Source organism: Paenibacillus solani, from assembly GCF_001277345.1.
Lineage (GTDB): Bacteria > Bacillota > Bacilli > Paenibacillales > Paenibacillaceae > Paenibacillus_AQ > Paenibacillus_AQ solani.
The window spans coordinates 368,336-426,006 of record NZ_LIUT01000008.1 but is presented as its reverse complement, the minus strand read 5'-3'; the positions used below and the strand labels follow the sequence as shown (position 1 = coordinate 426,006).

Below are 57,671 nucleotides of genomic sequence, written 5' to 3'. Positions count from 1 at the left end.
CCGCTTGTATCCTTCCAGCGTGAACCCCCGGGGCCACAGCAGTAAAGCGTTGTCGAAGATCTGGCGCGGATCGCTCAGTGAAGCAAATACAACGAATAATAATGGATACAGAATCAGCAGTGTAATGATACCAACGACAACAATGTTGATCCAATTAAAAATTTTGTCTTCTCTAGATAGATGAAACTGCATGGTTGCCCCTCCTTACCACAGGCTGGTCTCACTGAATTTCTGCGCGAATTTATTCACCAGATAGAGCACGATAAAGTTAATCAGGTTGTTAAACAGACCAACAGCAGCCGAGAAGCTGTACTCCGCGTTCAAAATACCCGATTTGTACATATAGGTTGATAAAACCTCGGACGTAGCCAGGTTCGCATCATTCTGCATGAGGAGAACCTTCTCAAACCCGACAGACATAACGGACCCGGTAGCCAAAATGGCGCAAATAACAATGGTCGGCATGATCGCCGGAATGGTAATGTGCCGAATACATTGCATGCGGGTGGCGCCTTCCAGATAAGCCGCTTCGTATTGATCCTGCGGAATGCCGGACATCGCAGCGGTGTAAATCAGCGTTCCCCAGCCCACAGTCTGCCAAATGCCCGACCAGACGAACACATGCGGGAACAGCTTGGCGCTGCCGATAAAATCAATCGGCGTACCGCCGAAATATTCAATCACCGTATTGATCACGCCGTCGACAGGAGAGGTGAAGAACGTCACCATGCCGACCACGATAACAATCGAAATAAAATTCGGAATGTAGGAGATTGTCTGGGTTAGCGACTTGTATTTCTTACTGCGCAGCTCGTTGAACATAAGCGCCAATATAATCGGAAGCGGAATTCCGACAAGGAGGCTGTACAAGCTGATTCTCAGCGTGTTAATAATCACATCCCAGAAATAAAAGGCGTTGAAGAAACGCTCAAAATGGGCAAATCCCACCCAGGGGCTGTCCATAATGCCAAATGCGGGAGAGTAGTCTTTAAAAGATATGATAATCCCGTACATGGGGATGTAATTCCATATAATCAAGGAGGTTAGCGGCAGCAGCATCATGAAGTACAGCCATTTTTGCTTCATAATGGATTTGCGTTTCGGCTTGAGATGCTGCTTCTTGTGAAGTGAAGATTCCATGGTTTTCCCCTCTCCTTAAAATTTAAAATGTGGGGAGATTCGCGAAGAATCTCCCCAACCTAACGGTTTAGCTATCTTTGTAACGTTTGTACTGCGCTTGCTTTATTTCGAGGTATTTATCCGAACCCATCTTCTTCAATTGGGCAATGTAGTTATCCCATTCTTTATCGATATCCTTGGTGCCTGTCACAAATTCCACACGCATCTGACCAACATAGTTACCTACGTCAGCAATAATCGAAGAAGATTCATTCGCTTCCTGGATCGTAGCTGGCAGATCCGGCAGCATGACGCTTGGCAAGGTCTCTTCCGTCAAATCCGTGTATACCGGCGCCTCTTTGCGGCCTGCTGCAGCTCGAACCTCCGGTGAGAGCTCGATATACGGGAAGTAACCGCCATACACGTTATCAACGTATTGGAATGCACCCAGACCGATGCCATCTTTATAGTTCAAGATTTCATCGATATAGACTTTTTTGCCGTCTTCCACATTGTAAGTTACGCCTTCTTTACCAAGATAACCGAACACACTGCCTTCTTCGCTGTAGAAGTAGTCCACCCATTTCAGGATCGCTCCAGGATCTTTTGCGTCCTTCGTAACGACCAGACTGGAAGCGCCCGCAACTTGGGAATCCGTAAGCGACGCGGTATCTCCGTTCGGGCCTGCCAGCACGTTAATGGCTACGAAGTCATTCTTTACGCTCTCGCCGATGTAATCGATGGCCGCCCAGTTCCAGGCACCGACGGTATCCTTGGCTGCATCGGCCGTCCATTTATCATAGTCCACGCCGCTGAAAGCCTGCTTGTTGATGGCACCGCTCTTGTACATCCGGTTCTCATACTTCAAGAGCTCCTTGTACTCATCGGCTGTAATCGTCAGCTGAATTTCATCATTATCATCTACGTAAATGAAGTTTCCGAGCGCCTTGCGTCCACCATTGCCGATTCCGAAGGAACCCATCATCATCTGCTCAAACGTCCAGCCAAGCGAGCCGCTTGGCATATACCAGCCCTGCTCGTCATTCACGCCATTGCCATTCGGATCCTTGGTTACAAAAGCATTCAAAGCTTCTTCCAGCTCGGCCGTTGTTTTAGGAACCTCCATGCCGAGGTTATCGAGCCATTTTTTGTTGATCCACAGGCGGATCGTCCGGTTCCCTTCCGGATAAGGGTCAAGGTAAGGAGTTGCATATATGTGACCGTCTGCGCTGGTCAAACCCTTTCTTACATCCTCGTTCTCTTCAAGATATTTTTGCAGATTCGGCGCATGCTCTTTGATCAGATCTTCCAGCGGCAAGAACAGTCCTTGTTGACCATACTTGAGCAGCTCACCATTGCTCCAATCGACTTGATAGAACGCATCCGGCAGATTGCCTCTCGTCAAAATGACGTTCTTCTTCTCACCGATATCGGTGAGCTCTTCCCAGTTCACCTTAATTCCGGACATTTTCTCATATTCTTGCCACATCCACAGATCACTGGATGCAGGCCGCAGATTATTCCAGCTTGGACGCAAGAGTGAAATTTCGTTCGTATCGGCAGTTTCGTTCCCTTTCGGGTTCTGTGCTTCTCCGGATTTACCACCGCAAGCAGTAACAAGCAGAGCCGAAGCCAGCAACATCGACATGACAACTTTCCCTTTTTTAGCTTGGAACACTTCATCAACCCCCGTATTTGATATATCATATTAAGCGATATTGTTGATTATATGATATATCAAATATTTTGTCTAGCGCTTACATTTCTATTTATTGGTTCAGAAAGCGTTCCATCTTGAAATATAGTTGAGGGGGACTATACTATGGGGATAGAGGTGGAGGATGATATCCCGACAAGAAGCGCTAAGGGAGATATCGGCAGTGATCCTTTACATGTCCTTTCCGCATTAGCAGTTAAGAAATGCGCTTGTAATCATCAAGAATATGGTTGCTCCCATTTCATTTATTTCGTATATTCAAACAGAACAACTGCAGCCTTATGGATGTTATTCTTGCGAGCACCGAATTTGCCGGCTTCGTTGAAAACGGACAAATTCTATAATCTTCAAAAATGTCATAAGTCTTTGACATAAACAACAATAAATGATATATCAAATTTAGCGAGGAGATCGATATGGAACAAATTCCATTATACCAACATATCGTGAATGCCCTAACAGCCAAGATCGAATCAGGGGAGCTTCAGGCCGGGGATCAGCTTCCGACCGAGGCTGAGATTTCAAAGGAATATAACGTTAGCCGCATCACGTCCAAACGAGCACTGACAGAGCTGGAAAACGCCAAGCTGATCTACCGGATCCAAGGCAAGGGAAGCTTCGTGAGTGCCGATACGACTCCTCAGCCTTCCGTAAATAAAGCGAGCAAAGAGATCCTGCTGATTCTCCCCTTTGCCCATAATCCGGGCCTGGGTGATTACGAGAAAGGCATCAATGAATATCTCGCAACGACTGACTATACGCTGAATATTCAGTCCAATACGATTGTCGGTCAGCGAAAGCTGCTGGAATCCGCACTTCAGAGTGCAAATTCAGGATTAATCTTCTATCCGGTTAGCAGCATTTCGGATCTTGGCATCCTGTATCAGTATCACCTGGCGAAATACCCGCTTGTTACGATGGATAAATCCATTGAAGGGATTCCGTTCCTGTCGGTTGTCTCTGACAACTTTGGCGGTGGATATCAAGCCTGCCAGCATTTAATCGAGAATAATCATAAGAAAATTGCCTTCATCTCCTCCTTGAAAGTAGAGAACTCCTCATCGATTCGGGAGCGATACTTTGGTTATTTGAAAGCACTGTATGATTATAATCTGATCGATTACAGCGTCAGCGACTTGACCGATCGTTACTTAACGCATAATAACGACAGGGAATATTACATCCAGTTTGTTCAGTCTGTCATGACACAAGGGATCACCGGGATTGTCGCCGAGAATGACCTGATCGCCATCGAAATCATTCAAGTCGCCAAAGAGCTAGGGTTGTCCGTCCCGGATGATTTCTCTGTAGTCGGCTTTGACAATATTGATTTGGCCAACTTCGTTGAGCCCAAGCTGACGACCATATCCCAGAACTTCGAACAGATGGGGTATGAGGCTGCAAGAAACCTGATCGCCCTTATTGAGAACCCTCACAAATATCCGCGTGAGGATGCCGTGGTCCCCGTTCAGCTCATTGAACGCCAGACCGTGAAGAAGCTATAACACGCCTATATCTACACACCGAAGGAGAACTCTTACATGCTGAACTATGTCGACACAAGACAAGGCACCAACAATCAATATACCTTTTCCAACGGGAACGCACTTCCTTATACAGGTGTACCTTTCGGTATGAATCACTATGTCGTGCAGACCAAGAATGAAGGAAGCTGGTTCTTCAATCCGAATGACCGCGTCTTCCAAGGTTTTCGTCTCACACATCAGCCGAGTCCGTGGATGGGCGACTTCGCCCACTTCCTGATGACGCCGATCGCAGACGACAAAATCAGGGGCTCTGTCTTCACCTGTCAAAGCTCCTACCGTCCGGAAGAAGCGATATTCAAGCCTCATTATCTCAAAGTAAGGCAGCTGCGCTACAACATCACAACGGAGCTGATTCCCAGCTGCTATGGCGCGTCTATGCGCATGAAATACAATTCCGGACACCAGGCTGGCCTCGTGCTCAACGTTCATAACAAAAGCGAGTTTCACTTGGATGCAGCCCAGCGCAGAATAACAGGTTATGTCAGCAACTTCGCAGATTGCCACGATAAAGAATTCCGTATGTACGTGGCCATGAGCTTCAGCAAGGAGATTGATCTCTCTACGACGGGTTACTACGACGCCGAAGGCCAGTTCTTCCCTGAGGTTGCTTTTGACAATGTGGACCAGCATGTCGTCATTCGCTTCAAAGACTGTGAAAAGGACACGTTGGATGTTAAGCTGGCGACCTCTTTTATCAGTCTGGAGCAAGCAGAGCTCAATCTTGCACGTGAACTGGGCTCAACCCTGGAGGAGCAGAAAGAATCAGCAGCACAGGCCTGGAATCATTATCTGAATAAAATTCAGGTTACTCACTCGAACGAGGAGTATTTGCGTACTTTCTACACTTGTCTTTACCGCATGTTCCTGTTCCCGCAGAAGTTCTATGAGCTTGATGCCAATATGGAGCCGATTCACTACGATACAACAGCCCGCTCTGTCAAGAAGGGCGTCCTATATACCAATAACGGCTTCTGGGATACTTATAAAACGGTATATCCGCTCTACTCCATCATCGCACCGAAGGAATATGAGGAAATGCTGGAAGGTTTCCTGAATTCCTATCGCGAGACCGGCTTCTTGCCAAAATGGTTATCTCCGGATGAGCGCGGATTGATGCCGGGCACGCTTATTGACGCCGTCATTGCCGATGCGGCAGCTAAGGGATTGGCGCAGCATCTGCTGCCGGAACTGCTGGAAGCTATGCTGACCGCAGCCACCACGCAGAGCGGACAGAATTGCTATGGACGTCAAGGAACGCTGGACTACATCAAGTATGGTTATGTTCCGAGCAGCTATCATGAGAGCGTGAATCACACGCTGGATTATGCGTACAGCGACTTCTGCATCAGCCGTGTGGCCGAGGTTCTGGGCAAGTCGGATGTGGCCGAGCAGTACAGACAAAGCGCGCTCAACTATAACCATATTTTCGATCCGGAGACCGGCTTTATGCGGGCCAAGGATCAAAATGGCCAGTTCCGTCCAGGATTCAATGATACGAGCTGGGGTCTTGATTATGCCGAGGGAAGCGCCTGGCAGACCAGCTTTGCCGTATTCCAGGATTTCCAGGGCTTGATCGAGGCTTACGGGTCGAAAGAACGCTTTTTCAATAAAATCACTGAATTGTGCAACAAAGCACCGGATTTTGACGTGCGGGGATATGGTTTTGAAATTCATGAGATGAGCGAGATGGCTGCCGTCGATTATGGCCAGCTGGCGATTTCCAACCAGCCTAGCTTCCACATTCCTTATCTGTTCAACTATGTAGGGCAGCCAGCTTCTTCCCAGGTTGTCATTAAGCAGATCATGTCGAACTTATTCAACAGCGGCTTCGATGGCTTCCCGGGCGATGAGGATAACGGCAGCATGTCCGGGTGGTATGTGTTTAGCTCCATGGGCTTCTATCCGGTATGTCCGGGCAGTAATGAATATGTCCTCGGCATTCCGTTATTCGACAGCGTTACGATTGAGCTGCCAAGCGGCAAGCAGATGCAAATTCATACAGACAACAATAATCCACAATCCAATTTCGTATCGAACGTCCAGTTAGAGGGAGAAGATTACACCAAGCTGTACATTACGCATGAAGATATCTTGGCAGGCAAGTCCCTCGACTTCCGTCTGGGACTGGCTCCAAGCTACCGTCATTACAGCGATGAAGAACTGCCGTTCTCCATATCGAAAAAGAAGTAACAAGCCAGATTTATAATATAAGGGACATCCTCATCTAGTGAACTAGGTGGGGATGTCCCTTTTATGTTGTAGTGGTATCCAAGATGATTTCCAACGTTCTCATAAATTCGGTATAGTAAGTACATAGTTTTGTGTTTGACACAAAAGGAGCTGGAAAACGTGTATACCATCCTGATCGTTGAAGACGATGAACGAATTGCCAATAAATTAAGCAGCGCTATCGCTAAATACGATTATACCGTAAGGATCATTGATGATTTTAGCCGGGTTATGGACATTTTTACGGATACGAAACCGGATCTGGTTCTGCTGGATGTCAATCTGCCGAAATACGACGGGTTTTATTGGTGCCGCCAAATCCGCACCCAGTCCCACTGCCCAATCATCTTCATCTCCGCGCGGGATAGCGGCATGGATCAAATCATGGCGCTGGAAAACGGGGCGGATGATTATATTACGAAACCGTTTGACATGGAGCTTGTTCTAGCCAAAATCCGCAGCCACTTGCGCCGTGCGGTGGGGGCTTACGCCTCCGGCCAGGAGGAGGAGCATCGGATTGAAGGCGCCGGTCTTATCCTGTATCCCGAGCGATTCATCATAGCCTATAAAGATCAATCCACCGAGCTTACACAGAAGGAAGCAGCCCTGCTAACGATGCTGATGGAAAAGGACGGCCGTGTGGTCAGCCGGGAAAGACTGCTGGACCTCATGTGGGAAGATCAGCATTTCATCGACGATAATACACTGAATGTATATATTACAAGAGTTCGCCGCAAGCTTCGCGAGCTGGGAGCCGGAGACCTCATCGAGACCGTTCGGGGAGCGGGCTACCGGTTTATGACGGGCAGGGAGTCTTTATGAGGCTGTTCCTGCGGGAGCATCTCCCGCTCATCCTGTTTTTCACCTTGCAAATGCTGCTTGTCCCCCTCCTGTACTGGCTCACTGGCGAAGGCAGGCCCTTTGCTATCGTGCTGTACGGGATCCTGTTGAGCAGCACCGTGCTGCTCGCCTATCTTGTGTACCGCTACCTATCCCATCGCACGATGTATCAAGAGCTTTCTTCCGAGGAGCTGTCAGAAGAGTTCTCCAACCCTCCCTTGGGCGAAGCGCCCCTGCCGTACGCGCTGCATGAGCGTATCAGCCATTATGAACGTTTGTATCGCGAGCAGCTGCATCGGCATCAAAATCAAACCGACCAGCATCTGGCCTTCATGAACCGCTGGGTTCATCAGATGAAGACCCCGCTCTCCGTGATACAGCTAACACTTGACGAAGTCGGAGAGGCCCCCGCCGAACATATTCGGGAAGAGCTCGAGCGATTACGAAAAGGTCTTGAGATGGTGCTGTACACCGCCCGCCTGGACCGGTTCGAGCAGGATTTCGCGGTCGAAGCCACCCGGCTCCGGGCCGCGGTTAGCGAGTCGGTTGTCGAGAACCGTATGCTGTTCATTCGTAAAGGCATAACACCGGTGTTCCACATCGATGAATATATCTGCGTTTATACGGATGCCAAATGGTTTCGATTCATGCTGGGTCAGATTCTGACCAATGCCGTGAACTACTCGGGTAGCCCCAGCAAGAAGATTTATTTAACCACGGAGGTGTCAGGAGAATATGTGGAGCTTCACATCCGCGATGAGGGGATTGGCATTGCACCGGAGGACATCAACCGGGTGTTCCACCCCTACTTCACCGGAGAGCGCGGCCGCCAATACCACGAATCCACCGGCATGGGTCTGTATCTTGTCCGTGAAATCGCCCATAAGCTGGATCATTCCGTAAAGCTGGAATCCACGCTCGGCGAAGGAACCACCGTTACCTTGACGCTGCGCAGAGCCGAAAACCAAGACACATCTGGGCCCTAGGTGTGTCTTCTTTGCATTTACTGAGGCTCCATTCTTTCACAGAAATACGAACAACTGATGCGAACATAACCTTATGGCAGATGTAAGCTCCGTTTCACCTAAATCCATGGCAGGTTCAAGGCAGGATACGCTAGAGTTAGGTTACACGAGTCAGGTGACACGAATCAGATATACAGAAAGGAGCTTACAGATTTATGGATATTCTTGAAGTAAAAGCATTAAACAAAGTATATGCGGGCAAAGTGGCAACACAAGCTCTTACCGATATTCATCTCACCATCAAAGAAGGAGAATTCGTCGGGATTATGGGCCCTTCAGGCAGCGGTAAAACCACCCTGCTGAACATGGTCTCCACGATCGATCGTCCCAGCTCGGGCGAGGTCAAGATCGGGGGCAGAAATCCTTACACTATGAAAAAAAGCGAGCTGGCCCACTTTCGACGGAGACAGCTTGGCTTTGTGTTCCAGGATTTCAATCTGCTCGATACGTTAACGGTTGCCGAGAACATCGTGCTTCCGCTGACGCTGGACCGCCGTCCGCTCAAGGACATGGAATCACTGCTGGAGCAAGCCGCTACTCGGCTTGGTATTCGCGATATTCTCAATAAACGTGTATACGAGATTTCAGGGGGACAACGTCAGCGTACTGCGATTGCCAGAGCGATCATCGGCGCGCCTCTGCTGCTGCTTGCGGATGAGCCTACGGGAGCGCTCGACTCGAACTCCTCGCGGATTGTGATGGAGTCGCTTGCCGAGATCAATGAGCGGGATCGCACCACATTGATGCTGGTTACGCATGATCCTTTGGCCGCAAGCTACTGCAACCGTATCGTCTTTATAAAAGACGGCAAGCTTGCCGCTGAAATTCATCGCGGTGAGAACCGGCAGACTTTTTTCCAAAAAATCATCGATACGCTATCGTTCTGGGGAGGGAATACTAGTGAGCTTTCCTCAATTCGCGTTTAATAACATCCGGCGTAACGCGCGTCAATATTTCGCTTACCTCCTCAGCAGCTCATTTATGGTGATGATCTTCTTTACGTATGCGGTATTCATCTACCATCCGGCTATCGAGAATTCGCCTATGGGCACGATGACGCGCACGGGAATGACGATTGCCACCGTAATTGTTTATGTATTTGCCTTCTTGTTTGTGCTGTATTCAATCAGCGTCTTCCTAAAGTCACGGAACCGGGAGTTCGGCATTCTTACCATCCTTGGAGCCGAAGCCAAGCAGATCAATTGGCTGATCTTTCTGGAGAATATTCTGATCGGTGCCGTTGCGATCGTAACAGGCATCGCTAGCGGAATGCTGTTATCCAAGGTATTCCTGCTCATCAGCACCAAAATCATTGATATGGACGAGCTGCCGTTCTATTGGCCGTTCAAAGCGATGCTGCTGACCGCCGGTGCATTCGCAGCGCTGTTTCTCGTCATTTCACTGTTCACCTTGTTGTTTATTCGAAAGAATCAAGTATTGGAGCTTCTCAAGGGCACGAGCAAACCGAAAACCGAACCGAAAGCAAATCTATTCCTGGCCCTCTTGGGCGTGGCGCTGCTTGCCATCGGCTATGCCGCTCTTCGTGTCAAAGAGTTAGACCCTACGGGACTACTGGTCGCCGCGGTAACCGGGATTATAGGCACGTATTTCTTCTACTCCCAGCTATCCGTGTGGGTCGTCCGTATGCTGCAGCGAAATCGTACAACCACATGGAAAGGGACGAATCTGCTTTGGATTTCCGAAATGAGTTACAAAATCAAGGACAATGCCCGCATGCTGTTTCTAGTCACGGTTGTGGTGGCCCTGGCTTCCATGAGCACCGGTTTCGTGCTGGCGATGCAGCAATCGACCAAGGCCGTTTATTTGGATAATCCGTATGCACTAAGCTACACCTCCTACAGTAACACTAACAAGAATAAGGCACAGAAAGAATTAGCTCAAATCGAGCATCGGCTGCAGTCTGAAGGGTTGACGTACAAACAAGCGGATGTGGAGACGATTTACTATGGCCTGTCAGGCCATGGGAAGGATCCTCTTTACATCGTGCCCCAATCCAGTTACAACAGCATAGCTTCCAAGATGAATGCTGCGCCGGTTACAGCATTTGGCGAGAAGGACGCTGTATTGGTGGAAACCCCGAGTGCAGCCAAGAGAAATGCAGGGACGCAGACGGCAATGGATATTGAGTTATCAGGGCAGCGGCATTCTGTAAGTTTGGAGAACCGAACCGATCGGCTTGCGGCCGTTGCATTCAGCGGAAAATTGCTGGTGATCCATGACAGCTTATTCGAGAAGCTTAAAAAACAACAAATAACCGACGGACTCGGCGTGGATCATCATTATCTATTCATGCTTCCAAATTCCCAAGGACTTCCTCAGAAAGATGACCCCGAAACCAAGCTCGGCATTGAGCTGGCGGATTGGAATCGGAATGTTATTAGTGAGGGGTTTATTCAATCCAGGGCGGAGAGCTATTACAGCTTCAAACAGGGAATCTCGTTATTCAGCTTCATCGGGGTATTTGTCGCCTTGATTTTCTCCATCTCATCCGCCAGCTTCCTGTATTTCAAACTGCATACAGAGCTTGCAGCGGACCAAACGATGTATCGATCCCTGTCCAAAATCGGACTCAGCACCCGGGAGATGAACATATCCGCAAGCATACAAATTGCTGTGCTGTTCTTTATTCCCATCCTGGTTGCGGCGCTGCAATCCTTGGTCGTGCTCGGTCCGGTTCTTGCATACCTGGATTCTCCTTATGTAAGTGGTCCTGTATTGGCGGCTTCATCGGCATTCCTGGCTGCCCAAATGATCTATTTCCTGATCGCCAGAGCCCGCTATATCAAGTCCGTGAATAGGATGATGGTGTAATAAATGGCCACAGTAAAAAATGAGACAGTGATGCAACGCCAGCCTGCCACTGAAAAGGGGCGGTTGCACTTTTTAGATCAGTTCAGGGGCTTTGCGCTGCTTGGTCTGCCATTTGTTAATGTATTGGCGCTCTGGCTTATCAATACACCGGAAACCACAGCGGATTTTTGGCTGCAGCGAGGACTTTACTTTTTCGTGGAGGCCCGATTCTACACCATCTTCACATTCCTGTTCGGACTGGGGTTCTATATGTTTCTGTCCCGAAGTGCTGGAGCGGGAGGAAAGCCAAGACTTCGGCTGTATATCCGTCGGTTAGTAATCTTGGTCCTGATCGGCTTCCTCCATCAACAGTATCAATCGGGTGAGGCATTATTCCATTATGCGGTTATTGGCCTGCTTGCGATCCCTCTCTATTGGGCTCCGCGGAGGGTTAATCTTGTCATTGGAGTGGTCGGGTTTACAGTTGCGGCTCTCATGGGAGTCAAACTGCTGACCATCCCGTTTCTGATCCTGTTAGGACTAACCGCAGGACAATATCGATTACATGATGCGATTCACAAGAAATTACGGTTAAGCAAGCTGCGCATGGTTTGGCTGCTGTCATTGCTCGGAACCGTCATGGCGATCTGCGCCATGTGGTGGGCAGCACCTCCCGAGCCGATGTCCCCGTTTCTATTCGAGGTAGAAGGCGAATCACCATCACCAACCATGCAGGCAGCCTTCACTCTGGCACACATCGGAATTGCGACTGGTCCTCTCGTCTCTGTATTTTATTTAAGCTCGCTTTTAATGATTGGACGCACTCGCCTAGGTACCAAGATATTGCATCCGTTACAGGCATACGGCCGGATGGCGCTTACCAACTATATTGGACAAACTGTCTTTCTGGTAGGTATTCAGCGCATGGTATTTAACGTATCGCCGACCACATATGTCGTCTCTACGCTCGTTTCTCTGGGAATTGTGGTCTTTCAGATCATAGCCAGTAATCTGTGGATGCGCTGGTTCCAATATGGACCGCTCGAATGGTTGTGGAGATGCGGTACCTACTGGACCATCGTGCCGATTCGCAAACAAACAGGAGACCGACAATAGGTCTCCTGTTTGTTTTGTTATTTTCGCCCAATGGTCATATAAATTCCAAAAATCTATAGCAGCCGCGTAACCAGGAAGACTGCAACCATGATCATGATCACTCCTCCAATGCGATAGATAACCAAGGACAGTTCACTTGGATCTACATCGCCCTTAAACCGCCACCAATTAGATAATAGCCAAGATGTTGTGGGACTGATGACAGAAATTAATCCAACGATAAAAAACACAAAAACAAAAAGCCACATTGGCACCCCTCCCTTGACTAACCATACCTGTTATCTCATTCTCCGCTCCATGGACCGAATTTCCTCTGCGATTACAGTAAATCCGCCCTCAATCTGAGAGTTCTCTACCCCGATGATACATAATCGAATTCGGTCATTATGCTGATTCTCCGGCAGCAGATGCAAATCCACATTTGTCACCAAAATTCCTCTCTGCTTCAAACGTTCCTGTATCGCAGAGGCCTTCACATACTTTGGCAGCCAGAGGGTGATGAACACGCCGGAGGAGGGGCAAGTATAAGGGATACCGCTGCCAAATACATCGGCGCACACCTCGATGGCATAGCGCATCTTCTCGCGATAATGGGCCCGAATCCTGGCTGTATGTCGTCTGTACAAACCACTTTTCATATAAATCTCAAGCGCTCCTTGGGAAAGGATTGGCGATGAAACATCCGCAGCATGCTTTTGGGCAAGGAACAAGTCCAGCAAGGGTTCAGGCAGAATAACAGCACCCATCCGCAAGCCCGGCAGAATCGTCTTGGAGAAGCTTTTGACATAAATGACATGGTTGGATGAATCCAGTGCATACAAGGGGTCCGCCTTCGTATCGTCCTCCAGATCCACCAGATAATCGTCTTCGACAATATAGACGTCATACTGCCTGGCAAGCTCGGCGATCCGCTGCTTCTGCTCCAGCGTATAGGTGGTGCCGAGCGGATTGAGAAATCTCGGTATCGTATAGAAGAATTTGATGCATCCGCTGCGAAAATGAGCCTCCAGCACCTCCAGATCGATGCCCTGTTCATCCCGTTCAATTCCAATAATGGGACAGCCTGCAGCACGGGCTGCCGCCAAGAAACCGAAATACGTCGGCTGCTCCACCAGCACGGCCTGCCCTCGTCCCGGAAATGACAGACGCGTCAAGATCGAGAAAGCCTGCTGTGCCCCGGTAACGACAGCGATGCGATCCGGCTTGGAAAAAATCTGCTGCTCATGGAAGTACTTACACAGCTCGTTTCTTAGTGAGAATATCCCCTGCGGATCGGTGTAGCCGAACAGCTCCTCCTTATACAGGGAGATCGCCTTACGCAGGCAATGCTCCATCTCCCGGAATGGCAAAAAATCGCCCCTAGGTGTCGTTGAGGCGAAATCTAGCGTCATGCTTTCCGTTCGCACAGGCGCAATGCTCTTCCCTTCTACAAGGTAGTATCCGCTCTTGGGCACAGGATATATGACATCCTCCCGCTCCAAGCTCTGATACGCCCGGACGACCGTATTGGGACTGCAGGAGAACATTTTGGCCACGGTCCGGACCGACGGCAGCTTATGACCTGGCCGAATATGACCCCCTTCCATCTCCCGGATCATAAACGCAACAATCTGTTCGTGTTTCGTCTCCATTCCGCTCATAATACTCACTCCCCTGTATTGATACAGTTGATCAAAATTGTCCTGGCATTTTCCTATCCTATGATTAGAATTAGCTTATTCCATGAGTTAGCGGAAGTAAAGATAGATGAGAGAGCTGGAGGGAAGAGCAATGAAAACAGACCGGGGGTATGCATGGGTCATTCTAGGATTTCTATGGACACTTGGTTTTGCTGCGGCTATCAGCCGATTCGTCATGTCTTATTACCAGCACGAGATGGCTTCGGATCTGGGCGCGGACCTGACCTTTATCAGCTTCACATGGTCCTTCAATATCGCCGTAGCCGCCATCTGTTCTCCACTCGGCGGATGGTTAACCGACCGCTATGGTCCTAAAAAAGTAATGCTTCTGAACGCACTCTTTGGGGTGCTGTCCATGCTGACCGTGCTCAAGCTTCATCATCCGGCGGGGTTCTTCCTGGGGCTCGGACTGCTCTCCGGTCTGTCCGGCATGGCCGCAAGTACGGGATATGTCCTGGTTGCAGGCTGGTTCAGCCGGCATAAAGCGAAGGCGCTCATGATCATGACCAGTGCAAGCTCCCTTGGACTAGCCATCCTGACACCTCTTTTTGTCAGCAACCGGGATTGGCTGGACTGGACAACGGCATTCACGATTACCTTATGGGTTACACTTCTATCCATACCGCTGATCCTGCTTATTCTGAAAGAACGCCAACCGGGCCAGCCTGCACCGAAGCCTCTTGACTCCGACTCGCCTCCTCCTTCGCCTGCACGGCTGCAGCTTCTCTCAATCGTCAGAGAGATGGCAACGAACCGTACGGTGCTTCTGGTAATCTTCGCCTTATTTACTTGCGGCTTCAGCATGGGCACGGTTGAGATGCATCTGATGGCCATTCATCGGCATGATCAGGTCGGCTCGGCAATGTTTACATCCTCACTGAGCATTCTCGGCCTGCTTGAACTCGCTGGCGGGCTGCTATTCGCCTTTCTCTTGGACCGGATGTCGAGAAGTCTGGCCTTATCCTTCCTGTATCTGTTCCGAATTGTGGCCTTTACGATGCTGTTTCTGCATTTCAGTATCTCTCCGATCGTCTTCTCGGTTATCTTCGGAGCCAGCTATTTAGGGGCGATTCCCGGCGGCATGCTGGTGGCTGGCGAAGCCATGGGTCATCGCTCCGTTGGATTGCAGACAGGGATGCTGCTTGTTTGTCATCAGGCGGGAGCTGTTCTCGGTTCCTTCGCAGGCGGATTTCTGTTCGACCTAACGAATAGCTACCAATGGTTGATCGGCCTCAACCTGTTGTTCAGCGCGCTGTCCGCGATGGGCTACTACCAAATTCATCGAGCATCCAATCGCAGACGTTCCGTCCCCGACCAGTCGGCGGCCGAGGCTTAATAAAAATTTCTATAGGCAGGTGTTTATCATGAAGATGGCATTTATTCTGTTCCATGGGATGACGTCCCTGGACCTTATCGGCTTCACCGATGGGATAACGAGGCTTTCCCACATCCAGCCAGAAGCTGAGATTTCCTGGGATTATTGTGCGATGAGCGCGCAAATTACGGATGACCGCGGGCTCGCATTTGCCATATCGCGGGTAAAGCCGGATCTATCGGAATATGATCTGGTCTTCGTTCCCGGCGGCTTTTCCACAAGGGAGCTAAGATTCGATCCCGATATGTTGACGTGGTTGCGGACAGCCCGGGAAGCCAGGTATATCATATCCGTCTGTACCGGATCGCTGCTGCTGGGCGCAGCCGGTCTGCTGGAGGGCAAGCGGGCTACCTCCAATGCATCAGCTTACGAGCTTTTGGCCCCCTACTGCAAGGAGGTCGTTCAAGCACGTATTGTCCAGGATGGCCGTATCATTACGGGCAGCGGGGTATCTTCATCCATTGATCTCGGTCTTTACGTATTAGAGAGATTAACCGATGCAGCCACCGTCGAACAAGTAAAGTCGGCGATGAGTTACCCGTATTACCAGACGGGAACCTCATCCTCGGTCTATTATGCCAAGACGGGCATCTAAATCTGGATGTTGGAACGGGGAGGCCTCGTTTAGGTTAAGCCAAGCCCCTCCAACCTGTAAACCAACTCGGATTTGGAATCGAGTCGTATCCGATACAGTAGAAAGGGACAATCCGTGCATGGGCATCAACGCCAAGCTGGATCGTCCCTTTCCCTTTATTAGCTTATCTGCAGTCGGTCCGGTTATCCGTACGCTCAACGAATTTCCGTTCCGGGTTCCAGCGCCATGACGGAGTCTCTCCCTGCACATGCAGACCCCCTACCCATTTATCGATCATTCCGGTGCAGGCATATTCGGCCTTTCCGTCTAATATGTCCCGTCCCCGATTCGTTACTTGCAGCACTCGATCCTGGAATTGGGGAACGGAAAGCTTGAAATCAGGAAAAGGCTCCGTTCCATCGATCAAGAGCAAGGGATCCGGCCCCTCCGTCATCTTCGCCAGGTAATACCAGAACTCGAGGTCTCCCATTCCAAGTACATGGAGCTGGTCCCCTACCTTTCGGAATAATTCATAAGGTTTATCGGTTCCGCCCGCTACGGCCTCCAACGTGGTCTGCTCGATGATCCCGAGCCCATTGTTTACAGAGGGCAGCCGTGCCAGATGAGCCTCGAACGCATCCCTCGCAAAAGGCAACGCCGAGGAGTCCACCTCCAGCATATGCTGATGCTTCTCCGGTTGATCCGAGGTATAGGCTTCCCACAGCTTGCTGCCCAGCATGAGCTCTTCTTTTCCAATCGCATGCCATGTACCCGATAAAGTCTCGAGCTGTTCCGTGCTAAGCTGCCCCAGCCCGCGGAACAGCTCGATGCCCGGGTATGCGCCAATGCACAGCAGACTTAGCTTCGTATTCCCCAGTGCCTGTTTCTTGAACCAATGCAACAAATAAGCCAGCATCGTCTGGTCAAACAGATCATGCTCAAACCAGAGCACGATTTCATCATATTTGCGAAAATCCTGGAGCTTCCTCTCCTGTGTCTCACAGGTCTCGATGTATTCCTTCTCCGGTATTCCGAGCGTGTGCTCCAGATACTGAGCTCTTGCCTTTCGGTTACCTGGCTGGTCCATGCGCTTAAAGACAGGACCGAATGAATAAAGCTCTCTCCAAACCAGGATATCCCCTTGAATATTCCCTTGCTTCAACTTATCCCCCACTGAATCTCCGTTAACGATATGCAGCATACGTCTGCCTCCCTCATATAGATCGGTGAACACCGATACAAAGTCGGCTACATGAAGCGTGTTCTTCAGCTTCCGCCGGGCATCAAAGAGCCGCTTCTTCAAAGCCGGCAAGGAAATGTCCATATACTGCGAAATCTCCCGCAGGCTGTAGCCTTGAAAATAATAAAGCTGGACTGCAATCCGCATGCTGGACGGCAAATCCGCAATCGTAGCATGAAGCTGACTAATCATTTCTCTTTTTTCCACGACCGACTCCAGGCTCCGCTGTTCTTCCGATAGCAATTCAACCTCATGAATGGGTACCATTTGAAAGTGCTTGCGGCGCAAGTCCCTGTAACACTGCCGCTCCACAATCACTTTGAACCATCCGGGAAAACGCCGGGGATCCTGCAGCTTATGCAGATTTGCAAAGGCCTCCGTAAATGCCTCCTGCACGGCATCCTCCGCTAAATAGGGGTCCTGTAATTTATCGTAGGCCACGGCCAGCGCCATGCCGGTAAAATGCCGGACCAAGCTTTCCTGAGCCTCCGCACTGCCCCGCTTTGCTTCTTCAATCCATTGGAACACGTTCATTAACCTCCCTTCTCGATGTCTCTATCTCTAAGTGCCGATTCATATAAAAAAGGTTACCTCACACTACACTATTTTTAGCACTTTATGAACGAAAAACCTTATGTATCGATGGGTCATCATTATGAATTCAGGCTACAGCTTGTCTGTAAGCATAATTATCCCATAAAAAAGCTGCCCCCATCATCAACTGTAGACAATGGGAACAGCTTTTGCTTCACTTTCTTCTATCTAACTCATTCGTTCTCTTCTATGCGCTCGAAATATTGAGCCAGTTCAACAATCATGGAGCCCATACGTTCCTTCTCCGGGACGATGATTCTATGAATCCCCTCAGCACGCAATGCTTCAAACGTTACTTTTCCCACTGCAGCGGCAAGCACTTTCTGTTCAAAAGCGGCCTTTACCTTCTCTTCTTGTCCCGCTTGTCTTGCATATTCAAACAAATAGTTCACCTGAACTCTTGTCGTAAAGCAGACTGCGTCTACTTGTCCTGCGATCAATTCCTCGGTGATTTGAACAAGTGTCTCTCTTTCTGGTGCATGATAACGATAAGGAAGCACCGTTTGTACGTCCAGCCCGCCTTTAGTCTTAATAAATTGAAAAAGTTGATTGGATAATTCACCGTGGAGCTGAATCCACACACGCTGATCTTTCATATCAAACACCTGAAGTTTATCAATCATGCTGGCGATGGTTCCGTCATCATCACAAACCACAGGGTGAACGCCGGACTTCTTCAAGAAAGCATTGGTTTTATAACCGCGGCAGGCAATCTTAGCCTCTCTAAGCTTCTCTTCAAAAGCTTGCAGGACATTCATTCGTTCTGCCGCTTGATACATGGCGTTAAACCCTATACCTGTGGTAAATATGAACCAATCCGCTCCTTCTTCTATAAAGCGGGAGACATCAGCCTCTACCTCTTCAGGATTCGAATCGGTCAATCCTTGAAGCGAACGAACGACTGGAACGCCGCCTCTTCGTTTAATAATCTCGGCCATCTCTTCAGTTTTTTGCGATCCGGCAATGACAATCTTCTTATTCAATAATTGTTCAGTCATGAAGAGTCCCTCCTTCTCTCTTGGGAAGACCAATACGCACCTCATCCTCGAGGACTTGTACCGGGTACACACGAACTTGGCCTGTATCGGGTGCATGTACTAGACCATCTGCCAGCCCTATTTTCCAATCGCAAATGGGATCAAACAAAACATCTCCCGAGATGATCCCCTCTGCAATCGTTCCACCCCGAGGGCCAGGACTTTGGTTCTCCAAGGCATAAATTTTCCCATCCGTTGTTTTGAACACGGCGAGCTCTACCTCACCCAAACGAACAACACGACCAAGTCTTTCCGAGAAGTCTTCCGGCTTACCCACCAGATAAAATGTATACTCTTCCGCGTTCGGATTACTCATTGGCATCCTATGATCCCCCTCTCCTTAGTTCTGATCTGTCGTAACTTTGATATCTTCAAACATCCGCTCACGTAAGTTCGAGTTGTTTAGAATTTCACTCCAAGGCTCTTTCACCTGGCTTAATGCGATTTCCATCCGTTCAACCAGTGCCCGGCGATTATCAAGGTCGGTTACGACTACTTCCATTACAGAAGCAAGGCCTACTCGTTCGATCCAATCTGAAGTCCGCTCTAAATATCTACCCGTCTCACGATAATGCTGCATAAACGCTGATACAATATCAAGCAGCTCTTCATCTGTACGAACCTTACATAACAGTTCAGCCAGGCGAGCCTTTATACCGCCGTTACCACCTACATAAATTTCCCATGCCCCTTCATTCCCAACGATTCCAATATCCTTCGTCGAGGATTCCGCACAGTTACGTGGACAACCATTGACCGCTAACTTGAATTTCGCTGGCATATCCAATCTCTCAAACTTCTTCTCAAGCAAGATGCCCATGCCCATCGAATCTTTCGTACCGAAACGGCAGAATTGATTACCTACACAGGTCTTGACGGTACGCAGTGCCTTGGCGTAGGCATAGCCTGAAGGCATACCTAAGTCCTTCCAGATCTTAGGCAAATCTTCCTTGCGGACCCCCAGTAAGTCAAGCCGCTGCCCACCTGTTACCTTTACTAATTTAACGTTATATTTAACCGCAATATCTGCGATAAGTCTAAGATCCTCCGGTGTAGTCACTCCACCGTACATCCGCGGCACAACTCCAAAGGTGCCATCCTTCTGGATATTGGCATGCATCCGTTCATTTACGAAACGAGAGTCTCTCTCATCCACATGCTCTGTCGGCCAGATCATTCCTAAGTAATAATTCAACGCTGGACGGCACTTCGAGCAGCCTTCTGTGTTATTCCAATCCAGAGCATATCTGACTTCTTTAGAGGTAATAAGTCCTTTCTCTTTGATTGCCGTAACGACTTCATCTCTGCTCAATGTGGTACAAGTACACATCGCTTCTTGCTTGGCAGCAGCAGAATCATACTTTTCTCCAAGAACGAACTGAAGAATCTGCTCTACGACAGGGCGACACCCTCCGCAAGAACGAGAGGCTCCCGTAGCACCCTTAATCTCCTCGACAGTCGTCAATCCCTTTTGCTCTATGGCATCAACAATATGCTTCTTCGTCACACCATTACAGCCGCATACAATCTCCTCATCGGCCAATTCGGCTGCTGTATTGCCTGTGTCGATCGATGACTGTCCGACGATGGCATCATGTATAACCTCAGTCATAACCGTGCCTGTTCGGATCCATTGCTGTAGTCTTGACGCTTCTTTACCATCCCCGACCAGAACGCCGCCAACAATTCGCCCACCACGCAGCAGTACTTTTTTATAAACACGGCGCCAATCATCATGCATACGCACGATCGCCAGGTCATCCGCATCCATAAATTCTCCTGCCGAGAAGACATCTACGCCCGATATCTTGAGCTGAGTCGATACAACAGAGCCTTCGTACGGCTTCGTCTCTACTCCGCATAAATGCTTGGCGAGCACGACGCCCTGCTCAAAGAGCGGTGCTACAAGCCCATAGCAAATACCGCGGTGCTCATTACACTCCCCTACGGCATATACATCTGGCGCCGAGGTGCGCATATAGTCATCTACGAGAATGCCTCTGTTCACATCCAAGCCGCTTGCTTTTGCCACCTCAACATTCGGCCTGATCCCTGCTGACATCACAACGAATTCGGTATCAAGTGTAGTTCCATCCGTAAACCGGATACCACTGACCCGTTCTTCTCCTAAAAATTCCTCAGTCTGCTTGCCTGTAGCAAATTTCAACCCCTGACTCTCCAGCTCAGCCTGCAGCATAAGAGATGCCGTATGATCCAGCTGACGTTCCATGATGTCTTTGAATAAATGAACTACCGTTACATCCATACCCAGCTTAAGCAGTCCTTTAGCGGCTTCCAATCCTAGTAACCCACCACCAATGACAGCAGCCTTCTTGTATAGATCTGCTGCATGCAGCATATGCTCACAATCCGCGATGTCCCGGAACCCGATAATTCCTTGTTTGTCTGCACCAGGCACCGGCAGCATCAGCGGCTTGGAACCGGTTGCAATGATCAGCTTATCGTAAGACACCTGCATACCATTATCCGCTGTGACTATTTTCTTCTCTGTATCAATATGGGTAACCGACGTTCCAGTATGAAGCTCAATTCCATTATCTGTATACCAATCCCAATCATTCAAAATAATATCTTCAACCGCTTTACTCTTCTCCAGAACGTATGACAATTGAATACGATTATAATTCGGATAAGGCTCTTTACCGAATACGGTGATCTTATAAGTGTTAGGAGAAAGTTTTAGGAGCTGCTCCACGGTGTTGATTCCTGCCATCCCGTTACCTATCACCACAAGACGTTGATAATCCCGGTTTTCCAAATCTTATGCCCTCCAGTCCATGTGAAAAATATGTAAAAGACAACCTTTAACCTACTAAACATAACATAAATACACGAACCATATTTCCCAAAAATTATTTATTTATATTTATGAGATCCATTCATATCTAAGTGCCCTTTTATGGTAACTTGCAGCTTGTTTTACTCGTTTAATGATAAAAGGAGCTGATGAAACCATGTTCAAGAAGGGAAAGATCATTTATTATCTTCTCTGCACTATAATTCTTTTCACAACAGCTTGTGGCAGTGAGAAGGCGAGGGAAATCAAGAAAAATCCTATTGATCAAACTCCAATTGTTTATGAGAATCAGAACTATCATTTCAGACTGGATCTGCCAGGAGACTGGAAGGAAACTTACATCATTTCTGAGAAAGATGAGACCATTGAATTTCTGGATAAGGCCAACAATGAGGCCGGAGCAGGCGGGGCTTTATTTACCATTAGAGTATTCTCAGAACAGCAGTGGCAAGAAGAGAGTGAAGAGTTGCTTAATACCATTCATATTACTGAAGTTGGTAAATCTGATGATAAAGTATATACATTCAGTACACCAACCGATGTTCAGTTCAATAGCGGGGACGAACAGCTGAAAGAGGGATATTCTAAAATGTTCAAGGATGTTGAAGGTATTAAAGATTCGTTTCGGTTAACCAAATAAACGGCTTCAAACAAGAAATAACCCCCACAAACTGGGGGTTATCTACTACTTCATTTATGGATTAAGTCAAAATTCCTCGCCAGCGATTCCTGGGGAAGTCATGTGATATGGAGCCCTATGATCAATCGATCAACTGCTTCACAAGCTCGCGGTTGCGCTCTTTGAACACCTCGTTATGGGAGGAGACCATCGCGGATTTTCCCGCGTCCGGCTCAATGAACTGCTTTGCACTGTTCACCGCGTTCGCGGCATCCTGGAAGGCGCCTGCAATGAGATGCAGCTTTCCGTCAAAATGCAGGATATCGCCTGCCGCATATAGTCCTCGAACCGAAGAACAGCAATTTGCACTGCCTGCGACATAGTAATCATTGACCCGATGAATATCGAGCTTGCTGTTCTCCAGCAGCGACATATCCCGTTCATAACCGTGATTAATAATCACCTCGTCAACAGCCAGATACGACACTTCTCCCGTTGCGCTATTCGTCAATTCTACCCGTTCAATCACTTCATGATTATCTGAAGCGATGAGTTTTGTGATCGACGTATGGAGATAACAGGTGGCCGAGCTGTTCATCAGCTGCTCAACTTGGGCTTCATGGCCTGACAATTCTTCCTTGCGGTAAGCCAGGAATACCTTCTTCGCTACAGGCTCCAGCTCATTCGCCCAATCGACGGCCGAGTTTCCACCACCGGAGACGATCACCGTTTTGCCCTTGAAATGCTGCAGGGACTTCACCGTATAATTCAGGTTCGACACCTCAAACCGCTCTGCTCCTTCAATCTCCAGCTTCTGCGGATTCAGGATTCCTCCTCCGACCGCCACGATAACCGTTTTGGACAAATGCACGCCGGAATTCGCGGTATGTAATTCGAATAGCCCTTCTTCATTACGGGCAATCGACTCAACCTTCTCGCTTAGCAGCACATCGGGATTAAACGTCAAGCCCTGCTGAACCATCTGTTCAATCAGCTTCGCGCCGGGAGTTGGGGTCAACCCGCCAACATCCCATATCATTTTCTCCGGATAGACATGAACCTTTCCTCCAAGCTTGGGCTGATATTCGATAATCTTGGTCTTCATGCCGCGCAGCCCGCTGTAAAAGGCTGAATACAACCCCGCAGGCCCTCCGCCAATAATCGTTACATCCCAGATCTCGTTCCCCTTCATGTATCTCACTCCCGGTCTATAGATTAATAGGCTGTTTATGGAACAACCCTATCGTAAATGATTATCATTATCAATTAGTATACGTTGCCTTTATCTATTTTACAATCCATCCTTTGTTAAAAATCTATTTCAACCATCTTACGTCTATATGTAGACTAGAGTTAAATACATGATCTACATATAGGATTACTCATTGTAGAACATGAATATCTTATAAAATTTGCATTAAGATATTTATTGACAATAACACCCCTACCCAGTATATAATTGCAATTGAGAATCATTATCGTTCGGCAGCTAAATACCTGGAGGTGAAATGATGATTCGCCTAAGTACAGATCAAATAAGCGTCGGTTACGGCGAGAATCTGATATTGAATCGTCTTAATGTAGATATTCCGGATAAAAGAATCACAACGATTATCGGGCCTAACGGCTGCGGCAAATCCACGCTTTTGAAAGCTGTTACGCGTATTATTCCCTACCAGTCCGGTGCAGCCATCCTTGATGGGGAAGAAATCGCCAAGATGAATACCAAGCTGCTCGCGAAAAAATTGGCCATACTGCCGCAGACTCCGGAAGGACCGGGCGGGTTAACGGTTGGCGAGCTTGTATCCTATGGACGCTATCCTCATCAGCGGGGTTTTGGGCGCTTGACCAAGCAAGATATGGATGTCATCGACTGGGCGCTTGAAGTTACAGGAACCCAGGATTATAAATACCGCCCGGTTGATGCGCTGTCCGGCGGACAACGCCAACGGGTATGGATCGCGATGTCACTCGCTCAAGAGACTGAAATGATCTTCCTCGATGAACCAACCACCTATCTGGATATGGCGCATCAGCTTGAAATTCTGGAACTGCTGGAACGTCTCAATATCGAGCAGGAGCGAACCATTGTCATGGTACTGCATGATTTAAACCAGGCTGCCAGGTTCGCTGATTATATTATTGCTATGAAAGACGGCAATGTCGTTCAGGCTGGCGATCCGGAAAGCGTCATTTCTCATGAGGTTCTTAAAAAAGTGTTCCATATTGATGCCGAGATTGGCCGCGATCCTCGTACAGCCAAACCGATCTGCATTACGTACAATCTATTAAGAGGAGAACAAGAAGAACGGCCTCTAGCTGAACAGCTCCACCCTGATGAAGAAACGACTCTGCCCGTATATCGTGCTGCTGTTCATTCATAATGCGATAATCAGAAGACAGGCGATTTACCTTAATCGCTCAAAGCCCTCTTGCACTCTTTTCGGGTGTAAGGGGGCTTTTTGGCATGAACTTATTAATATACATTCATAATGTAAATCAGGTAAAATAAGGATAAATTGTTTCTTGGGAAGGAGCGGGGGAGATGGCGAAATTAAGAATTATGAGCCGTTCATCTGAACTACGATGGAGTTTATCGTTTCCTATAGGGTTCTTCTTGATCATCAGTTCGCTAAGTATATTTTGGTTACACGATCTATGGATCGACCTTGGCCTGCCTTCACAGGATGCGGTCTGGATCAATATGGCGATCACAGGAACGTACCTTATCGGTTACCTTGCTGGCGTGCTGTATGTTTATTTTGATCGTTGGTATGTAGATACGGAGCGTTCCAACACCGAGGGTGACAACCTCCATTCCGGCCCGTTAAAGAAACGAATCCTCCTCCAATTCCCCCTGTTTCTCTTTGTGGTCCTGAACATCCTATGTTTCTATGGGGTGCACGGATTGTTCAGATCTTACGGACTGTCTTCCTGGTATGCTTACTATCTGCATCTGTCCCTGTTGTGCTTGTATTGGTTCGGCTATGGCTGCAGTCATCTACGGGCCTATCTCCAGCAAAAACAAGAGAGAGCATGAGGTGCTGCTCCCCCTTAATCTTACTTTGCGCTCGGCTTCACTTCTTACTCCGATTGGCTGCTTCCTCCAAATGACGGAAACGTTTCAAATCAGCCTTCCGAATCGGCAGCGGCTCACGTCGCAGCAGCTTCACCACCGCCATGATTAACAGGAGCAGCAGCACCGTGAACGGCAAGGCCGCGATAAGCGAAGCGGTCTGCAAAGCTTCCAGCCCACCTGCATACAGCAGCACACCAGCGATAGCCGCCATGAGCGTACCCCACACAATTTTGGAAAATTGAGGAGGGTTCAGGCTGCCATAAGTGGTCATGCTGGATAAGATATAGGTCGCGGAGTCGGCTGATGTTACCAGGAACGTCAGAATCAATACAATCGCGAGCACGTTCATGACTGAAGAGAACGGTAATTGGTTGAACAACTGGAACAATGCCGATGTCACATCCGCATTAACCGCCGCCGCAATTCCGGTATTCTCGTGCAGATCAAACCAGATCGCTGTCCCGCCAAAGACTGCGATCCAGAGACAGGCAATGACCGGCGGAACAACCATGACACCCACGATGAATTCACGAATGGTTCTTCCCTTCGATACCCTCGCCACAAAGGCTCCTACATAAGGTGACCAAGCGATGGCCCAGGCCCAGTAGAAAATCGTCCATTCCCGTACCCATGTGCCTTCCGCATAGGGTTGAAGCCGGAGACTATACGATACAAAATTCGAAATATAATCGCCCAGTGCCAAGGTGAACGTCTCCAGGATGAACACAGTCGGGCCACTAACAAATACGAACAACAGGAAGACCAGCGCCATAGCCAGGTTAAGGTTGCTTAAATACTTGATCCCTTTATCGAGCCCTGTAGTCGACGAAATCATATATGCTACATAGATGATCACCAGCATCACGAGCTGCAAACCGACCCCATTATTAAATCCGGCTATCGAATTCAAACCACCACTCATCTGCAGAACACCAAGTCCGATTGAGGTAGCGATCCCCATAACGGTTGCAATCACTGCCAGGATATCGATCGTATTCTTCACCCCGGGCTTCGAACCGGTGACAGGCTCAAGAGCCGTGGACACTAGCCCATCCTTCTTCTTCCGAAATTGAAGAAATGCAATGACAAGACCGACAAGGGCAAATACGGACCACTGACTAATGCCCCAATGAAAAAAGGCATAGCCCATCGCCACACGTGCCGCCTCTGCGCTCTGTGCTTCCAGGCCTGCGAACGGCGTTGTGAAAAAGTGGCTCATTGGTTCCGCAACGCCCCAGAACACAAGACCCACACCAAAACCTGCCGAGAACAGCATCCCGATCCAGGTAAAGAATGGGTATTCCGGCTTCTCTTTATCTCCTCCAAGGCGGATGGTACCGTATTTACTTGCAGCCACCCAGATCAAAAATATGATGATCGTAAAGATAGAGAGCAAATAGAACCAGCCGAAGGAATTCGTGGTGAACCTGTATAAATATCCTGACACCTCACCGAAAGCTCCAGGCCTCACAGCACCAAGTACAGCAAGGATGGCAATGATAATAGCCGAAACCGTAAAAACTACATTTTTGAAAAATTTCCCTTTCAATTGCTCCACCTCAACTATTTAGACATTATTTCCTATACAGTATCTGTATTTAAACCGGAAATGATGTGCCTAATCGTTAAATATGCGCAGTATGGGAGGGGTAAATGGACAGGAAATGGGCGTATACGTTATGTAGGCAATACAAAAAAGCAATCCGACGCTTGTGGTAAACAAGCCGGATTGCTTTTAAACTAACTTATTCCTTCACGAACTCTTTCGTGCTGCGTACGGTATCAATCGGACGGACCATAGACTCGATCTGCTCACGCTTCGGCTCCAAGAATGGAGGCAGAGACAGCTTCTCACCCAGCGTTTCATATGGCTCATCTCCCATAAAGCCTGGGCCATCCGTTGCGAATTCAAACAAGATTTGCGGCGCAACGCGCGCATACAAGGACTGGAAGAAGTAGCGGTCTACGAAGCCCGAGGTATGGAACTGGAAGCTATCCAGACGCTCGATCCAATGGTCCAGCACTGAACGATCTTCAACCCGGAAGGCTGCGTGGTGAACGGTACCAAACCCCTGCTGGGCCCGCGGGAGCACGGCATTATACTCCACAACGACTTGGGCGCCATTGCCGCCCTCGCCTACTTCAAACAGATGCATCGAACCTTCTTGACCGATCTCCGTAAACTGCAGTACCTTCTCCATCATTTCTTTGAAGTAATCGATGTTGGATACTCGTACGAATATCGGGCCGAGTCCTGTAATCGCATGTTCCAGTGGAATGGGACCCTTCTGCCAAGGGGTACCTGAAGCCACACCCTCGTTCTTCTCATCGGAGATAAGCTGATACTGTTGGTCGTCGAAATCGACGAAGGCGAGCACTTTTTTGCCAAACAGCTCTTGAATCCCCTGGTGCTTCACATCCATCCGATCAAATCGGTTGACCCAATACTCTAGTGCGGCATCATTAGGGACGCGGAACGAAGTTTTGTAAATCTCGTCGGTACCGTGTCTGCCCTTCGGAATACCTGGGAAATCGAAGAACGTCATATCAGTTCCCGCGCTGCCCTTATCGTCAGCAAAGAAAAGATGGTATGTCTGAATATCGTCCTGATTAACCGTCTTCTTTACAAGTCTCATGCCCAGTACATAGGTGAAAAACTCGTAATTCTTCTCTGCGCTGCTGGTAATGGCTGTCACGTGGTGAATACCTTTTAATCCATTCATAATCAAATTCCTCCGTCTCTTATATTTAAGAAGTGTTCGCAACTTTTCGCAGTATATTATTTCGATTTAATTAATCTTTAATTTAAGATAATTATATCACGAAAATATTTTAACGTCAATATTCAACAAATTTAAACAATTGTCGATATTTAATTTATACGTCAACGATGGGGGAATTTTATGAATGCTATTGAACAATTAAAGCACAAAGATATGCAGAGTAAGAACAAACTCATGCTGATCATGTATACCAGCTTCACGTTATTGGGATTGGTCAGCATCCTTTTAGTGAGTCATACGGGGTTCATGTTCTACGGATCACTTGCGCAGATCATCTTATATCCCGTGGTGTACTTCATATTAAAAAGTGTTCATAAAGAACAGTGGTTTGCTTATATCCTCGTTATTGGCGTCCATCTCTATAACTTTGCTACCGTCGGCGTCGTAGGTGGAAGTCTATCCATGATCGTATTTGCTATGTTTTTTGCCGTTTTTGCGGCAGCGCAGTTCAAGCGGGTTCTCTTCTGGATCGGCTACGGGCTGGGTTTCATCAGTATCATTCTAAATAGCCAGTTCGCTACCGATACATATGCTTATGTTAAAGATGAACTAGGCCTTCTCATCATGATGTATGCCTTCTTCGGCCTGCTGCTAGCCCTGCTGATTCACCTTAATCAGAAGCAATTCAAAAACTTGCAGGACTATGCAGATCGTTCGGAAGCAGACGCGCGTGCCAAGCAAGAACAGAAAGCCCTGCTGGAGAGCGAATTGCTGACGCTTGCAGATAATATCTCCAAGATTAACGAAAGATCACAGAGCAATCTAAACTCGCAAACCGAAATGAAAACCGCAATCGTGGAGCTGTCCTCAGGCAGCCAGGCTCAGAGCAGTCAAATCACTTCCATTGCCGAGAAAGCCCATGATAACCTGAATGCCATCCATGCCATGACCAGCATCTCGCAAGAGCTTATCCATGATTCCGTCACTTCCAGCAATCTGGCAGAAGAGGGTCAGAACAAAGCACGGGATTTGGCCCATCAAATGGATCATCTGCACAGCATCATTGCTACGCTCCAGGAAAATTTCACGACGTTATCGGCCAAAATTGAAGAAACGAATCAATTTGCTCATGATATCAAAGATATTACGGAGCAAACCAATCTGTTGGCTCTGAATGCTTCTATCGAAGCAGCGCGTGCCGGGGAAGCAGGGCGAGGATTCTCGGTGGTTGCCGGAGAGATTCGCAAACTGGCGGATCAGACGAATAAAGCGACTGTGAAAATCACGGATAATCTGAATGAGGTTAATATGTACAATGCAGAGGCTCAAAATAACATGCAGTCTAGCAGCCTTAGTCTACAACAGAGCGTGGATTCCACCCATGAAGTTAACAGCACATTTATTCAGCTGGATGAAATTCTCAAAAGGTTAAGCAAGCAGTTCAAGGAATTTGAAGGGCTGTCGGGTGAGGTTGGTGAGAACAGCAAGCATGTCGAGTTCTCCACCAATGAATTTGCGGCCATCATTGAGCAAGCATCAGCAAGTCTGCAGCAGGTGAGTGCTTCCATAGAAACCATGACGGAAGACAATCAGCAGATCGCCAGTTATATCCTAGAGACTGCTGCTAGCGCAGATAATATCAAGAAAACGATGGTTTAACCTGCGAGTGGCATAAAGAAAACGGCCGGACATCATGTCCGGCCGTTATTCTTGTTGTGACCCTTTTGGTATTTGCAAGATGATCTAGATCTAAATTGAATGCACCCAATGACAAGCAACTTTTTCGACATAATTAGAGTTCAACTTCCGATCAGTTCCTAAAGTTAAACAGATGCCCGGCAAGGGAGTTGATTGCGGATCTCTAGTCTTTACCCGGACACCAGCTCGGCTCGGACAATTAATCGATGGGTAGCTTCATAGAGAGGATCGCAGGTGATCAGAGTAATTCTCTGCTTATCCAGATCTCCCTCCAGTACGGATATGTCAGTTGGTTCCACAACTGATACCTGATCCACTTGGTAAACCATATCCCGCCCGTTCGCTTTAATGATCACTTCATCCCCGTATGTAAGCTCATTCAATCGATTGAATAGACGCCCGGTTTTATGAGCCCGATGGGCTGCAATGGCGGCATTTCCGGCTTGTCCGAGCTTCGCTGTACCCGTCAGGTGAGCCGCTGCATTTTTCATATTAGACTGGGTAGCTCCCTCCAGAATGGGAAGTTCCATATCTAGCTTGGCAATGCTGATTATGCCGACCGTCTCCCCCTCTTTATAGTCGGCGGGCTCTACGTAGGCTGAGGCAGCCGCTTCTCCCTCGTCCAGAATACGGGACATTTCCTTGAAATGTTCGGCTGCATTAAGCTGCTCTGCAGCACGGAGCTGTGCCTCAGCCTCGATCCGTGCGGCTTCCTCCAGCAGCTCTTTCTGCTGGCGGTCCCCATTCCAGTCGCGAAGCAGCGGATACAAGAATATGAAGAAGCCAACAAGGATCAAGACGATCGATAGTTTCCTCATTGTAGCCCTCCTTCTTATAGATTAGCCAAATTTCAAAATCCCCCTCTCCCGCTATGAAGCAGAAGAAGGGGGGTCATCATTTATTGACGTCTACTACGCAGACGATTTAAATAGAAGCCTGCGAGCATCAGTACCAATCCGCCAAGCTGAAGTGGAAGCGGATTGCTCTCCCCTGTTTTAGGGAGTACAGCAATCGGGCTTTCCGGCTTGTTTGCTTGGGCATGTTCGCTATTCGCATTGTCCTCAGCCGATGGAGCAGTTTCGTCCGGCTTCACCGTCTCATTTCCGACCAGAGAGCCATCCTCTTCCGATATCTCTTCTGGGGTAGGTCCTGGATCACTTTCACCCGGTACAGCTGGATTCGTTGTGTCCGGCTCAATGATAACCTCAGGAACAGTTGGCTTTACCTCATCGACATGACCGCCTGGTGACGGATCTGTCCCGCCCTGCGATGGACCTGGGGTACTTGGATTAGGTTCCGTTGGTTCTGGATTCGGCCCTGATGGCCCTGGGCTCGGTCCAGGGGTGCCTGGATCTGGACCTGGGTTACCTGGATCTGGACCCGGGTTACTTGGGTCTGGACCTGGGGTGCCTGGATCTGGGCCCGGATTGCCTGGGTCAGGACCTGGGTTACCCGGATCTGGGCCAGGGTTGCCTGGATCTGGGCCAGGGTTGCCTGGGTCAGGGCCCGGAGTGCCTGGATCAGGCGGAGTAGTCTTTTTACTGTTTGTTATTTTAATACTCTTCACATCGCCCGTTTGTTTAATGCTTGAATCAATAGTAATCTCTGTTATTGCTTGATCGATTACATATCCTTCAGGAGCTGAAATCTCCTCCAATATATAATTACCGTACAGCAGCTTGGTGAACAATGCCTTCCCTTTGTCATCCGTGGTGAGCGTTACTGCAGGGCGCTTCCCTTCTTTGTCTTGCAGAACAAAGGTTGCTCCCTCCAGTATAAGCGAGGCATCCTCTTTGTCCACCTTCAAGACTTCCAAGCTTCCGCGAACGCCGGAGCCTGTACCGGAGCCGGAGGACATGCGCACTTCAAACTGCTGTTTGCTCTCCGTTTTACCCTTTGTAATACCCACGCCTTCAAAGGCAACTGAATTGCTAACGAGCTCCCGGTCGGCTGCATCAATCAATGTTTCATATTCCAGGATGTAAGGACGATCAATCGTCTCTAAGAATTTCAATATGAACTTCTCGGTATCACCATACACAAATTCAAGTTTGTATTTCGAGGCATCTACAAGCTCAGACTTCTTGACTTTGCCATCGGCCGTAACCTCTGTCTCATACAGCCGGAAGGAACCCTCATCCAAAATCAAGTTGCTTGACGGCTCGTCCGTAATGACAGCCTCTTGCACCTGTGATTGCCCGAAGTTTATATCCAAAGTCCACTCGATTCGCTCGCTCTTCTGTGTACCTTTCTTATCGACATATACTCCGCCCTGCGGAATCTTCACATTGCCATCCCACTTAGATACTCTCGCAGCTGCATCCGTGAGAATCGCTTGGTTGTTGATCTGTCCCTGCTCAATGATCCGATTGTCAAGCGCAGTCTTGAACGTAATCTGGAAAGGTTCTGTCAACGTGTTTGCAAAAGCCACCTGAAGCTCAAAGTCATTCGATTCAGACGGTGCTGTCACGCTGTATTCCGTGGGAGGTATTAATCCATCGGTTTCGATCTTTCCATCCTTGTCCACTTTCAGTTTATATACATTAAGAGAATCCGGTATAAATTCCTGCGGAAGATTCAATTTATCCTTAACAACAGCTGTCCCCAAGTTCTTGTAATTGTAATTTCCGCGAATAGTCCAGGTAATTTCCTTCTTGATAGCGTCATATTTTCCTGACTTATCCCCGTTTTGTATCGTCAGTGCATTAGGCTCCTTGCTTGCTTCTCTAATAGATCTGAACGATTTGCCGCCAGCTTCCCAGGTAAGAACAGCCTTATTCCGGAAGCTCCGATCATTCTGATTGATTCGAAGATCATAATCGAACTTGGTTGTGTATTTGATGATGATAGCTCCATCAACCGGCTTCAGAAACTCTACGGTAAATCCTTTTTCAGGATTAGCGGTATCCACTGTATAATCTGTATTCTCGACCAATGCTTTACCATCTGCCGAGATCTGAATCCCGCCATCAAGAACCAGCCCGCCATTGGAGAACGTATCCGTTAATATGACGTTGTCCATTTGGTAAGCGTCCTGATTAATCTTAATTTCCCAAGTCGTCGTTTTGTTGAAGTAGTTAATCCCGGTATTGCTCTTTATAAGTGCCAAGCTTTGCATCCACTGCTTCGCTTCTCTCGTCACACCGTTCGCATACACGCTGTTTGTGACGGTTTCATCCTCGATTACACGCTCGCTTGCCGTTGTCTGGTAATCAATCTTATATTCAGAGCTAACTTCTTGATTAAATACCAGATTAAATCCATATTCACCGCCGCTGTTCACAGGGGAAAGATGATAATCCGTACCTTCCTTCAGAATAGCTCCTGTCTGTGTGTCGGTGACGGTCAGTGAATCCTTCACAAGCTCCTGAGTGGTGTTGAAACGGTCCTCAAGCAGTGCTTCCTTTACCGGTATGACGGTTTGACGGGAATTGTACAGAATGGACCAGTTGATAATTCGCGTGTCCTGATCGTAGGATGACACGCTTTTCGCCAGCAATTCTCCCCAATCAACTGTCTGCTTATTCTCCGCGTAAGCCTTCTGCTGTCCGTTCTCGAACAGTATCGCTTTATTGAGGAACTCCGTCTTATTATCAGAATCGATCTTCGTAGAATATACAATCTGGTAGGCTGCGTCCATTGGCGCTTTCTTCGTGATTAGCAGCCTGGAGGCATCTGACTCATCGATATCAAACTCGCCAGCAGCGTCAGCCCCTAATAGGGTACTGCCATCTACATTGACAGTCAGACGGTTTATTTGAGTAGAGCCTGGTACCAGAGTTAGACCCGAAGGGATCAAATCCTCAATAACAGTCTGATCCAGTCTGGATAATTGCGTATTCACTTGAAGCCGCCAGTCGATCGTAGAAGGCTTGCCTTTAGAGTCCTTGACAACCTCTCCACTTTTACCAAGAAGCTCACCTTTTGCCGGTTTCACCGGAATGACGACTCGCTGGATACCATCGCGCAGCATAATTGGAATCTCAACATCCGCGCTTCCTATGATCTCCTGCCGGCTAATCTCGGTTTGAAATCTTAATGTCCCTCGAACCTGAGAATTATCCACATTGGAGTTGAATGTGATTACTGCATGGCCGCCTTGTGTTACGGAGAATGTACCGACGTTTCCGTTGTCCGTCTCCAGAAATCCGTTAATGCTGTTATATAGTTTGAATTCCTTAGGCAGGTCAAACTCAAACGTCATCCCATCAACATAACCGTGGCCATCCTTCAGTTCCCATTCATAGAACAGGATGGCATCCGAGCCAAGCTCTACCCGGCCAACGTCCGGATTGTAGACCGAGTCAATTACAGTCCCACTCGAATCCTCGACTCTGATCTTGGTCAGAATGCTATCTCCCGTACTTGCACGATAACGATAGACTGCATCCGTAACCGATAATCCGCTGTCGGCTCCCTGGTCTGCAGCAAGACCCGAGACTTCAGCCGCATGAGCATTCCCATCGAATGATAATGCATGAACCCCTGTCCCAAACATCCCCTGAACAAGCAGCAGGATGATCAGAACGAGCATGCTTCCTTTCTTCTTCATGAGTTCACTCCATCTCCTAGTATGTTTTTCATCTGTTTTTCTATGAGATAGTATGTAGGTCGCATTGCAGGTACAAAACAGATGGTACAGCTTGTAATCATACCAGGAAGAACTCGACAATTTCTCTACAAAAGTTCTACAAACAACTTATTTATGCGTTCCAATACCCCAGTTTGGCCTTCAACTACAGGATAAAGCAGCTGCTCCTCCATAGTAAAAAGGGGCTGCTCCCTATCATCCCAAGATGACAGGAAACAGCCCTGTTCAATTACAAAATCATATCCAGCTTATTCAGGCGGCACCCGGCACGTTTGCCGTCTACCTTAAGCATGATGTTACTTACGTTCAACGGAGATCCATCCATCGTCCTCCAGTTGAAGTGTTGCACCAAGCGCTTCAGCCACAAACCGCAGCGGAACATAGGTAGATCCATTGGTATGGACGAACGGAGCTTCTGACAATGTTACACTTTTACCCCCTACGCTGGCCTTTTTGGAGCCTGGCGTCAGTACGATTTTTTCCCCTGTCAGATCATTGATGATGGTAATTCTCTTCGAGCCTTTGGTCAGCTTCACTTCGGCATCCAGCTGATCTGCCAGGTAACGAAGTTGAACAAAGGACTGATTATTCTTCTTGATGGTACTGATTGCACTGTCTCCAAGATCCACATACGAGACATTGAATTGAAAATATTTATGGCTAATTCCCAGATCATCCTTCAGCAAGTTGTAAACGAGAGAATCCTTCTCAAAGCTGCGCAGCACCTGGCCCGGCGTTACCGAATCGCTTAAAACGTCGAGCACTCCCTGAGAAGTGTCCACCTTATTAGCTTTCACTGCGCCGCCGAAATTCCAGGCTTCACCTTCGGAATGCACCTTGATTGCCTTCACTGGCAGGTCCTCGGAAGCCGGAAGCGCAACAGTCAGCTCCAGCGCATTCTTGCGTGTATTCAGCTGCCCATCAAAGTAATAATCCAGCTTGAGGACTGTTCCCTTACCCAAAACCGTGTCTATTTCAGGCAGCTCTTCTTTCAACTCCTGCTTCTTACCCTCAAAATCCTCCACCAGTTCGGTCAGACTCAAAATGATAGGCTCGTATACCGAAGCGATGACCTCTTCCTTCGTCTCCTGCGGCAGAAGTACCGCCTCTTCACCATAAGCCTCGCTTATGCTGGCAATCATCGGTGCCATGGCGTCATAGAAATCGCCGATCAGCTGCTTTATACCGGCCTCGTCTTTTAATAAACTCTCGGCAAAAGGCTTGATCATATTCAAAATTTCATCACCCGCCAGCTCCATCTGAAGATGTGTCAGATTCAAGCTTTCCCCGTTCACCTTCTCCTGGACTGGCTTCACCGCGATCTTTGATGGATTCGGGAAATGCTTCAACAGAAGCCCTGCTGCCTTCTTCACCACATCTTGAACCGCCTGCTCATACTGGCTGGTATCGGGCAGTCCCGGAACCGTAGTATCCATCGCCAGATAGATCGGCTGCTTCGCGCCATCCAGTTGGATGGTCATTCCTTTGGAATCCATGAAGACATGCATCGGCAGCTTCTTGTCTAAATATTGGATGCTGCCTTGAATGGACAACGTTTTGCTATCCTGAACGATAGCGTGATCGATATTCAAAGATATTGAATTAATAAGATCGATGGCTTCTTTATCTTCAGGCGTTAAAGTCTTATCCGCAGCTACTAACTCAATCCGAAGATTGGATCGAGATTCACTGGATTTCACGTCAAGACTGGTCACCAGCGCCTTGTTGATATCCAATCCCCCGACAGATTGACAACCTGTCATAATGACCATTACAGCCGCGATAAGTACAGTTAACCATTTAAATTTCTTCATCATAATGAATTAAGTCCCCTCCCAGGTCATAGGCTTATTCTCTATTATCGGCAGAGAGGAAATGATTGTAAATAGGTAATTTAGCCTCAGGCATATACGCACTTGTCGAAGGCTGTCCATGGATAGCACAGACTGGCATTTTGCTATACACTGGGAAGGAAACAACGATGCTTGATCATATCGCTAATGATGTACAACCTTATAAAGTGTGGTGAATCTCCCTTGTTTAAAATTATGTTAATCGAAGACGACGCAACCCTCTTCCATGAAGTGCAGGAACGCCTCTTGCAATGGTCGTATGACGTTTACGGCGTCCGGGATTTCAGCGCTGTACTCCAGGAATTCACGGCGATTCAGCCCGACCTGGTCATTATCGACATCCAGCTGCCGAAGTTTGACGGCTTCCATTGGTGCCGAATGATTCGTTCACACTCGAATGTGCCGATTATATTCCTGTCTTCCCGGGATCATCCCACTGATATGGTGATGTCCATGCAGCTGGGAGCCGACGATTTCATTCAAAAGCCGTTTCACTTCGATGTGCTAATTGCCAAAATCCAGGCTACCCTGCGCCGGGTATACAACTACAACACCGAACGGACCGAACTGCGAACGTGGCGCGGAGCCACCGTCGAATTTGGCAAAAATACCATTAGCAGCTCTAAGGGCACCGCCGAACTGACCAAGAATGAGATGTTCATTCTGAAAATTCTCATGGAACGGAAGAATCAAATCGTCAGCCGGGAGGAGCTGATCAAGAATTTATGGGACAACGAGCATTTTGTCAGCGATAATACCCTCACGGTCAACGTCAATCGACTGCGCAAGAAGCTGGAGCCCCTAGGTCTTGATCCTTACATCGAAACCAAAGTGGGACAGGGATATATCGCCACGGAAGAGGCTCATACATGATTCTGGCCTATCTTCGGGAACGGCTGAGCTGGATTCTGTTCTTCCTGTTTCTGCAGCTGCTGTTTCTGTTTATCGCCGCCGTGGATTCCCAGATTCCGTTCCTGCCCATCCTCTATATCGTATTTTTATCGACCATGTTCTTTTTCGTATTTCTGGTCTTGAGATACAATCGGGAAACGAAATTTTACAGAAGCCTCCAGGCATGGGACGACACCTACGACTTATCCGCCATCTGCGAGCCGGAACACCCATTTGAAACTATATCCATGGATATCCTCACCCTGCAGACCGAGCGCTTCAAGAAGGAATCGTCCACCCGCCTAATGGAGATCGAAGGCGAGAAGGATGATCTGCTATCCTGGATTCATGAAGTAAAAACGCCGCTCACCACCATGCAGCTGATGATTGAACGCGTAGAAGATGAGACGTTAAAAGCACAGCTCCAATATGAATGGCTCCGCATCCACCTGCTGCTCGATCAGCAGCTGCACCAGAAGCGCATCCCTTTTATTCGAAATGATCTGCTGATCGAGGTGTCCGCGCTTGAGCCGATCATCTTCCAGGAGATACGTGCGCTTAAGTCATGGTGTATGCAAAAGGGCATCGGATTTGATGTTACGCTCGAGGTAGCTGAAGTGCTCAGCGATGCAAAATGGCTGGGCTTTGTCATCCGTCAGCTGTTGACCAATGCGGTCAAATACAGCAATGTTTCGGACATCATCATCGAGAGCGAGCTCGTGGATGATCATGTCAGGCTTACCATCCAGGACTCCGGACGCGGCATAGACCCAAAGGACATGTCCCGAATTTTTGACAAAGGCTTCACATCGACCACCTCGCATCAGGATAGTGCCGCAACCGGCATGGGACTGTATTTGACGCAAAAGGTAGCCGATGCCCTATTGATCCGCATTCAGGTGGAATCAAAGCTCAGTATCGGCACCACCTTCACTTTAATCTTTCCGAGACAGAATGATTTCGTGAGTATAACCGGCATGTGACAACAATGTCACATGCTTTTGCACTTTGTTCGGTGAATCGAAGGAAAAGAGGCTATGACTCCTTTATGATAAGGACAGATAACGAAGGAGTGATTGAAATTGGCAATTCTTGAAGCAAACCAAATTCATAAAAGCTACGGCAATAAATTCAATAAACAGGAAGTGCTCAAGGGCATCGACATCCGCGTGGACAAAGGCGAGTTCGTCAGCATCATGGGCGCATCAGGCTCAGGGAAAACCACACTGCTGAATGTGCTCTCCTCGATCGATAAAGTGAGCCTTGGCAGCATCAAGATTGAGGGTAAGGAGTTTACGGGCCTCAAGGAGAAGGAGCTGGCTGAGTTCCGGAAGCACCATCTCGGATTTATTTTTCAGGAGTATAACCTGCTCGATACATTAACCGTCAAAGAAAACGTACTGCTGCCCCTCTCTATAAAGAAGGTATCCAAAAAAGAAGCCGATCAGAAATTCCAAACCATTGCGAGTGAGCTGGGCATCTACGAACTCAAGGATAAATATCCGAACCAAATCTCCGGGGGACAGAAGCAGCGAACCTCCGCGGCCCGCGCGTTCATCCACGATCCAAGCATTATTTTTGCCGATGAGCCGACAGGAGCGCTGGACTCGAAGTCCGCTTCCGATCTGCTGAACAAGCTGAGTGAATTAAATCAGAAGATTGACTCCACGATCATCATGGTAACCCACGATCCCGTGGCCGCCAGCTATTGCACCCGGGTTGTCTTCATTAAGGATGGACAGATCTATTCCCAGCTGAACAAGGGTGAGCAATCGCGGCAAGCCTTCTTCAATGACATCATCAAAACCCAGGGCGTGCTAGGCGGTGTCCAGAATGAACATTAATTATCTGATCTACCGCAATTTGAAGAAAAATATCAAGAATTATTATCTGTATGTATTTGCGCTAATCTTCAGCGTGGGCCTGTACTTTGCGTTTGTTACGCTGCAATATGACCCGGCGATGGATGAAGCGAAAGGTTCCATTAAAGGGGCGGCTGCGCTTGGCGCGGCTTCCGTGCTGTTAGTAGCCATCGTGGCCATATTTCTGCTGTATGCCAATACGATTTTCATTAAACGGCGCAGCAAAGAGATCGGACTGTTTCAGCTCATCGGACTGACCAAGGGCAAGATATTCCGGATCCTCAGTGCCGAGAATCTGATTCTGTATTTCGGTTCGATGGTCATCGGCATTTTTGCAGGATTTGCGGGTTCACGCTTGATCTTAATGATTCTGTTCAAGATCACCGGCGTTGATACCAAGGCAGCTCTAACCTTCTCCACCGAAGCGATGATTCAGACTGTGATTGTGTTTGCCGTCATCTACGTGCTGATCATGATCATGAATTATACATTTATCAAAAGACAGAGCATTCTGTCCCTCTTCCACGCGGTATCAACCACCGAGAACCGGGTGAAGAAAATGTCCTTCTTGGAAATGCTGCTCGGTCTGTTTGGAATCGGGCTCATCGTTCTCGGTTATTATGTATCTACCAAGCTGTTCGGCGGGGCCTTCACCTCCATGAACGAGCTGTTCATGGCCATGATCCTGATCCTTGGATCGGTTATCATCGGGACCTATCTGTTCTATAAAGGGTCGGTCAGTTTCCTGTTCAATGTCATCCGCAAGAGCAAGGGCGGTTACCTGTCCCTGAACGAGGTGCTGTCTCTCTCTTCCATCATGTTCCGCATGAAATCAAATGCACTGCTGCTGACCATCATTACAACCGTATCCGCACTTGCGATCGGGCTATTGTCACTCAGTTATATCTCATATTATTCAGCGGAGAAGTCGGCCGAGCAGAGCGTTCCTAACCATTTTGCGGTGGCGGATGAGAAGGATCTCACGACATTTATTCAGGCACTTACTGATGAAGATATCGAATTTAAGCAGATCAACCGTGATGTCATTCAGGTGACTGCAGACCTATCCGACGTTATCGGGACCAGTCTGGATACATCTGGACAAATGGGACCCACAGCCATCCCGGTAATCAGTGATGGCAGCGTGAAGGACAAGGATGTTTCCCCCGGAGAGATGCTGTTAACGGGATTCAGTGACGCAATCCAGGAATTTATGGCAATTCAAAGCACAGGGGAAATTGAACTCATAAGCCCGAATCAAAGCTTTAAGCAGAAACTGATCGGCTTGGACAAAGAATCCTACGTATCCTATTATTTTGAAAGCGGTGGACTGCCAATGGCGATTGTGGACCAGACCGTATTCGATAAGCTGGCTTCGGACTTGGATCCGAAGATCCAGAAGAAAACCAATGTGTATCACGGTATCGATATTGTGGATCCAACCGCCATTAATCAAGCCAATCAGATCTTTAAGAGCCTCGGCATTAGTGAGAAAATCGGGAACCTCTCTCAGACGGAAATGGCTTTCAACCAGAAGAGCAATATGGGTTTGATGATGTTCATCGTGGGATTCCTGGGGCTTACCTTCCTGATTACTTCAGGATGTATCCTGTACTTTAAGCAGATGGATGAAGGGGAAGAGGAGAAGCCGAACTATACCATTCTTAGAAAACTGGGCTTCACTCAAGGAAACCTGCTAAGAGGGATTCAGATCAAGCAGCTGTTCAACTTCGGCATTCCGCTGGTTGTCGGTTTGTCCCATAGTTACTTTGCCGTTAAATCCGGCTGGTTCTTCTTCGGAACCGAGCTGTGGCTGCCCATGGTTATGGTTATGCTGCTGTATACGGCACTGTATTCCATCTTCGGATTGTTATCGGTGATGTTCTATAAACGGGTAATTAAAGAGTCGCTTTAAAGAAAAGACACCGTCAACAAGTATTGTACCGGCCAAACGTTAATACTTATAACTAGTGAATAAGAGGCGGTTTCAGTTAATGAAGTGACCTCTTAAAGTTAGACTCTTATTTTTCAAGCACCTGTTGGGCATGAGCTCGGTATTGTACCGGCCTCATGCCCTTTAATTTTGACTTGATTCGTTGGTGATTAGAGAAAACTTAATCTCTTTGAGCAATACGAAAGTTTATACTAATCTTGCCACCATTAGGCGTTGGTACAGCTTTAAATTTATAATTACTACTTAAGAAGCCAACTGGAGCACTAATGTGGCCACTCTTGCCTGGTGCAAGAGTTGTTTTCTGTTTTCCATTAATTGTGATTTTTACACTTACATCCCCGGTATTTTTAATCCAGAAGTTTACTTTTGCTCCATTACTCTTTTTTAATGGGTATGTGGCCTGAAATTGAGTTCCTGTATGACTGCCTTTATCTGCATAATCTTTCGACGAACTTTCAGTCGACTTCGCAAAAGCCGGTAGCATACTAGTTCCAGCAATTAGACCAACCACCAGAACAAATGATAACACTCCTTTGAGCATGGACTTAAGATTCACGATCAAGCACTCCTTATTAAATTTATTTGTAACTATTCCGCCTATAGATAGTTACTTTTTTAAATGTCTGTACATCCTGTTCCCGTAGAGGTAGTTCCGTAACGGAGTGCCTCTACTTGTGCTGTCTGGTGCAGATCAGTTCATCATGATATTTTTTGTAGACAAGGGCCTCTTTAAAGACTTCCTTAACCTTTTGTTCAAATAGGTCGTCTATATTTACCGGTTCATGTGAATGAGAACAAAAGAACAATAACGAAGGCAATGGACCACATTTTTTACTCATGGACATACACCTCTCATCGTAATTGTATTGATGTTTCTTTAGATTTTTTTTGAATTGATGTAAAAATATCGATTCAATATATTAAACAACTTCAACAGGTAATTAGTTACATAAAAGAACACATCGGAAGTTCTTTCCGCATGCGCAGTGCTGAACAGGTCCACGGAACGCTTGCATCTAAAAAAGGAGCCCCTAAGGTGATTCCACCCTGGTTGCCCCTTCGTCATGTGTATGCCAAACATAGTGAAGACAGTTTATCTAAATAAGCAATATTAAAACAGTTTCGGTTTAGCCCGAAACTGTTTTTTTTCCATACATCAATTCATATTATTTTATGTGTTTTTAGAAACAACCCTACTGAAAATAACTAAGATACACATCTTCTAAGTTGGGCTTCACGGTTCTAAAGTTCATTTTATTTTGTGGTTTATCATCAACAATTCTTACCCATATACCATCCGCATCACTTGTGATGTTGCTTACTTTATAACGTGACTGTATTTCGGGAAGTTCGGATTCAGAGATTAAAACCTCACGAACATTCCCCTCCATCTTTGCAAGGATGTTCGCTGGCTTGTCCTTTACAATGAGACACCCATCCTTCATAAGCAGTACTTCCTTGGAGATATACTCAATATCTGAGACCACATGTGTGGCAATGATAACGATCTTATTCATTGCAATAGTGGATATGAAATTGCGGATACGAATTCGCTCTTTCGGATCAAGTCCTGCTGTAGGCTCATCCAATATAAGCAGTTCAGGGTCGTTCAGCAGCGCCTGTGCAATCAGGATACGCTGCTTCATTCCTCCTGAATAAGTACCTAACTTCCGATCAGCATCCTTTGACAAGTTTACGATTGATAGAAGCTCATCTATTTTTTCCCTCGCTTTAGCCGTAGGCAGCCCTTTCAGTGCAGCCATATACCAGAGAAAACGCCTCCCTGTGAAGTCTTGATAGATACCTTGCTGCTGGGGCATGTAACCTAATCTTTCTCTGTACGACTTACCCATACGTGAAATATTCTGTCCCTGATATAGAATTTCTCCCTCATCCGGTTTTAACTGATCCGTAATCAGATTCATAAGCGTTGACTTTCCCGCTCCATTCGGGCCAAGTATTCCATAAATACCAGACGTCAATTCAGCATTATAGTTAGAAAGAGCGGTTGTCTTGCCTTTATTGTAGCGCTTTGTTACGTTGTTAATAGACAGCTCCATACTTATCCTCCCCTTTTAGAGAAGCTGTTACTGAAATGCCATGCTCCCCATCCAGCTGCAGCACCTATAACAAGCAGTGCCCCGAAATAAATACTCACTCCCACGGTATAAGAGAACGACTCAAATGGTTGGTCAAGTAGGAATAATCGATTAAATGAATAATTCTCAATTGTCGTAAACCCTATATACTGGAGACTTAATGGCAGAACAATAACAGCGGTCGAAGTCAACAGCATAAATGCTTGCTTTTGAACCAATACAGCGAGGAACAGAATAACATGTACCATGAGAATAACACCTGAAATTTGCAGCAGACCTGTCACAATGACATAACCAAGAATACTGATTGGCCACTCCACATGTTCCAGAATTTCGATACTTTGCACAGCTGAAGACCAATCGAATGCCGGATATTGAACCAGAACATTATAGAATTTGGGGATCTGAAGAATGGAAAAAGTCAGGACTGCATAGATACAGGCAATCGAATACTTTGAAGCAAACAAACTCCATCTGCCTTTAGAAGTACTTCTTAACACCCTCACCATATCATTCTTATAATCAATGGAGAATAAAGGACCTAGTCCTGCAATTAACAAGAGCGCATACGTTAAACCATCCAGCAGATTATCCTGCTGACGATTAAATAATGCATCACTGGATATGACATTAACGAAACTACCCGTGATCCCCTGTTCCTCGCTTAATCGGAGCAAATAATCCCTTTGCTCTTCAACGTAAAGAAATGATTTTTCTTGTTTCGCAAATGTCTCAAGTTTATTCTGTTCTTGATTAAAAGCAGGTAGATCAATTTCCCTAGATTTGTATCGTTCTTTCCAATAAGCTAATTGGTCCGGCAGCGTAGTAAACTTCTCCCTCTCTTCACGTAAGAAGTCAAGCTTGTCTTCCGTCATTTTTCCGTTTAACTGTGATAAATAGAGATTATACACCGATGCATCCATATCAAACTGACGTTCTTTCGTTTCAATGTTTTGATAGGAAATGATACACACCAATATTAATATGAACAGCGACTTACCCGTAATTAAAAACTTATAGAGCTCATGCTGGAAAAGTGAATTGCTTCGTCTGAGCCTAAACAAATAGGCTCTTAATTTCATATACCACTGCATTCCCAGCTTTCGAGTTGTGTTATTCATATGAGATACAAACAACCACATACTTAGGGCAGGCAGTATAAGCAGGAGAGCGCCGCCAACATAAAAGGTCAGTGTATCTTTACTGATCGGATAACCTAGCACATTTATATTGCGGTAATCCGCAAAAAGATTAAATGTATCATAGAAGGCGACCACATTCATGTACTTCAACACATTAATGTAAGAATTCGGATGAATGAGCGAATAACAAATGAAGCTAAAGCCCAAGAGTGCCGCCAAAACGATGAATATCCGTGAAGTTTGACGAAGAAATAGAAATATAGCCGCTAGAAGCCAAGCCATAAGCAGATTAGCTGTTATTTTTAAGAGCAAATAGGCCATGATGTATTGACCTGCAGTCATGGGATGAATCGTTCTCCCAAAAGAATCCATGGATTGAATATACCTGCCTGGATCACCAAACCCATATAACCGTTCACTGATCAATAAGATTGAACCATAGAACATGATGGACAGCAGTACAGTCAACATGCCAAGAACGGTCAGCTTAGCGCTAATGGTTCGTAATTTCCCGTTACGTGTACTCCGGATAAGCGGAGTTAAACCTTCTTCCCGTTCCAGTAGAAACATAATCGAACAAAGTAAAAATATCAGCAGCACCATAAATAAATCCGTTGATCCCGATCTCGTTCCCGTTGTTAAGCCTTCTTCAAGCCCAAGCTTCCACGGCAAGCTCTGAAGGGGTCTGAAATCCTCAACCGTTTTCAGAATGTTACGATAGGAGAAAGATTCTTTATTGTGAAAAATGGAAACCGACAACATCTCATCTGCACGCTGTTTCATATCGTCCATATCTTTTTCAAACTGATCATGACTTTCATACTGATCTCTTATCAACTTGATTATGTACATGTCTCGTCTAAGAAGCTCTTCCTCATTTACATAGGGACTTTCCTTGTACTTCTTATAAGCCTCTGGATGATCATTCTTGGTATCCTCGATTAACTGCTTCCAGAAGTTGTCTTGCAAATCGCTGTTCTCTTGCGCAAACCGGTAGTATAGAGTTAATAATTCTTCCTGTTTAACAGCTAACGCCTTACCCTCTTCTGGCGGTAAGGCGTTGTATTCGTTCTCCAACTTTATGTAGTCATCCCGATATTCAATTAATAAATCCTGTTCTTTCCGCTGTGTATTATAATAAAAAAATCCATTGATGAATAATAAGAGGATGGTTAAAATCGTAAATATTCGTTTTTTCCATACCTTGAGTAGTTCATACCCCATTAATTTCATGAATATCTCTCCAAATGAATTCATTCATAGATCGCTTTGTTTTTATTTAATCGATTTTGTTGAATCCAATTCCGGTTCTTCACCTTCGAGCAGCGGTTCAAACTTGGCTTTTCCCGATTCAATCAGGCTTTTATCCAAAATCATAAAACCTGTATTGGGATTTTCATATCGAAGAAACATATATTTTTCATCTCCGGGTATAGGAAGAAGCATGTTCGGCAGATCCATTAAGTTAACACGATGAATGACTTTATTATCTTTATAAATTGCCATTTCATAAGGAGCCCCTTCCGGCAAATCCTTAGCATATGCAAACAAGGGAAGAAAATAAGAATATAAGTTATCTTTGAAAAATAGAGGTAAAGTAAGCGGGTCATTAAGTTTTAGCTGATGTATTTGCTCACCTCTTAAATTAGTGCTATAAACCACACGACTTCTTTCATCATCCTCAATTCCGTAAAAGTATGAAAGATATAAATTTTGTCCATTAATGTCTTGAAGGGCAGTGGACCCACCCACATCTTTACGGTCTGCTATCGCAGTCACTTCTTTTGTCTCCAGATCATATCTTAGAATTTCATATCCCTTATCACTCCATGAAATAATATATAACTGTTGACCATACGGGACTATATCCGTGATGTTAGCACCTGGACCTGTATCTTCATAAATAACCTCCTCCTTATGTTTTCCTTCCATTTGCATTCTCATCACTTTTGTTGTTTGCACATTATCTTTGTCAGCGCTCGTTAGACTAAAATATAAATACCCGCGATGTATCGCTACGAAATTGGGCTTGCTATCAAATCGCTTAAATTCTTTACGATTTTTTCCATCCGGGTCCATTCTAGATATCTTCCATACATCATCAAACATAGATCGTTTGCTTTTTATATCCCAATAGCTTTCTAACACGTACAGTTTAGAATCATAATACTGTATAAAAGTTGGATAAGACCCACCCCCTGATTGAATATACGCATAACAGTTCGAACTATCTGGCTTATTCATACAGCGGTGATCGGGACGATTATCAAGTAAAACAGGATTTTTACTGTCTTTATCCATATAATAAATTAAATTTTTATCCACGAAATAATAACCTTTTTCTGAATCTGTCATCAAAAGTCCATGTCCTTGTATTCGAAAATTCAGCGGGTAGTCCCATCTTTCTTGAAAGTTATCGTCCTTTGGGTATTCGGAACCTGTGCAGCCAGTAGCAGCGATTAAAAAGAGTAAAGTTAACCAAGTTATAAAATGATTTTTCATTTTTTCCCTTTCTAAATCCATCTAATGTAAGAGTATGTGCCTTGGAAAAGGATCTTAATTAATCCATTTACCAAGGCACTGAAGATTGGTTCTTCTACTATAAAATTTTACGGATAAACGACTGTTTTTACTTCCTGCTGATACCCCCAAGAGTTAACTCCATTACTTGCTTTATGCGTTCCCTCTCCCCTGATTGCTCGTGTAGGAGCTACCCCCGAAGAAGCTTTTGCAGTTACACCAACATGCCCAGAATTCGTTGAAGTCGCATCTGATGGGGAACCTATAGATCCAAAGTAGTAATAGTAAGTAGCTTTAGCAGTTACAGAACAATTTGATGCTTGACATGTAGTTGTGGCGGTAGCACTATCAACACCAAGACTCACGCTACCACTTGTAGGTGTATATTGATCCAAGGAACCTGATACGGAAGAAGCTGCTAAAGCGCTTCCAGAAAGAACCAACGTTCCGAGTAATACAGAAGATAAAACTGTTAGCTTTTTAATTTTTTTAAAATTCACTTTTATCCCTCCAATTATTAGTTTTTTTATTCTACTTGGGGTAATTTTAGTCCGGCCAGAACTATTAATTTGGATATAACCCCAGTAATTCCACTATATTACAATTGATTACATATTTCAACTAAAAATATAATATTTTCATTTTATGATAGAATAGACATTATTAGGCTCTTCGCTCTACTGGGTGGGTAACATGCTGAGCGATAGATTCGTAACCCCTCCGCCATTAAGAGACTTTCAGATGTTGGAACAGCCTCAAGGAAATCGCTTGACCGCTATTCCAACATCTGAAGTTAGGTAAGAAGGCGGTAAGGGGTTTTATGCTCGATGTGCCCCGAGCGTCGGAAGACGGAGCTTATTGACGATCATGTAGATCATCGCAATCAGGTTTTCCACATTCCGGTAGCCTCTTGCCCGGCGTTTAGCTGCCTGTACAAGCCCATTAATCCCTTCCAGCAAGTATGCAAACATGCGAAAAAGTTAAAATCAAATTGGCGATACGACGTTTTCTTTTTAATTTGAATTTTTTTGAATTGATGTAAAAATATTAGTTCAATATATTAAACAACTTAAACAGGTGATTAGTTACAGAAAAAATCCACATCTGAAGTTCAATCCACATGTGCAGTGCTGAACAGGCCCGCGGAAAGCTTGCACCTAAAAAAGGAGCCCCCTAAGGTTTTCCACCCTGGTTGCCCCTTCGCCATGTGTATGCCAAACATATCGGCAGATCTTGCCATCCTCTAGCCTGGACTACCATTCCAGCAACTTACAGCTTTTCTGCAGCTTGCGGATATAGACTATCTGGCCGATATGATAGGCATTATGTATGGTGGCATTGCTCACAATCTCCCACCACCTGGCCGGCTCCAGAAATCCGTTCACTTCCTGCTCCAGCTTGCTCTCTGACAGCAGCTCCTGCCACTGCAATAAGGCTGTTATCAATCGGTCTCTCAATTCAGCAAAGGTAGCTTGATCCTGTATATGGAAGGTTTCAAGATTGTCTGGAGAAGACGGGACAGCATCTACCCGCGATTCGCGGTACCGAGTCAGCCATGTTTCGTTCCAATAGAGCAGATGCTGTACGATCTCGGCGATGCTATGGCTATTATCAGCGGGCGTCCAGAACGCTTCATCCTCGTTCAGATCTTCCACGGATTGCTGGAACGGGATATGCCAACTAGGATCGCTCGCGTTCGCTAACAGTTGGTTCATCAGAACATCATTTGCATGCGCCATGGGTCAATCACTCCTTCATGCGGGCGGATAATAAGCAGCATCACAAATCACCATTAATTTTACTATAGGATGAGCCCCATGATTTGTAGAAAATGGTTAAAATGATTCTTTCTCGAACTGCCCGCGTTGGTATCATGCTACCTAACATGGAACATGTCCAAAACATACTCCGCCGTTGGCGTATCGTTCTTGAACCGCAGCTCGATCTGCTCCCCGCTTCCCTTACACAAACCCACCGTTATCTCAAAATATCTTCCCCCGTGCATCGCATCAACCGGGCTTGCTTGATGCTCCTCCTCCGTTGTCGTCGTTAGCTTGTTAATCGATAAAATCCGTTCACAGGCATAAGAAGGATATGTCTCATGATATATTTCCTGAAGAGACGACCGGATAACCGGGTATAGCTGCTGCAGCATAGCCCTCTCAAGCTGCTGTTCTCTAGTCTTGTCTTGTGGCTGTGCGTACGATGTGCTTTCTGCCTGACCGAATATAATAAGACTACATATCAGCATCAGAACGAGGTTTAATCGTGGCTTCACATCAATTCACCTTTCTCGTTTTTGATGCTTAGGGTTTCCTCTTGAATGCTTGTATAACCTCCCCTACATTTCCCTGCAAACACCCTCGCATCCAGAACACACAAAAAAAGACCACCCACAGGCAGTCTTTCCTCCGTTTAAATGGTTGATGAATGCATAACAGCATGTCTGTCGTTCCCGTCACGTTCCTTTTTCCCCACCAACACATGGTAGAGCACGATACCCGCAGCAAGCAGAACTGCCATTGCGATATACATACCCCGGAAACCGACGAGAGGGGTTAGGAGGCCGAGAATAACGGGGCCGACACCGATGCCCATATCCACGAATATATAGAAAGTCGACGTTGCAAGTCCAACCCGATGAGCTGGCGAACGCTTGATAGCAAGCGCCTGAGCGCTGGACTGTGTCGTGCCATAGCCCAGACCGACGAATACGGCGGAGAGCAACAAGGTCAGCCCATGATGGGCTTGACAGAGCAGCACCATGCCAATCGCAAACGAGAGAATTGCCGGGTACATCACCACATTGGCCCCTCTCTGGTCAAACCAGCGGCCCGTAAATGGTCTCGACAGAATGACAACAATGGCGTAGACGATAAAGAAATAACTGGCGACTTGGGCCAAACTAATCTGTCCGGCAAAGATCATGAGGTACGTCAAAATGCTGGAATATCCAAAGCCCATGACGAAGCTGACCAGTGAAATCGGCAGTGCCTTCGGTTCAATAAAGTTGGATAGCTTGAAACCTTGCAGATCCTTCTCCTGCTCGGCAGTCAGCGTAAGCTTCGGTATGTTCATAAAGAATGCCGACACCAAAGAGAGAACACCCAGTACCGCGCATAGTGTGAAGTTAGCCATCATCGAAATATGCTCATTAATCATCAGGCCGATGAAAGGGCCAATCGCTGAAGCGATAATGATACTAACACCATAGTAGCCCGTGCCTTCACCCCTTCTGGAATCGGGAATCAGGCTGGCGGCAATCGTTCCTGTCGCTGTTGAAGCAAGCGCGAAGGCCATGCCGTGAAAGAATCGGACGATAAGCAGCACCATCAAGCTGTTAACGATGAAGTATAACCCGATAAGAATGCTGAAGGCAATCAGACCAGTAAAGAGCAGCTTTTTGCGTCCGACTCTCTCGATGATGCTGCCCCCGATCAACCGTCCAATCAATGCACCTACGACAAAAATGCTGGAAGCAAGACCAGCCATCCCCGTTGAAGCGTGAAACTGATCCTTCGCATACGACGACATAATCACCACTAATAGATAAAAACATAAAAAGAGCAGGAAATTGACGCCAAACACAATCAGAAAATCCTTGCTCCATAATCGATCTCGCGAATCTGCTTGCTCCAAGTTAATCACCTTTTCTAATAATGTTGTCCCTCACCGTCTCCATCACGCGGATAACCGTTGCCTGATCCTCATTAGAAATGCCTGTCATAATCTCTTGCTCGTACTGGTCAAACACCTTGCGAACTTCCTGAACGACGTGAACTCCCGTCTTGGATAGCTGAATTCTCTTCTCTCGCTTATCACGCACGGGTATTTGCTCGACATAGTCCAGCTTGATCAGCGCGTTCACGGTTCTCGTAACCGTGGGCTTCTCTACATACAGCATTTTGGACAGCTCCACCAAGGTCATGGACTGATAAACATCCAGATAATACATAATGGACCACTGGGCATAGTACAGGTTATAGTCTTCAAGCATGCGGTTTAACTCATTGACGAAAGGGCGGTAAAGCGTAAAGTATTTATGAAAAAAATGTCTATGGGCGTCCATTTGATACCTCCGTCCAAAATGGTTACCTTGGGTAACTATTTATTAATTATAAATAATATCTTTGGGATTGTCCAACCCAATTGATTTCCAATCTAGTGTTAGCCGCTTATTTCGGTTAGCATGATGACGCTTATTCTCCCTGTTTATGATGCGGTCTATTCGCCTCCCGCCTTGATTGCGGACTAACGCGGTTAGCAATAGGATGGCTAAACTAAATGAGCAAAAAATAACCCCAGCTATCGAAAATGACAGCCGGGGTTATATCTAAGTTAAACCTTTATTTTTGAAATAACTTCTTTCAATTGCTCTGCACTCGTTTTTGTACTGCTTACAGCCTGGAGCACCTGACCAGATTTTCCAAGAACCACGCCTGCCTTCTCCGAGATTCTGCCAGTCCCTTCTGCAGACTCATTGTTGGCAATCGAGATTTCATGAATCGTCTGAGATACACCTTGAATCGAATGACTCAGCTCAGCAGCCGTGCTGCTAAACTCTCCGAGAAGCTTCTCATAGGACACCGCATCTTGATCATATTGCCGTCCAATTTCCATCATAGCGCTATAATCCTGGGTCACTGTCGTGTTAATAAAATCAAGCATAGCTTCGGAGTTTTCCTTTAAGTTGTTGACCGAAGAAGTCACAACGGAAACGACATCCTGAATCTGATTGGCGGATTTACCAGACACTTCAGCCAGTTTGCGGATCTCGCCGGCAACCACTGCAAAACCTCTCCCCGCCTCGCCAGCTCTGGCCGCTTCGATATTGGCATTCAGTGCAAGCAGGTTCGTCTGCGTCGTAATTTCTAAAATGGTGCTAGCCAGCATCTGGATTTGTTCGACCGCTTGCGTCTGTGCAATCGCCTGGGTCAAATCAGCCTGCATCTGCTCGCTCATCTGCACTGCCCGCTGAGAGGATTGAACTGCCGATTCGTGAATATTGACGGCCCGCTTACTGACTTCCCTTGATGTCTCTTCTCCTTCATGCGCCTTTCTGGATATATTATCTATGGATTCTCGAAAATTGATAGACGCCTGATTTACTTCAAATGTAGATGCTGCGGTTTGTTCCATAGCTGCCGCCATCTGTTCCGTTGTCCCCGTTACCTCTTGAATCTGATGGTTGAGCTCATCCAAATGGCTGTTAACCACGTTAACGGATTCGTCAAGCTTGTCGGACTCGTTCTTGATGGTGAGAACCATACTGCTGATCGATTCTTGCATGGTATGCATGGATCGCAGCAGAACTCCCGTCTCATCCTTGCTTCTCATGTACTTTTCAGGAATCGGGTGGGAGAAGTTGCCGCTTGCCATGACCTCCAAGCGCTCAGAAGCAATTTTGATCGGTGTTGTAATCTGGAAGGACAATAGGACCAAAATAATAGCAAACACCAGAATACTCCCAATAATGACAAACACAAGACCTTGTCTCAGCTTGTTTACATCCTTCATATACTCGTTAATTGGTTTGTAGGAAACCACATAGATATCTTGGGTATCCGATTTGGCATAAGCTGCGACCAGCTTCTGACCGTTAAAGGTAAAATGGCCAATGCCCCGCCTATTTTTGGTTACCTCTTCAAAAAAGGCAGGAATGTCTCCTTCGGCCTGGGTCATATCGAAATTCAGCACACTCTCGCTATCTTCCGAGGCGATGACCACCCCGGCCGTATTGAGCATAAAGGTCTTAACCTTGTCTTGCTCCGTCGTTTTAACGATCTCGGACGACAACTTCGTCAAATCTACCGCCGTTCCGACAATGGAAGGCTTGGTATCCGAACTGCCGTCCGGAATGCGGGCAAGCAGTGCCATGATGGGACCGCTGGTTACAGGGGATTGTGATGGACCATAGAGGACAGGTCCCTTCTTGATCCCTTCCAGAAGCGCGGGGTCCAGATCGGCCAATCCGATATCGATTCCGGTTGATTGTCCGCCAATTCCATCTGCTACAATAACGCCATCAAAGGCTGCGTATATATTTTCATAAAGTCCCCCAGCATCTGTAACAAGTTTAGTGAGATACTCGGTTGATTCCTTCGTTCCATCCGTTCCCGTATCCCCTGTTGTCTGAAGGTTTTGGAATGTATGAACCATAAATGGATTGTTCGCGATCGTGGACGAAGCACGTGCCAAATCCGCAAAAGCCAGCTCCATCTGATTGATCTTTTCCGACACGATGTTCTTCATCGACATCTCGGCATCCTCCTCCATGGAGGTGGTAGATTGGCTGATGGCATACCACAATGTCAAAAGCATTGGGATGACCATACAGGCGATCGAAATCAGCATGATTCTAGCAGTCAAACCGGTGAGGTTCATCCGTTTCCATCGAGCTGTTTTGTTGCTCTTTGTCTGCTTGTTATTCTTTTGCATGTGGATCAGCGCCTTCCTTATAGTCTTTATTTATGTCTTTTTTTCTCATGTCTGTTACAGGCTTCTACTTATATCGACATAAATCGACTAAACCTTTAGATATGAAAAAAGGATAGGTTGGCTCTAATAGGCACATCAATAAATACGTCCCAGCACATACAGCACAAAGTGGAGAATGCTTTAATGCTTACATACTTACCTGCGTACGATCAGACTGCTCTCACCTCAGGCATGCTAAGATGCCAAGCGCTCCTCGTATTGCTGCTCGCTGATCTCGTTACCAATCATGGGCTTTAGGCATCAGCCTACTCTATAGGCTCTCCAGCCGCTTCCCACCGGTCAATCTCGGAGCGAACACGGGGCGCGACCTCGGTGCCGAGCAGCTCGATCGCCCGCATGACTTCATCATGAGGCATCGTTCCCACTGGCACGTGGAGCATGAAGCGGGTAATACCTACATGTTTGCGCAGATGAATGATTTTCTGGGCAACCGTCTCCGGATCGCCAACATAGAGCGCACCCTCGAAGCTTCGAGCCGCATCAAAGGTGGATCGGTCATAGTACCCCCAGCCCCGTTCGCGTCCCAGCACATTCATGCTTGCCTGCGTCGATGGGAAGAACTTGTCCGCTGCGATCCCCGTATCTTCCGCAATAAATCCGTGGGAGTGCGAGCCGATCGGCAGCTTCGATACATCATGTCCCGCATGCGCAGCTGCTTCTTTATACAGCTTAACCAAAGGTGCAAACTGGCGAGGACTTCCTCCAATAATCGCGAGAACCAGCGGCAGACCGAGGAGACCGGCACGCACGACCGATTCCGAATTGCCGCCGCTGCCAATCCACACCGGCAGCGGATTCTGAACCGGGCGTGGATAAACGCCAAGGTTATGGATCGCCGGACGATGCTTACCCTGCCAAGTTACTTTTTCCGACTCTCGGATTTTGAGCAGCAGCTCCAGCTTCTCCTCGAACAACTCATCATAATGGTTCAGATCATAGCCGAACAGCGGGAACGATTCGATGAAGGAGCCCCGGCCTGCCATAATCTCGGCGCGTCCGTTCGAGATGGCATCCAATGTGGCAAAATCCTGAAACACCCGCACCGGATCAGCGGAGGACAATACCGTAACCGCACTCGTAAGCCGAATCCACTTCGTCTGTGACGCAGCTGCAGCAAGCACAACGGCCGGCGAAGATGCCGCATAATCCTTACGGTGATGCTCACCTACCCCATATACATCCAATCCGACCTGATCAGCCAGGACGATTTCCTCAACCACCTCACGCAGCCGCTGCGCATGGCTCATCACTTCGCCAGTCTTCACATCCGGCCAAGTCTCTACGAACGAGCTAACCCCAATCTCCATGATGAATTCCTCCTATTATGCTTTGCCCGCAAGGCAGAACCGCAGGCAAAAGTTATTGTTGCTTCATGCTTTAGCGCAGTTAACATCGTTATCTAACATTCAATTATCTTTATATTGAACTTTTGACTCGGATTTTTCAAGTTACGTATTAACTGAGGATCGTGACCAAGCGGTTCGATGAACATAAGGAAATCAAAAATGGCCAGAACCCATGGGGTTCCAGCCGTTCATGATGTCGTGGTCAGACCACGTCTATCGCTGCTTGTTTTCTTCGTGTTCCTTACTTAAAAAATACCTTGTCTACATTGTATTTGGCCTTCAATTCATTAATGATATAGGTTTCATAGATCTCTCTATGTACGGCATCATCAACGATACAGACCTCGATTCTCGCAACTTCCTCCCGGTGCTCCTTGACCGGGGAGACGCTATCTTCAAAATGCTTCTTGATTCGCGGTCTAATCTTTCTTGCCTTCCCTACAAACAGGAGCTCTCCCTTGCTGTTGTAGAACATAAAAATTCCGCCCCGATCTCTCGGAATCAGGTGAAAATCTGTAAATCCATAAATATGACTCAGTTCCGGAGCTTCCTGCTTGGTAATGGTAACGTCCGGCTGAGGGATGGTTATATTGATCACGACTAAATCTTCACTTCCTTAACTCATAGATTGTCTAAATCGTAACACTAATTTGCTAGTTTGCCCATGCGGAAAATTCTAAACGCACCCCGCTTTAGGCATCTGCATAGAATGGAAACCAGGTATGACTAATAACGATGGAGGTCAATTTCATATGAGCATCCAACATTCCGCACATCAGGAACAAACCTTATATCAAGCCGAACCCAACATGATGCACAACGTCAAATCGGTCCGCGATCATATTCACAAACTATGCAAGCAGCATGCGAATCAGCTGGTTCGCGTGGAAACGCTAGACGGCGATGTTTTTGAAGGAACCATCATGCACTGTGAGAAAGGGATTCTGTACTTGAGCCTGCCCGGATACGGAAACCAGCGCGGCTTTGGTCCCAGTTACTATAACAATGTCATCCTGCCACTTGTCCTCTTCGAACTGCTTGTCATCACCCTCCTCTACGTCTAGGACCCCAGGTCAACGTGAATTCTTTGGATTGTAGACTCACAAGCCATTACCAACGATATAATCCGTTTAAGGAGTGAACCCATTATGGCATTTATGCCGCCGCAAGGACCTCAGGGGCCGCAGCAAGCGCCCACATCCCCGCCTCCAGCCTCGATACCACCACAGCCTTTGGCCAGCACCTTCGCAGTTGATCCGGGAGCAATCAGAGGCTGCTTGTTCAGAAACACCTATATTTGGCCAACATTTGGACCTGGTTTCTGGTTTTTCCCGACATTTGTCGGACGTACCTCGGTTGCCGGCTTTCGGTGGACGGGTAGCAGATGGGTCTATTCGGGGTTCGATTTAAGAAGGATCGAGTCGTTCACCTGCTTCTAAAACCCGTATATCCAGCCAATTGGATTGGCGGGCTTGATAGACAGCTACGTCATACCCATCCGAGGGCGCCCTTTGCGGCGCTCTCAAATTCTTGCGTCATGGACAAGCTTCTCCTGTTATCTTGCCCAAGATCTCTGCCAGTCCCTGTTCTCCCCAAGAAATAATTCACTTGATTATCATTAAAGAACATTAAATAATAGGATACAGTGTCCCTTTTACAAAACCTATAATGTAGATTGGGATAATACATATTTTAGTTTACACAACAGAAAGGTTGACTTAAACAAGATGGATTCATTACAGCATACCGCTGGGAAAAAAGCAGCCAAAGAGCCTTTTCCCATCTCCATACTGTCTCTCACCGTCGGTGCTTTTGCGATTGGCATGACGGAGTTCGTCATCATGGGAATCCTCCCCAACGTTGCAAATGACCTGAATGTCAGCATTGCATCGGCTGGACAGCTGATTACGATGTATGCCCTGGGGGTAGCCGTAGGAGCACCTATTCTTACCATCCTTACGCACCAAATCCCGCAGAAAAAGCTGCTCTTGTTCCTCATGGGCCTGTTTATTCTGGGCAACGGCATTTCCGTCTTCGCTCCCAATTATGCGGTCCTGATGGGCGCCCGGATGCTGACTGCACTGACACACGGCACATTCTTTGGTGTGGGAGCCGTCATCGCCTCAAATCTGGTGCGGCCGGATAAACGTGCGGGAGCCGTCTCGATCATGATGGCTGGGTTAACGATAGCCAATATTATCGGGGTTCCGATCGGTACCTTCATCGGTCAAACGATGGGCTGGCGCGCCTCTTTTGCCGCTATTGCCATCATGGGGGTCGTGGCCCTGCTCGGTATTCTTGTCTTCATTCCGAAGATACGGCAAGCAGAAGCCTCAAGCATCGGTCAGCAGATTACAGCACTCATTAGACCAAGACTTCTTCTCTTCCTGCTGATCGGGGCGCTTGGCAATGCCGGCTTGTTCGCCGTCTTCACTTATATTGCTCCGCTGCTGATCGAGATCACCGGATTTGCAGAGCCAAGCGTGACCTGGATTCTGGTTCTGTTTGGTATTGGCGTAACCGCTGGTAATATCGTAGGGGGCAGGCTGGCCGACTGGAAGCTGCTGCCTTCTATCCTGGGCATTTACTTCTCCACGGTTGTTATTCTTACCATTTTCACGATAACGATCCACAATCCGGTAACGGCTGTGCTGACGATCGTGTTATGGGGAGTTGCTTCCTTCGCTGTCTTTCCCGGTATGCAGATCCGTGTAATGAACTTGGCCCAATCAGCGCCAGCCCTGGCCTCCACAGCGAGCCACTCCGCCGGCAATCTTGGCAATGCAGCGGGTGCTTTCATCGGAGGCTTGGTGATCACGCATCTGAGCTTAACGGCTTTGCCTTGGGTAGGAGCTGGATTGGTTGGACTCGCCTTCTTACTGGGCGTCGCCTGCTATCTATATGAACGTAAGACGGCATCGGCTTCTGCCTAATCTGCTTCAACCACTCTCACTTCAATTAAAATCACTGGAATACACATTGCCATATGGTAGCGATTCAATCGAGTAGGAGGCTGCTCATTAATTGAGTAGCCGACCTCTCACACCACCGTACGTACCGTTCGGTATACGGCGG

General features: G+C 47.2%; 47 protein-coding genes and 1 pseudogene (1 of these 48 cut by a window edge). 20 read left to right on the top strand and 28 right to left on the bottom strand.

Annotated features, from left to right (window positions below):
• From AM231_RS25990 to AM231_RS25980, 3 genes are all read right to left on the bottom strand, one after another.
• On the bottom strand, nt 1-192 hold the 5' portion of the coding sequence (locus tag AM231_RS25990; protein ID WP_054405256.1) for a carbohydrate ABC transporter permease. It extends 702 nt beyond the left edge of the window; 192 of the gene's 894 nt are visible here — the first part of the coding sequence; its start codon is at nt 190-192; the stop codon falls past the left edge of the window.
• A gap of 12 nt (nt 193-204) precedes the next feature.
• Nucleotides 205-1,140 (bottom strand): ABC transporter permease, encoded by a 936-nt coding sequence (locus AM231_RS25985; protein WP_054405255.1) that lies wholly within the window; start codon nt 1,138-1,140, stop codon nt 205-207.
• Nucleotides 1,141-1,207: 67 nt separating this feature from the next.
• Nucleotides 1,208-2,797: an extracellular solute-binding protein gene (locus AM231_RS25980; RefSeq protein ID WP_082341809.1), complete on the bottom strand. Its 1,590-nt coding sequence runs from the start codon at nt 2,795-2,797 to the stop codon at nt 1,208-1,210.
• A gap of 455 nt (nt 2,798-3,252) precedes the next feature.
• Between AM231_RS25980 and AM231_RS25970 the strand changes: the two genes are divergently transcribed.
• The 7 genes from AM231_RS25970 (at nt 3,253) to AM231_RS25940 (ending at nt 12,404) form a co-directional block, all read left to right on the top strand.
• Nucleotides 3,253-4,341 carry a GntR family transcriptional regulator gene (locus AM231_RS25970; RefSeq protein WP_054405253.1) on the top strand — a complete coding sequence of 363 codons (1,089 nt, stop codon included), beginning with the start codon at nt 3,253-3,255 and terminating at the stop codon, nt 4,339-4,341.
• Nucleotides 4,342-4,377: 36 nt separating this feature from the next.
• The gene (locus AM231_RS25965; protein ID WP_054405252.1) at nt 4,378-6,573 is read left to right on the top strand and encodes a GH92 family glycosyl hydrolase; all 2,196 of its coding nucleotides are present in this window, start codon (nt 4,378-4,380) and stop codon (nt 6,571-6,573) included.
• A gap of 159 nt (nt 6,574-6,732) precedes the next feature.
• Nucleotides 6,733-7,434 (top strand): response regulator transcription factor, encoded by a 702-nt coding sequence (locus tag AM231_RS25960; protein WP_054405251.1) that lies wholly within the window; start codon nt 6,733-6,735, stop codon nt 7,432-7,434.
• Complete coding sequence (locus tag AM231_RS25955) at nt 7,431-8,438, top strand: sensor histidine kinase (protein WP_054405250.1); 1,008 nt, start codon at nt 7,431-7,433, stop codon at nt 8,436-8,438. The genes AM231_RS25960 and AM231_RS25955 overlap by 4 nt, the downstream gene beginning before the upstream one ends.
• 194 nt (nt 8,439-8,632) lie before the next feature.
• Nucleotides 8,633-9,403: an ABC transporter ATP-binding protein gene (locus tag AM231_RS25950; RefSeq protein ID WP_054405249.1), complete on the top strand. Its 771-nt coding sequence runs from the start codon at nt 8,633-8,635 to the stop codon at nt 9,401-9,403.
• Nucleotides 9,378-11,309 (top strand): ABC transporter permease, encoded by a 1,932-nt coding sequence (locus AM231_RS25945; protein ID WP_054405248.1) that lies wholly within the window; start codon nt 9,378-9,380, stop codon nt 11,307-11,309. The genes AM231_RS25950 and AM231_RS25945 overlap by 26 nt, the downstream gene beginning before the upstream one ends.
• A 3-nt stretch (nt 11,310-11,312) precedes the next feature.
• Entirely contained in the window at nt 11,313-12,404 is a 1,092-nt protein-coding gene (locus AM231_RS25940; protein WP_054405247.1) for a DUF418 domain-containing protein, read from the top strand.
• A gap of 53 nt (nt 12,405-12,457) precedes the next feature.
• Here the strand turns inward: AM231_RS25940 and AM231_RS25935 are convergent, their stop codons facing one another.
• Nucleotides 12,458-12,652 carry a DUF6199 family natural product biosynthesis protein gene (locus AM231_RS25935; protein WP_054405246.1) on the bottom strand — a complete coding sequence of 65 codons (195 nt, stop codon included), beginning with the start codon at nt 12,650-12,652 and terminating at the stop codon, nt 12,458-12,460.
• Nucleotides 12,653-12,682: 30 nt separating this feature from the next.
• The gene (locus AM231_RS25930) at nt 12,683-14,044 is read right to left on the bottom strand and encodes an aminotransferase-like domain-containing protein (protein ID WP_242615311.1); all 1,362 of its coding nucleotides are present in this window, start codon (nt 14,042-14,044) and stop codon (nt 12,683-12,685) included.
• A gap of 130 nt (nt 14,045-14,174) precedes the next feature.
• Here AM231_RS25930 and AM231_RS25925 point away from each other — a divergent pair, with 130 nt between their 5' ends.
• A complete protein-coding gene (locus AM231_RS25925) occupies nt 14,175-15,419 on the top strand; it encodes an MFS transporter (RefSeq protein WP_054405245.1) in 1,245 nt (414 codons plus the stop codon).
• Between the two features lie 28 nt (nt 15,420-15,447).
• Nucleotides 15,448-16,053, top strand: a complete 606-nt coding sequence (locus tag AM231_RS25920) for a DJ-1/PfpI family protein (protein ID WP_054405244.1) — start codon at nt 15,448-15,450, stop codon at nt 16,051-16,053.
• A gap of 163 nt (nt 16,054-16,216) precedes the next feature.
• Here the strand turns inward: AM231_RS25920 and AM231_RS25915 are convergent, their stop codons facing one another.
• From AM231_RS25915 to nirB, 4 genes are all read right to left on the bottom strand, one after another.
• The gene (locus tag AM231_RS25915) at nt 16,217-17,806 is read right to left on the bottom strand and encodes a sigma-70 family RNA polymerase sigma factor (protein ID WP_082341808.1); all 1,590 of its coding nucleotides are present in this window, start codon (nt 17,804-17,806) and stop codon (nt 16,217-16,219) included.
• Between the two features lie 233 nt (nt 17,807-18,039).
• Nucleotides 18,040-18,864, bottom strand: a complete 825-nt coding sequence (locus AM231_RS25910; RefSeq protein ID WP_054405243.1) for a uroporphyrinogen-III synthase — start codon at nt 18,862-18,864, stop codon at nt 18,040-18,042.
• Nucleotides 18,857-19,225 (bottom strand): nitrite reductase (NAD(P)H) small subunit, encoded by a 369-nt coding sequence (locus tag AM231_RS25905; protein WP_423212948.1) that lies wholly within the window; start codon nt 19,223-19,225, stop codon nt 18,857-18,859. The genes AM231_RS25910 and AM231_RS25905 overlap by 8 nt, the downstream gene beginning before the upstream one ends.
• 18 nt (nt 19,226-19,243) lie before the next feature.
• Nucleotides 19,244-21,682: a nitrite reductase large subunit NirB gene (nirB, locus tag AM231_RS25900; protein WP_082341807.1), complete on the bottom strand. Its 2,439-nt coding sequence runs from the start codon at nt 21,680-21,682 to the stop codon at nt 19,244-19,246.
• 196 nt (nt 21,683-21,878) lie between these two features.
• Here nirB and AM231_RS25895 point away from each other — a divergent pair, with 196 nt between their 5' ends.
• On the top strand, nt 21,879-22,361 hold the full coding sequence (locus tag AM231_RS25895) for a hypothetical protein (protein ID WP_054405242.1): 483 nt from the start codon (nt 21,879-21,881) through the stop codon (nt 22,359-22,361).
• A gap of 121 nt (nt 22,362-22,482) precedes the next feature.
• On the opposite strand, the gene AM231_RS25890 is transcribed toward AM231_RS25895, so the two are convergent.
• Nucleotides 22,483-23,532 carry an NAD(P)/FAD-dependent oxidoreductase gene (locus AM231_RS25890; RefSeq protein ID WP_054405241.1) on the bottom strand — a complete coding sequence of 350 codons (1,050 nt, stop codon included), beginning with the start codon at nt 23,530-23,532 and terminating at the stop codon, nt 22,483-22,485.
• A gap of 319 nt (nt 23,533-23,851) precedes the next feature.
• On the opposite strand from AM231_RS25890, the gene AM231_RS25885 reads away from it, so the two are divergent.
• On the top strand, nt 23,852-24,724 hold the full coding sequence (locus AM231_RS25885; protein ID WP_054405240.1) for an ABC transporter ATP-binding protein: 873 nt from the start codon (nt 23,852-23,854) through the stop codon (nt 24,722-24,724).
• Nucleotides 24,725-24,885: 161 nt separating this feature from the next.
• Nucleotides 24,886-25,380 (top strand): hypothetical protein, encoded by a 495-nt coding sequence (locus AM231_RS25880; RefSeq protein ID WP_054405239.1) that lies wholly within the window; start codon nt 24,886-24,888, stop codon nt 25,378-25,380.
• A 37-nt stretch (nt 25,381-25,417) separates the two neighbouring features.
• On the opposite strand, the gene AM231_RS25875 is transcribed toward AM231_RS25880, so the two are convergent.
• Complete coding sequence (locus AM231_RS25875; protein WP_054405238.1) at nt 25,418-26,968, bottom strand: BCCT family transporter; 1,551 nt, start codon at nt 26,966-26,968, stop codon at nt 25,418-25,420.
• A gap of 196 nt (nt 26,969-27,164) precedes the next feature.
• The gene (locus AM231_RS25870) at nt 27,165-28,142 is read right to left on the bottom strand and encodes a ring-cleaving dioxygenase (protein WP_054405237.1); all 978 of its coding nucleotides are present in this window, start codon (nt 28,140-28,142) and stop codon (nt 27,165-27,167) included.
• 180 nt (nt 28,143-28,322) lie between these two features.
• Between AM231_RS25870 and AM231_RS25865 the strand changes: the two genes are divergently transcribed.
• A complete protein-coding gene (locus AM231_RS25865) occupies nt 28,323-29,801 on the top strand; it encodes a methyl-accepting chemotaxis protein (RefSeq protein ID WP_054405236.1) in 1,479 nt (492 codons plus the stop codon).
• Nucleotides 29,802-30,010: 209 nt separating this feature from the next.
• On the opposite strand, the gene AM231_RS25860 is transcribed toward AM231_RS25865, so the two are convergent.
• The 3 genes from AM231_RS25860 to AM231_RS25850 form a co-directional block, all read right to left on the bottom strand.
• Nucleotides 30,011-30,658, bottom strand: a complete 648-nt coding sequence (locus tag AM231_RS25860; protein WP_054405235.1) for a class D sortase — start codon at nt 30,656-30,658, stop codon at nt 30,011-30,013.
• A gap of 80 nt (nt 30,659-30,738) precedes the next feature.
• A complete protein-coding gene (locus AM231_RS25855; protein WP_054405234.1) occupies nt 30,739-34,392 on the bottom strand; it encodes a collagen binding domain-containing protein in 3,654 nt (1,217 codons plus the stop codon).
• A gap of 335 nt (nt 34,393-34,727) precedes the next feature.
• Nucleotides 34,728-36,248: a copper amine oxidase N-terminal domain-containing protein gene (locus tag AM231_RS25850; RefSeq protein ID WP_054405233.1), complete on the bottom strand. Its 1,521-nt coding sequence runs from the start codon at nt 36,246-36,248 to the stop codon at nt 34,728-34,730.
• 219 nt (nt 36,249-36,467) lie between these two features.
• Between AM231_RS25850 and AM231_RS25845 the strand changes: the two genes are divergently transcribed.
• From AM231_RS25845 to AM231_RS25830, 4 genes are all read left to right on the top strand, one after another.
• The gene (locus AM231_RS25845) at nt 36,468-37,157 is read left to right on the top strand and encodes a response regulator transcription factor (RefSeq protein ID WP_054405232.1); all 690 of its coding nucleotides are present in this window, start codon (nt 36,468-36,470) and stop codon (nt 37,155-37,157) included.
• The gene (locus AM231_RS25840) at nt 37,154-38,158 is read left to right on the top strand and encodes a sensor histidine kinase (protein ID WP_054405231.1); all 1,005 of its coding nucleotides are present in this window, start codon (nt 37,154-37,156) and stop codon (nt 38,156-38,158) included. Before AM231_RS25845 ends, AM231_RS25840 begins: the two co-directional genes overlap by 4 nt.
• A gap of 99 nt (nt 38,159-38,257) precedes the next feature.
• Complete coding sequence (locus AM231_RS25835; RefSeq protein ID WP_054405230.1) at nt 38,258-39,019, top strand: ABC transporter ATP-binding protein; 762 nt, start codon at nt 38,258-38,260, stop codon at nt 39,017-39,019.
• Complete coding sequence (locus tag AM231_RS25830) at nt 39,009-40,952, top strand: ABC transporter permease (RefSeq protein ID WP_054405229.1); 1,944 nt, start codon at nt 39,009-39,011, stop codon at nt 40,950-40,952. Before AM231_RS25835 ends, AM231_RS25830 begins: the two co-directional genes overlap by 11 nt.
• Nucleotides 40,953-41,151: 199 nt before the next feature.
• Here AM231_RS25830 and AM231_RS25825 read toward each other — a convergent pair whose 3' ends face one another.
• From AM231_RS25825 to AM231_RS25775, 13 genes and pseudogenes are all read right to left on the bottom strand, one after another.
• Nucleotides 41,152-41,547 carry a hypothetical protein gene (locus AM231_RS25825; RefSeq protein ID WP_054405228.1) on the bottom strand — a complete coding sequence of 132 codons (396 nt, stop codon included), beginning with the start codon at nt 41,545-41,547 and terminating at the stop codon, nt 41,152-41,154.
• 637 nt (nt 41,548-42,184) lie between these two features.
• Entirely contained in the window at nt 42,185-43,051 is an 867-nt protein-coding gene (locus AM231_RS25820; RefSeq protein ID WP_054405227.1) for an ABC transporter ATP-binding protein, read from the bottom strand.
• A gap of 2 nt (nt 43,052-43,053) precedes the next feature.
• Nucleotides 43,054-45,465 carry an ABC transporter permease gene (locus AM231_RS25815; RefSeq protein WP_054405226.1) on the bottom strand — a complete coding sequence of 804 codons (2,412 nt, stop codon included), beginning with the start codon at nt 45,463-45,465 and terminating at the stop codon, nt 43,054-43,056.
• A gap of 42 nt (nt 45,466-45,507) precedes the next feature.
• Nucleotides 45,508-46,755 (bottom strand): hypothetical protein, encoded by a 1,248-nt coding sequence (locus AM231_RS25810; protein WP_131724806.1) that lies wholly within the window; start codon nt 46,753-46,755, stop codon nt 45,508-45,510.
• A gap of 86 nt (nt 46,756-46,841) precedes the next feature.
• Nucleotides 46,842-47,252, bottom strand: coding sequence for a hypothetical protein (locus tag AM231_RS28900; RefSeq protein WP_131724805.1), 411 nt, complete (start codon nt 47,250-47,252; stop codon nt 46,842-46,844).
• Nucleotides 47,253-47,570: 318 nt separating this feature from the next.
• Nucleotides 47,571-47,708: pseudogene (locus AM231_RS28455) on the bottom strand (transposase); the annotation flags it as partial.
• Between the two features lie 297 nt (nt 47,709-48,005).
• Nucleotides 48,006-48,491 (bottom strand): DinB family protein, encoded by a 486-nt coding sequence (locus AM231_RS25805; protein WP_054405224.1) that lies wholly within the window; start codon nt 48,489-48,491, stop codon nt 48,006-48,008.
• 137 nt (nt 48,492-48,628) lie between these two features.
• Nucleotides 48,629-49,030 carry a hypothetical protein gene (locus AM231_RS25800; protein WP_054405223.1) on the bottom strand — a complete coding sequence of 134 codons (402 nt, stop codon included), beginning with the start codon at nt 49,028-49,030 and terminating at the stop codon, nt 48,629-48,631.
• A 137-nt stretch (nt 49,031-49,167) separates the two neighbouring features.
• Complete coding sequence (locus AM231_RS25795) at nt 49,168-50,400, bottom strand: MFS transporter (protein ID WP_082341805.1); 1,233 nt, start codon at nt 50,398-50,400, stop codon at nt 49,168-49,170.
• The gene (locus AM231_RS25790) at nt 50,393-50,821 is read right to left on the bottom strand and encodes a MarR family winged helix-turn-helix transcriptional regulator (protein ID WP_053490940.1); all 429 of its coding nucleotides are present in this window, start codon (nt 50,819-50,821) and stop codon (nt 50,393-50,395) included. The genes AM231_RS25795 and AM231_RS25790 overlap by 8 nt, the downstream gene beginning before the upstream one ends.
• A gap of 269 nt (nt 50,822-51,090) precedes the next feature.
• The gene (locus AM231_RS25785; RefSeq protein WP_131724804.1) at nt 51,091-53,190 is read right to left on the bottom strand and encodes a methyl-accepting chemotaxis protein; all 2,100 of its coding nucleotides are present in this window, start codon (nt 53,188-53,190) and stop codon (nt 51,091-51,093) included.
• 305 nt (nt 53,191-53,495) lie between these two features.
• Nucleotides 53,496-54,557: an LLM class flavin-dependent oxidoreductase gene (locus AM231_RS25780; RefSeq protein WP_054405221.1), complete on the bottom strand. Its 1,062-nt coding sequence runs from the start codon at nt 54,555-54,557 to the stop codon at nt 53,496-53,498.
• Between the two features lie 280 nt (nt 54,558-54,837).
• Nucleotides 54,838-55,194 carry a nucleotide excision repair endonuclease gene (locus AM231_RS25775; RefSeq protein WP_054405220.1) on the bottom strand — a complete coding sequence of 119 codons (357 nt, stop codon included), beginning with the start codon at nt 55,192-55,194 and terminating at the stop codon, nt 54,838-54,840.
• A 154-nt stretch (nt 55,195-55,348) separates the two neighbouring features.
• On the opposite strand from AM231_RS25775, the gene AM231_RS25770 reads away from it, so the two are divergent.
• The 3 genes from AM231_RS25770 to AM231_RS25760 all read left to right on the top strand — a co-directional run bounded on the left by AM231_RS25770 (nt 55,349) and on the right by AM231_RS25760 (nt 57,529).
• On the top strand, nt 55,349-55,660 hold the full coding sequence (locus tag AM231_RS25770; RefSeq protein WP_054405219.1) for a hypothetical protein: 312 nt from the start codon (nt 55,349-55,351) through the stop codon (nt 55,658-55,660).
• Nucleotides 55,661-55,744: 84 nt separating this feature from the next.
• Nucleotides 55,745-56,035 (top strand): hypothetical protein, encoded by a 291-nt coding sequence (locus AM231_RS25765; RefSeq protein WP_054405218.1) that lies wholly within the window; start codon nt 55,745-55,747, stop codon nt 56,033-56,035.
• A gap of 288 nt (nt 56,036-56,323) precedes the next feature.
• Nucleotides 56,324-57,529, top strand: a complete 1,206-nt coding sequence (locus AM231_RS25760) for an MFS transporter (RefSeq protein WP_054405217.1) — start codon at nt 56,324-56,326, stop codon at nt 57,527-57,529.
• Nucleotides 57,530-57,671: the final 142 nt, after the last annotated feature.

Bases quoted from the DNA above. Each gene is read 5' to 3' on its own strand.
- AM231_RS25850 (WP_054405233.1), bottom strand. From the start codon at position 36,248: ATGATGAAGAAATTTAAATGGTTAACTGTACTTATCGCGGCTGTAATG.
- AM231_RS25880 (WP_054405239.1), top strand. From the start codon at position 24,886: ATGGCGAAATTAAGAATTATGAGCCGTTCATCTGAACTACGATGGAGT.
- AM231_RS25805 (WP_054405224.1), bottom strand. From the start codon at position 48,491: ATGGCGCATGCAAATGATGTTCTGATGAACCAACTGTTAGCGAACGCG.
- AM231_RS25820 (WP_054405227.1), bottom strand. From the start codon at position 43,051: ATGGAGCTGTCTATTAACAACGTAACAAAGCGCTACAATAAAGGCAAG.
- AM231_RS25925 (WP_054405245.1), top strand. From the start codon at position 14,175: ATGAAAACAGACCGGGGGTATGCATGGGTCATTCTAGGATTTCTATGG.
- AM231_RS25810 (WP_131724806.1), bottom strand. From the start codon at position 46,755: ATGGATTTAGAAAGGGAAAAAATGAAAAATCATTTTATAACTTGGTTA.
- AM231_RS25860 (WP_054405235.1), bottom strand. From the start codon at position 30,658: ATGAGGAAACTATCGATCGTCTTGATCCTTGTTGGCTTCTTCATATTC.
- AM231_RS25940 (WP_054405247.1), top strand. From the start codon at position 11,313: ATGGCCACAGTAAAAAATGAGACAGTGATGCAACGCCAGCCTGCCACT.
- AM231_RS25815 (WP_054405226.1), bottom strand. From the start codon at position 45,465: ATGAAATTAATGGGGTATGAACTACTCAAGGTATGGAAAAAACGAATA.
- AM231_RS25905 (WP_423212948.1), bottom strand. From the start codon at position 19,225: ATGCCAATGAGTAATCCGAACGCGGAAGAGTATACATTTTATCTGGTG.
- AM231_RS25870 (WP_054405237.1), bottom strand. From the start codon at position 28,142: ATGAATGGATTAAAAGGTATTCACCACGTGACAGCCATTACCAGCAGC.
- AM231_RS25910 (WP_054405243.1), bottom strand. From the start codon at position 18,864: ATGACTGAACAATTATTGAATAAGAAGATTGTCATTGCCGGATCGCAA.
- AM231_RS25840 (WP_054405231.1), top strand. From the start codon at position 37,154: ATGATTCTGGCCTATCTTCGGGAACGGCTGAGCTGGATTCTGTTCTTC.
- AM231_RS25885 (WP_054405240.1), top strand. From the start codon at position 23,852: ATGATTCGCCTAAGTACAGATCAAATAAGCGTCGGTTACGGCGAGAAT.
- AM231_RS25760 (WP_054405217.1), top strand. From the start codon at position 56,324: ATGGATTCATTACAGCATACCGCTGGGAAAAAAGCAGCCAAAGAGCCT.
- AM231_RS25970 (WP_054405253.1), top strand. From the start codon at position 3,253: ATGGAACAAATTCCATTATACCAACATATCGTGAATGCCCTAACAGCC.
- AM231_RS25920 (WP_054405244.1), top strand. From the start codon at position 15,448: ATGAAGATGGCATTTATTCTGTTCCATGGGATGACGTCCCTGGACCTT.
- AM231_RS25855 (WP_054405234.1), bottom strand. From the start codon at position 34,392: ATGAAGAAGAAAGGAAGCATGCTCGTTCTGATCATCCTGCTGCTTGTT.
- AM231_RS25930 (WP_242615311.1), bottom strand. From the start codon at position 14,044: ATGAGCGGAATGGAGACGAAACACGAACAGATTGTTGCGTTTATGATC.
- AM231_RS25785 (WP_131724804.1), bottom strand. From the start codon at position 53,190: ATGCAAAAGAATAACAAGCAGACAAAGAGCAACAAAACAGCTCGATGG.
- AM231_RS25780 (WP_054405221.1), bottom strand. From the start codon at position 54,557: ATGGAGATTGGGGTTAGCTCGTTCGTAGAGACTTGGCCGGATGTGAAG.
- AM231_RS25985 (WP_054405255.1), bottom strand. From the start codon at position 1,140: ATGGAATCTTCACTTCACAAGAAGCAGCATCTCAAGCCGAAACGCAAA.
- AM231_RS25895 (WP_054405242.1), top strand. From the start codon at position 21,879: ATGTTCAAGAAGGGAAAGATCATTTATTATCTTCTCTGCACTATAATT.
- AM231_RS25770 (WP_054405219.1), top strand. From the start codon at position 55,349: ATGAGCATCCAACATTCCGCACATCAGGAACAAACCTTATATCAAGCC.
- AM231_RS25915 (WP_082341808.1), bottom strand. From the start codon at position 17,806: ATGAACGTGTTCCAATGGATTGAAGAAGCAAAGCGGGGCAGTGCGGAG.
- AM231_RS25765 (WP_054405218.1), top strand. From the start codon at position 55,745: ATGGCATTTATGCCGCCGCAAGGACCTCAGGGGCCGCAGCAAGCGCCC.
- AM231_RS25865 (WP_054405236.1), top strand. From the start codon at position 28,323: ATGAATGCTATTGAACAATTAAAGCACAAAGATATGCAGAGTAAGAAC.
- AM231_RS25790 (WP_053490940.1), bottom strand. From the start codon at position 50,821: ATGGACGCCCATAGACATTTTTTTCATAAATACTTTACGCTTTACCGC.
- AM231_RS25955 (WP_054405250.1), top strand. From the start codon at position 7,431: ATGAGGCTGTTCCTGCGGGAGCATCTCCCGCTCATCCTGTTTTTCACC.
- AM231_RS25890 (WP_054405241.1), bottom strand. From the start codon at position 23,532: ATGAAGGGGAACGAGATCTGGGATGTAACGATTATTGGCGGAGGGCCT.
- AM231_RS25830 (WP_054405229.1), top strand. From the start codon at position 39,009: ATGAACATTAATTATCTGATCTACCGCAATTTGAAGAAAAATATCAAG.
- AM231_RS25950 (WP_054405249.1), top strand. From the start codon at position 8,633: ATGGATATTCTTGAAGTAAAAGCATTAAACAAAGTATATGCGGGCAAA.
- AM231_RS25935 (WP_054405246.1), bottom strand. From the start codon at position 12,652: ATGTGGCTTTTTGTTTTTGTGTTTTTTATCGTTGGATTAATTTCTGTC.
- AM231_RS25965 (WP_054405252.1), top strand. From the start codon at position 4,378: ATGCTGAACTATGTCGACACAAGACAAGGCACCAACAATCAATATACC.